The following is a 57,671-nucleotide window of genomic DNA, read 5'->3' on the forward strand; positions in this document are numbered from 1 at the left end:
CTTGTTCAACACCCGAATAAAGTGTCGGCTGCGCGACACTTATTCTTATTTGTTAGCTTTTTTGTGACTCGTTCCATGCTTTTTCTAGTTCTGAAACGAGCATGATTTGGGAGAACACTTTACTACCTGTTTCATCACGAAGTTTTGCAAAGTGTTCATCTCCCGTTAGTAAGTAGTCCGCATAATAACTATATAAGGCATGCATACAATCATGCACTAAGCCACGACTTTTACAATTTTCCATTTTAATTTGGGCTTTAGCCATTAATGCCATTTCAACTATTGGTCCACCAACCATTAAAGATGGATATTCTTCAAGAATAAAATCAAAACGTTCAATAGGATCTAACTCTTTTTGTGATTCCCAAAATTTATTTAACGGTTCGTTTTGTAATTCAAAACCGATACAAACAAAGAAGAAAATAAAGACAAGAGCAATTTTAAACTCGACTTCATGTTTAACACGCATACTTTCTGAAAGTTCTAGCTTGTCAGATACAGTAAGCATTGCAATGTGGAACATATCTTTTTCATAGTCGTAAGTTTCATCTTTCCGACCGCACATGCTCTCAATTATTCGTTTGAACCGTTTTGACAACTCCCTATGAGCTGCAGTAGCAGCTTTCAGATCTTCAAAGTCGATAGGAATCGTTAAGTCGTGACGCTGATGGATGTTTTCCCACGTCTGCCCCATTCCAAGAGAGGTAAACGGTTGATCACGAAACAGTGCTTTATCTGATTGAGGGCACCCTGCCTGAATGTAGTCAATCAAAATCTCTGTCGGTGATTTTAGTAATTTTGAGCCACAGTTAAATTGTGCCCAATAGATAAGTTCATCCCGACGCTTTTCATTTGAATTTAACAATATTTCCCAAAGTGTCACAGGGGAAAGGTATAACTCCATATCGAGATAAGCTTTCGCACTAGCAATGAAGTTTGTATCCTTGATTTTATCTGCAAGGAAGTTCAATCCGGATGTATCTAAGTACAACTGTCGATTCATTTAATCTCCGAAGTTAATTGAAAAGCTAACAACTTATTAGCCGGCAACTTGCCTGTTTAGTCCAAAATCGGGCAGCCCGACGTGTCCGCTTTAACTTGTGAAAACTTACCATATAATCCCATTAAATCAGATAATTAACCATCATAAGCTGTGGGCTAAATGAGAAAAATCGGGCGTCCTGTACTAAAAATGTGCGAATTTTCATCATATGCACTCTACTGCACATCTAAACAGGCAGTATTCACAAGAAAAGTCTGGCCTTTGGAAAACGCGTCAAGCACTCAGATGCTCGGTTCCGTCGTAAATAAAAATGGCAACTCGTGGGATAAGAGCTGACCAAATCTGAAAACTGCTTGTTGCGCACGTGCAAAAGTTAACCGAATCTTTTACAAAGGGATTTCGCATATACCTAAACAGCCTCGGAGAGATTTCATGCTCGATAAAATGGCATTCTTTATCTACGTGATCCGCACAGGGTCAATCTCTTCGGCAGCGCGTCAGTTTAATGTCTCCGTTTCTGCGGGAAGCCGCTGGCTACAAGAACTGGAACAACATTTCGGCACTACACTTTGCCACCGTTCTAACCGCCTATTGGAAGCCACACAGGCGGGTCAGACTCTCTATGAGGAATTCTCACCCATCGTCGATAAAGCGGAACGCGTAAGTCAGAAGCTAGCAGGGTTTCAGGATAACGAAAAAGGCCACATCAACATTGCCTGCACGCCCGTATATGCCAACCACTATTTGATGGACAAAATCACCGAGTACACCCGACTCAACCCGAAAGTGACGTTCAATATTAACGTGACGCCTTGGGCGCTCGACCATGCCAGTACCAGCGATTTAATGATCAGTGCCAACGCCCGCTTTCAGGGCTACCGAGAAAAAGACTTACTCTTGGTCAAACGGGAACTGTTAGCCTCTCCATTTGTGGTGGTGGCTGCACCGCACTACACAGAACAACAAGGGCTACCCACCCAACCGGAAGATTTGCAGGATCACGCCTGTTTGGTCGCGACCACACTCACGGGCAGTAACGAATGGATCTTCCAAAAAGGCGTTGAAAACATCGTACTGAAAGTGCCGAAAACCATTGAGGTGAATGACAGCGACCTCTTATTGCGCGGCGTCTCCCAAGGTGCGGGAATTGCTTACCTCCCTCAATTCGTCACCCAAGATGCGGTTAAAAACGGTGCGCTTATTCCCTTGCTGCAAGACTTTACGACCAGTACTTGGAGTTTGAATCTTTACTACCACCCCGCTTCGGTGGCCTCACCTGTCGCCAGTAAATTCAAGGATTTCTTACTGGAAAACCCTTGCTGACCCCTTTCTGACCACGCCTTGTTGACGCCTTGCTAATAGGGTTTCACACACCTCATCCCCCTGCTTTGCATTTTTGCAAAGCCACTTTGAATTTCTGTCTATATCGCCACTCGCAGCTCTTCCGTAAGCTAAAAATCAGTGAGCAAATAGCAAGCATGGGAGTATTGGTGACATGGAACGCATCTTTATTGTGGCGGCAAAGCGCACGCCAATCGGCAGCTTTAACGGATCTCTCGCGTCATTGTCAGGCGTTGAGCTTGGTGCACATGCGATGAAAGCCGCACTTGAACAGGTAGACATCACCCCGGATCTTATCGATGAAGTCATTGTGGGCAATGTGCTGACTGGCGGTGCGGGTATGGGGCCAGGCCGTCAAGCTGCCATCCATGCGGGTGTTCCAGATACGGTGCCCGCCTACACGCTGAACATGATTTGCGGCAGTGGCATGAAAGTCATCATGGACGGTGCGAGCCACATTCGTGCTGGCGATGCGCAAATCGTCCTTACTTGCGGCATGGAGAGCATGTCCAACGCGCCGTATATCACGTCTGGGCAAGTCCGCCGTGGTGTTCGTATGGGCCAACAAATGCAAGAAGACAGCATCATCAAAGACGGTTTAACCGATGCTTTCCATCACTACCATATGGGCGTAACAGCCGAGAACATTGCCTCCCAATGCAATATCAGCCGCGAAGCGCAGGACAAATTTGCCCTGCAAAGCCAACAGAAAGCCGTGAATGCGATTGAGAACGGTCACTTCGAGGCGGAAATTGCACCAATCACGGTGACTGAGCGCAAACGTCAGTTCGACGTTAAAGACGATGAATACCCAAAAGCAAACGCCACCTTTGAAGGACTTCAAGCGCTGCGTCCAGCCTTCGACAAACAAGGCAGCGTGACAGCAGGGAATGCTTCCGGCATTAACGATGGCGCATCCGCCATTTTGCTGGCATCAGAAAGCGCAGTGAAATGCCACAACCTCACCCCATTGGCTGAATTGGTGGAATACGGACAGGGCGCCATTGCACCAGAAGTGATGGGACTTGGGCCTGTTTCAGCCATCGCTAATACCTTAACAAAAGCCCAAATGGCCATCGAAGACATCAACGTCTTTGAACTGAACGAAGCGTTTGCGGCACAGGCGCTTGGCGTGATCAAAGAAGTCGCCGAAGAGCACCAGATAGAACAGGATTGGCTGCTTGCGTGCAGCAACCTAAGCGGCGGCGCAATTGCCCTTGGTCACCCTATCGGCGCGTCCGGCAACCGTATTGTCACCACGCTGGTTTACCAACTGCAACGCACGCAACAAGAGTACGGTCTGGCGTCGCTGTGCATTGGCGGCGGCATGGGCACGGCACTGATTCTGAAACGCTGCTAGGGGAATAATTACCATGAAAAAAGCAGCGACCGCCCAACAGATTGAACACCTTTTGCATGACGGCATGACCATCATGATCGGGGGCTTTATGGCGACAGGCGCACCAGAGCGCCTGATCGATCTCTTGATTCAAAAGGACATCAGAGACATTACGCTGATCACAACTGACACAGGTTCTCCCGGTCGTGGTTCAAGCCGTTTGATTGCTGATAAGCGGGTCAAAAAGCTGTATGCCTCTCACATTGGGACGAACCCCGAAACAGGCAAACAAATGAACGAAGGCACGTTGGAGGTTGAACTGGTTCCACAGGGCACCCTCGCCGAGCGTATTCGCTCTGCAGGTGCAGGATTAGGCGGCGTACTTACCCCAACAGGGCTTGGCACGATTGTGGCGGAAAACAAGCGCTTGATAGACGTCGATGGGCAACAATTTTTGCTAGAAACACCCCTGAAAGCCGACTTGGCTTTAATCAAAGGCTCAAAAGTCGATCGTCGTGGCAACGTCTTTTACAGCAAAACCACCCAGAATTTTAATCCGTTAATGGCGACCGCGGCAGAAACCGTCATTGTCGAACCTGAACAACTTGTTGAGCTTGGCGACATTGCACCCGAAGCGGTTCATACCCCGAGTATTTTTGTCGATCATATCTTGGTCGATCATATCAACGTCAATCACATTCAGGTGGAGGACACGCAATGACAGCGCAATTAGATAAAGACACCATCCGCCACCGCATTGCATGGCGTGTCGCCCGCGAGATGAAAGACGGCGATGTGGTGAACCTTGGCATTGGTTTGCCAACATTGGTTGCCAATCATGTCGACAAAGAGGTCGAGTTGTTACTGCAAGGGGAAAACGGCCTGTTAGGCATTGATCAATTGGCATGTGAAAACACCATGGACGCCGATCTGGTGAATGCAGGCGGACAGCATATTACTGCCGTAAACGGGGCGTGTTACTTCAACAGCGCCGACTCTTTCGCCATCATCCGTGGCGGTCATGTCGATGCCACGGTATTAGGCGCACTGCAGGTCGATGAACAGGGCAACCTCGCCAACTGGATCATTCCAGGGAAAATGGTGCCGGGCATGGGCGGCGCAATGGATCTGGTCGTCGGTGCCAAAAAGGTCATTGTCGCGATGGAGCATTCCGTGAAAGGCCAGCCTAAGCTGCTGAAGCATTGCTCTTTGCCACTCACCGCCGCGAATCAAGTCAACCTGATCGTGACAGAAATGGGGGTATTTGAAATCAACGAACGTGGCATGGTACTCACTGAGCTTGCCCCTGAGTTTACCATCGAAGATGTTCAGGCCGCGACAGAAGCCACGCTTCTGGTATCACCAAATTTAACGCCGATGCAGTTGCCTGCTAGCTAACTCATTCGCGTCTATCTAAGAACAGGCATGTTTAGATTAATTTGACTCATTCAGTACTCAGAAAATAGGATATAAAGGTACGTAATAATCATGTTCCGTGACATGCCTTATACCTTGATGAGTAAGAGCAATCCCAATGTCTAATGTCGTTCAGTTCTCTAAGTTTGGTGGTAGCAAGAAGACCAACACAGCCCCAGCAACCCAATCGCCAAGCCCTAAAGCGCTAAGGGAAGAGGCAGCATTAAAACAAGATAATCAATGCTACTTCTGTGGCGCACGTAAAGAACCCAAAGAACTGCACTGGCTGGATAAGGTGGGGTTTAAACAAAAAACACACGTTGTCTGCGGTACCTGTGGCTCTGACGCTAAATCACGCTCAATGGATGAACTCCGAATAATCCTTGCGCTGAAAGCGATGGATTTCAGCACCGTCAAGCTCAAGCAATACCTTGAGCTAAGAGATAAAGGGGTTCAAATAGACGGTGTCCGCGATTATAAATTCCACTTTGAAACGATTGAGTGATGGTGAGCATGAGCTAGAGGCGAGTCGATGAATTAAAGCCAATAATTATCGACTTTGCCTATCAGAGGACTGGCGCTTTTAGAAAAACCAAAACGGTTAAAAAACCACCCCCAAATTTCGTGATATTCACCCCAACTCCCAGCATGCCGTTCTAGGGTGTCATTTATTCATGACTCGCCGCCGCTTCTTACCGATATACAAAAGCATCGTCAGGGCTGTCTGGAAACTCGCTATATGCCTGATTTTTTATTGTTCAACACGGCAACTCCTGACATTCCTCTGACTTTTTTTCATCATTGCCCTGATATTTCGCCTACATCCCACCCCTACAATTCGCGCCGATTTTCAGTGAGTTACACAGAAGAATTTTGTATACCCTTGTCAGAAAAGCGGACAAGGCGTGATCGTACTTCCATGTGAAAAAAGCAGACATAAATTTCGCTTATGTCTTTTTAAAACATCCCGTAACTTACTGGCGAAAATACCTGTCTCTTCTTTTTTAAGGAATAAAACGGCCATGACGTTCAAGCCAAATGCAATTTGTGCGGCACTCTTTTTAGGCTTAGCGAGCTTTTCTACTCACGCTTCTGTGTCAGCGGTAAACGGCGACGATATGGTGAACCCTGAGGGTGGCGTTGTTGTGGGTTACTGGCACAACTGGTGTGATGGTGCAGGTTACAAAGGCGGCAACGCACCGTGTGTCACATTGGAAGAAGTGAACCCAATGTATAACGTGGTCGACGTGTCTTTCATGAAAGTGTTCGATACCGCAGAAGGGCGCATTCCTACTTTCCGTCTTGACCCTATGATTGGCTTGTCTGAGCAAGATTTCATTAACGAAATCGCAGAGCTAAACCGTCAAGGTCGTTCTGTGCTGCTAGCTCTTGGTGGTGCGGATGCACACGTAGAATTGAAGACCGGCGATGAACAAGCATTTGCCGATGAAATCATTCGCCTTACCGACCTGTACGGTTTCGATGGTTTAGACATCGACCTAGAACAAGCGGCGGTTACCGCGGCAGACAACCAAACCGTGATTCCTGCTGCACTGCGTATGGTCAAAGACCACTATGCGGCGCAAGGTAAAAACTTCCTCATCACCATGGCACCAGAGTTTCCTTACCTGACAGAAGGCGGGAAATACGTGCCTTACATTACGGCTCTGGAAGGTTACTACGATTGGATCAACCCACAGTTTTACAACCAAGGCGGCGACGGCATTTGGATTGATGGTGTGGGCTGGATTGCACAAAACAACGATGCGTTAAAACAAGAGTTTATCTATTACATCTCGGATTCGTTGATCAACGGTACCCGTGGCTTCCACAAAATCCCACATGACAAACTGGTATTCGGTATCCCTTCAAGCAACGATGCGGCTGCAACAGGTTTTGTAAAAGATCCTGCCAAATTGTATGCGGCCTTTGGTCAGTTAAGTAACCAAGGTCAGCCACTTCGCGGTGTCATGACGTGGTCAGTAAACTGGGACATGGGAACAGATGCAGCGGGTAACCAATACAACGAGCAGTTCATTAAAGATTACGGTCCATTTATTCACGGCCAAACGCCACCACCACCAGCGGAAGGCAAACCTGTGTTCAGCGGTGTGAATGACGTTCGCGTTCGCCACGGTGATGAATTCGATGCCATGGCAGGCGTTTCTGCGATGGACGAAGAAAATGGCGACCTGACCTTTAGCATTGTGGTTGATGGAAGCGTTGATACCTCACGTTTGGGTCAATACGTGCTGGTTTACAGTGTTTCTGATGAAGACGACAACGAAACCAAAGCAACGCGCACTGTTGAGGTTTACAGCCAAAAACCTGTTTTCTCCGGTGTGGAGAAACTTACCCTAAAACTGGGCGCTGAATTCGACGCAATGGCCGGCGTAAAAGCCACTGATGCAGAAGATGGCGATCTGACCAGCACCGTATCGGTTGAAGGTAACGTTGATACATCCCTTGTTGGCAAATACAGAATAAGTTACAGCGTCACTGATAGTGCACTTCAAACCGTGACAGTCGACCGTGTGATTTCTGTTACCGACGGCAGCACCTGTGCGAACGCATGGGATGCCTCATCGGTATATAACACGGACGATATCGTGAGCCACGCCGGCAACACCTGGCAAGCGGGTTGGTGGACACGTGGTGAAGAACCAGGCACAACGGGCGAATGGGGTGTTTGGCGCGAAACAGGCGACAGCGATTGCGGTGACACTGGCACGCCAGCGGCATCGTTGAAACTGTCAGGCGTGAAAAGCACATACACTGCCGACAATGGCAATGTCACGCTAGAGCTGGAGCTTGAGAGCAACCAAGCGATGGCAACAGACATCACCGTTTCTGGCGCTTCAATGGTGTCTGGCGGCGAAACTCAAGTGAACGTTGACGGTAAGTTGGCTGTTTCTCTGACGTTGAGCAACGTTGAAGCCGGTCAATACTCGGTATCTGTTATTGGTAAAACCGAAAGCGGCACCACCGTGAAGCAAAACGCGGCGTTTACCGTGAGAGATGAGGCAATTACGCCTCCACCTCCGGGTGGCGAGTATCCTGACTATGTATCAGGTACGGCTTACGCGGCGGGCGATTTGGTGACAGGTGTAGACGGTCATATATACGAATGTAAGCCTTGGCCTTACACCAGCTGGTGTGCGAATGCATCTTACGCACCGGGTGATAGCCTTTACTGGGCTGACGCTTGGGACAAACGGTAAGCACTGTGCTTCCCTGCGACAATTAGCCACTTCCTGAAGCTCAATAACACAAAAGCGCCAGAGTAAAATCTGGCGCTTTTTCCGTTCTAAACAGCCGCGTTATTGTGTGACACCTGCGATAACCGACGGCTCACCCTCAATCACAGGCATATCGCCAATATCTGCTGAACCAGACACAGACGTTGGCACGCTCACTGCTGGATCGGCCAACGTCAGCGCACTACATTGTCCTGAAGCGGCCTGCATGGTCTGCTCAATTTCTCTCGCTTTAACCACATATTGATTTGCTGACCCCATCAGAACTCCGTCAGAAACCGAGAACTGAGGAACATAACGCTCTCCATTCTGCGTATAAGGAATTCCCCACAGATCGCCATTGCCACCATAATTCAGCAAGAATGTCTGTCCCGCAAACGTTCCCGCCGACCCCGATCTGTCATTGGCATTACTATGTGAATAAGTAAATTGAAGTGGCTTGTCGAAGCTAACAACATCCCCGCTACCGTCTTGGATGGCTGTGAGCTGGTTCCATGGCTGGAGACCCGTTTCCCACACATAGTATTCCGTCACGATCGCAGGGTCATAAATATCATAAGAATTCGACACCGTTGATGTCACCATCGGCCCACTTCTTACACCCCAACTGTGTGGCGTTGAATCAATGTTAGATTGCGTGAGCGACGCGTTATAGCGCACAGGTTCGCTGCTGTTTGCACTCACAAGCGTCAGTAAATTACCGCCAGTGGTACTGAACGTGAAATTATGCGGGCCGCTGGCAGTTTCAAATGGGCTACTAGCTCCACTCCAGTTAGTCAAATCACTAAGATCGAGCGTACCAATAGGGCAATTGTCGTAACAGTACAGCGTCACTGACCCACCATTAAGTAACTCGCCAGACCCTGTTTCACTGCCGTTAATAAAGCTCTGCTCATAATAAGTCAGCGCCGTTTTTCCCTGCAGATACTTCACTTCGCCGCCAAGTTGCTCTGAATACATATATAACGATTCATTACTCGACAACACAATTTGAGTCGGACCAAACGCAGTAATCGTTGGGCCATTTTGCCCCCAGCTAAGCTTACCGGTTTTATAAAAACCGTCAGACCCCACACTGTCTTGTGCCGCAGTGAGGTATTTCACCACCCATTGATCAAACGTGCTGTCACTGAATACCGTGCTATCCCAATAACTAAAGCTGACGCCTCGCGCATCAGATAGATTCAATGTTTTAACCGTGTTTTTAATCAATCTACCTGGCGCAGTCACCACGGTATAAGGCGTTTGCGTACCACCGTCATCTTTAACGATCGTCTCACCGTTCGTCACCGCACCCTCTACCTCAGACCAAAGCCCCCAGTAACCGATGTAACCATAACTGTCATAGTTGGCGTTGTTTGCACTGGCATAGCGAATAGGAAAACCCGCATTGACGCCGATTTGCGCACCCGTTGACGCATTGTATAAATCATAGCGATGAACATCGCTGTCAAACAGCGTTCGGCTGAGACACGTACCGCTGTTATCGCCAGACTTATAAGGCAAGCTATCAAAGTCGCTGGCATTTTGAAGCAATACATTATCAGCACTAAACGTTAACGCATAAGCACCGCCATTGCCTGAAGAGGTCAAGGCAATCCCATCAGATCGATCGCTCGACATCACAACACTGGCGCTTTGTGTATATGTACTCGCTCCCTGTTGGCTGGACTCATATAAGGTAAAACCAATCGACCCCGCCAAGGAATCAACAGTCAGCACTTCACCGCCACCTTGTGGCGATAAATCGGTGAAGTTATCAAAGAACTCAAAGTTAAAGGTGAACTGGCCGAAAGGATCCGTACTCGAGGCCCCCTCAGAAATGACAGCTTTAAATCGAATGGCCTGTTCGCCTGATCCAGACGCCATTTCCGGAATCCAAACATTGGCGATCAAGGGCGAAGAATCTGATTCTCGCGTTACGTTCGCGACAGCCTTTAAATAGGACGGTGTATTGCTAGCCCCAGAAGATTGACCGGTAGATCCATCATCACTGTCATCAAAACATGCCCCTTCATCGGCCAAAACGAGGTATGGTCCTTCATTGGCAAATTCCGTCACATTAAATTGAGCCGTGAAGCACAAGATACTGTTGACCAGCTCAATGGGCTCTAACGCCTCATTCCATACATAGTTTTTGGTCTCAGCTGTCGAATATTCCGTTCCAGCATCGTTAAAAGCCGCCGTGGCGATACCCGACCACAGCACAGCAGAACCCGCAACACACAGAGTGTTAATCATTTTCATTTGTCACGACCTCCAGTTGCTGGGGTAACTGTAAACTGCTGGTTGACGTGGTCGTTGCTGCTGTAGAACCGCTATCACTACACGCCCATATCGCACTGCATAGCAGCCCTATACATGCCATTTTCGATAAACCTTTCATACATCCCCCTGCTCACAAGCCAAAGTCATTAAATAACGTTTGATATCTCAATATTGAGAATTAAATTAATCTTAGTTTTAATGTGGGAATATGCGAGCCGGAGAAGAGGTTCAAGCCAGTCAAGACTTACATCTCTAAAGCAATGAATAATAGTATTTTTTTATATTTTAAAAAATATGTAGAAAAAATAGCCAAGATATTTATTCAGTTAGCTCTCTATCTTGACCAATAGTTCGGATAAAACCCTAACCCCAAAAAGTGATCGATATCACCAAATCAACAGGAAAGGTAAATTAAGACAGAAAAGCCAAATAGAATGCCAATGAATGTGATCACGATCTGCTGAAGCATGTTGCGGGTTCCTTAGACTGGGCACAGAAACGTTAACACTGAATATACATTTACAGGAACAAACTGCTGTTCGTCTAAAAAAGACAGAGAGGTGTCGTGATGAGTGAAGTTCTTTTAGCCATTGTTGCAGGTGCCGTTGTGGGCTTCTTCTTCAGCGCGGTCAAGCTACCGTTACCTGCTCCTCCTGTCATTTCCGGAATTATGGGCATTGTTGGTATCTACTTGGGTGGCATGGCCTACCAAACAATGATTACCCGCTTTTTTTCTTAACCCAAGCCCGTTCTGTTCATATCTAGCGCAAGGTGTGCCAGTTTTTATTTTCTATTAAAGATGTAAGAAAACTCGAGGAGGACTGGTGTCTACAGGGAAGCTACCGCCGGCGGCAGATGGATTACAACTCAACTTTTGTAAAACATTGGCGTGTCGAAACTTTGGATTGAGTGATGCGAAGTACTATTTGCTTCAAGATACTGATCCGTCTCGTCCCGGTTTGGTGTGCCGTGAGTGTGGCGCCTTTCCTCCTCTCCTTAACAATCAAGCCGTGCGAACCGAGTTTGCACGACTCAAAACGCAAGACTCAGGTAACTTGGCAGCCTGCAGCACAGAGGGCTGCATTGCACATGGTAAGCCCGTCCTCACTAACCGCGAGCTCTATCATGCTTTTGGATACAGTGGTGAACGTCAGCGCTATCGCTGCAAACATTGCCAATCAACCTTCGTGGACAAGTGGTCGAACGCGAACCCAAAGTCTGGCGTACAACAAAAGCTGCTTGGTTTATTGTTCACTGGTCACCCTGTCAGAGAAATCTGCCGCAAGTTAAGCATGAACCCCAAGACATTTTATGATCACTTGGACCAAGTTGCGGCACGCTGTCGAAACAAACTGGCCAGTGTTGACGCCCGTTTTTTACAACTTGCCATCAATAACCCTCTTGCTTCAACGCTTGCACCGTTGCAACCACTGAGTGATAACGGGGTTATGTGGCTAACCACAGGCGATGCAGCGCAAGGTTATGTACTGCTTCAAAACATCAATTATTCCCAAGATGAAGAAAAGCCCGACGAAGAAGCCGATGTTTACACCCCAAACTCACGTCGCATGCCCGATAGCTTTATTCATTTGGCAGAAATTGGCGAGCCAGACAGCAATGATTTGTTGAATCAAGTTAATAACAAATACAAAGAAGTCCTATCTCGTAGCAATGTAGAAGACCTGTACACGCGCCCCGTCAATGTGGACTATCCATCAAAAGGTTGCTTGATACGCCCTCAGTACACTGCGTATGCCCAGTTTCTGCGTTTACAAGAATTGACCATGCAATGGGATGATTTAACACTCTATCTCCCACAAGAACCCTTGCTGCGTTCGGCGGTAATTAGTGTGTTTAAAGAGCGCTTGCAACAACGCCAATGCCAACCGGTTTACGTCACGCAGACGTCGGAATGGCAAGAAAACGACACGGCAGACAATATTGATATCATGTTACTGAGTTGGTGGCGTGATCGCTGGGCGTTCACCCAAAGAGGCAATGCAGCCAAAGCAATATGTCACCTTGGTAAAGAGACGGGAAAAGAAGATGAATGGCTGCAGCGTGCAAGCACCTTCATGCTGGAAGAGTATCAAGCCCGCTTCTACCTGAACTTCCGATCATTGATCGATGAGCCTAGAAGACGACTTCGACCAGGAGGCTTGCTCCCTCTGCTGGATATTTTCCGCGCTTGGAACAACTTGTGCCATCAAAATGGCGATGGGATAACCCCAGCACAAGCGTTGGGGCTAACGAGGCAACCATACACATTGGCGCAATTACTCGCGTAATCTTTCGTCAACAAAACAAAAAAGCGAGCTCGATATGCTCGCTTTTTATTTGTCAGTCACATTTCTTATTCGTCTGCTTCTGCTTCAGAATAATCTTCAGTTGCACCGTTACGAGACGTAGAGCACAGGTTGTATACCACGTGCTTATGATTGATTTCTCTTAAATACTTCAACCAACACAGCGCGTATTGAGACTCCGCTGCACGACGTCCGTTTATCTCGTCGACAAACTTTTGCTGTTCTTCGTCTTGCGGCACCATCACACCGTCAAACAGTGCTTTCATGGTACGGCCACTGGTTTCCAAAAGCTGCGATTCCTTAATCGTGAAATAGCCGGAACGCGCGAAACCTTTTGGGAAATGCCTGTCATCAAAAAACCTTTGACCACTAAACATTATTTAACTCCTCAACATACATTGTGCAATATTCTTCATTACTACATTCGATGTAAAGAAAAATATTATTTATCTGACAACAAAGAAAATTTATTCTCTTAGCGTTATAGCGGTGTTTTAGAACCCTGTCGAGTATCAAACACCTGTTTAGTGATGAATTTTATAAGTAAGGTAGCCAATAAGCATTCGCAGGTCGAGCATGAATGAAGTAAGTTATTGTAACAATGTGAAAAACATCATCCTATTACAAAAAATATGCCACTTTTTGACGTTTACTTGTTTTACATCACACCCCTGAATCACAAATAAAAACCCAAATTTACTGGCTTGCAGCTGATTATTGCCACTTTCACTATCGCTATCTTCCGTTAATGATACATACGTCCCAAAATAGCCAACCGGCACTCATGACAATCGAAATATTTAATCAAACGCAGTGATTTTTTTCGTTGTATTTAATTCATGATCTGGATTTATTCTTACTTGGAATTGGCGTAATGGAAACGCCAAAGAAACTTCATCAATATGTCATGTTATTTGGGCTATATTTAATAGACAACGACTTAGCGTCTAGAAACCAAGTAGGTTCTAGATCCCTAGTTATCCAAAGTAACAAGAATACGAACAAGGTAAAATAAGATGGCCAAGTGGGAACAGTGGCTGAAAAACGACACTAATCGAAAAGACAAAGTACATTCTAAGTTCAACGAAGAGTTCGGTGAGCAACCTCAACGCGACAAGAAGCGACGTAAACCGCGCCCTAGTCGAACTTCCCACGAGGAATACCCGTTCGATTGATGAGAAAAAAGCCAGAAATGCTCTGCATTCCTGGCTTTTATAGTTTTGTAAATGAGCAAACCATGCCCGAGTAACCTCAAGGTGCGTGGCTCCCGCACGACCAATCACTGAAGCCATTACTGCTCCAACGAGCATACCTTTCGCAGCACACCAGCCAAATAACTAATGGGAAAATGTCGACCGCAAGAAACGTAAGGATCTTCGAAGACACGAATAAGACATTTCTGGTAATATCGAAATATTAAATAGAATAGATGAGAGGATATGACATGGAACTGGAGATCGTTGCGAAAGCACTGAAAGAGTTAGGGCACCCGACCCGCTTGTCGATTTTCAAACGCTTGGTACGTTCCGGACACAATGGTATCTCCGTCGGAGAAGTTCAAGAAGATCTCGGCATCCCAGGCTCGACATTGTCACATCATCTGTCTAGCTTAATGTCAGCAGGTCTAATTACTCAGCGTCGTGAAGGCCGTGTTCTTTACTGTGTGCCTCAGTTTGAACAATTGAATGGTGTCCTGACGTTCTTGCAAGAAGAGTGTTGTGCTGACGAAGAGCTGTCAAATTAGCGCGGAATGAGTATCAAAGTTCGTGGTAAGACATAGCGGCAAAGCACTCTTTTTTCAGAGTAGCCCGCCGCGAATTTATAACAGAATAGACTTAAGCGTTTTGCTCTTGCCATTGTGCGTTGAAGATTTCGACCTGTTTCGTCGTTTCGCGCCAACGCACAGAGCTTTGTAACTCTTTCACTGTAAACTCGTGCTTTTTCGCTAGGCTACCAGCATGTGACACCTCAGTGATTGGCAGTTGATCCAACACTTCAATCGATGATCGACGATTGTTGCAAAGCAACAGCATGTCACAACCTGCCGACAATGCTTGCTGACTTCTCTCTGCTGGGCCACCCATCACGGTTGCCCCTTCCATGTTCAGATCATCTGAGAAAACAATACCTTTGAAGCCCAACTGCTCCCGCAGCACCTTCTTCAACCAGTAAGATGAACCGCTTGCAGGTAAATCATCATAGTGTGGATAAATGACGTGTGCGGGCATCATGGCATCCAAGGTACCCGCATCAATCTGGGCCTTGAAAATGGCCATGTCTTGTTCGAATAGGTTGCTACGCTCATCGATTGGGCTCTCAACATGAGAATCCGCCAACACGGCACCGTGTCCTGGAAAGTGTTTGCCCGTGGTTGCCATGCCCGCTTCTTTCATGCCTGACATAAACGCGCTTGAATAACGAATTACAGTCGCATTGTCATCGCCAAAAGCACGGCTACCAATGGCTTTGCAATCAAAACCTCGATCGAGCACTGGCGCAAAGCTAAGATCGAAATCGTGCGCCATTAGCTCTGCAGCCATCAACCATCCAGACTCTCTTGCAAGCGCCTCACCATTAGGCATTCGCGCATAAGATTGTGCGGGCGGGATCAAGGTGAACTGCTCTCTAAAACGCTGTACGCGACCACCCTCTTGATCAACACCGATTAATATAGGGCGTTTTGCCGCTTTTCGGATTGCCTGATTCAGCGCCGCAAGTTGCTGGCTGTCATGAAAATTACGCGCAAATAGAATTACGCCGCCAACGGTTGGGTGTGCCAATAGCTCTCGCTCTTCAGCGTCTAGCTCGCATCCTTCCACATCAAGCCACAATGGGCCCATGGTGCTCTCCTGTTTCAAATTAGGCTCTGTGGTGAATAGTACGATGAGTCACATCTTCAACACAATTTCGATCACCAAATTCTTAGGACTGTGAGAGACTTAAGTCATCAGATTTAGAAGAATAAAGAGGCTATCCGTGAGCATGTATATTGGCATTATGTCCGGCACAAGTTTGGACGGTATTGACTTGGTGGCTGCTGATTTTGATCATCAAAGCGCTAACGCGCATCATCAAGCCATGTATCCCTTTCCTGAAGCGCTTAAGGAAAAGCTGATTGCATTGAGCCAAGGCGCACCTGTCACACTGGAAGAAATTGGCGCCATCGACCATTTCCTTGGCAAAACCTACGCAAGCGCCGTCAATCAATTCTTAGCACAAACAGGATTAAAAGCCGAAGACATCACGGCTATTGGCTGCCACGGCCAAACCGTATTCCATCAACCTAACGGTCCTATGCCTTTCACGATGCAGCTTGGCGATGCCAACATCATTGCTGCACTAACCGGTATCACCACCGTCGCTGATTTTCGTCGCAAAGATATGGCATTAGGTGGCCAAGGCGCGCCACTCGTTCCTGCGTTTCATCGTTACTTGTTTGGAGAAAGCAATAAAACGCGCGTCGTGCTCAACATCGGGGGTATTGCCAATATCTCCGTATTGGCGCCCAATCACCCCGTGATGGGTTATGACACCGGCCCTGGCAATATGTTGATGGACAGCTGGGTACTCGAACACCAACACAAACCTTATGACGAAGACGGCAATTGGGCCGCTTGCGGCGAGCTGAATCCGGCATTACTCAACCAAATGCTATCTGATGGATATTTCGCAAAGTCTGCCCCAAAAAGCACAGGACGCGAGCTTTTCAATCAGGGTTGGCTAACTCAACAATTGGCACAGTTCGGAGAAGAGATCGCACCGGAAGACGTTCAAGCCACATTGCTGGCATTAACAGCAACCTCAATTGCCGACGAACTTAACGATGATGACAAGGGAGAGTTGCTGGTCTGTGGCGGTGGGGCAAGAAATTCGACCCTAATGAATGCGTTGCAACACGCACTGCCAAGCTGGCAAGTCATGACAACAGACGATAAAGGGATAGACGGTGATTCGATGGAAGCACTCGCTTTTGCGTGGCTAGCACGTCAGGCATTAGAAGGGGAACCGGGAAATTTGCCTGAAGTGACAGGCGCCAGCCGACCTTGCCGACTTGGCGCTATCTATTATTCGGACTGATCTTTCGCGCTAGCCCAGTTGAGAACCCTGCCGACGCGGGTGTTTAACAGAGATCGGTATTTGGTGGCTCGTTCGCTTGAGATAGAGCAAGTATTGGCTAAAGCTCAGCGGACGCGAATAGTGGTAACCTTGGGCAATATCCACACCATAACGTTTCAGGATGACTGCCGTTTCGAGATCTTCAACCCCTTCAGCCACCACCATCAAACCCAGTGATTTAGCCATCTCCGTTGTTGTTCTCACGATATTTTGCTGGCGAGGATTACTCGTAATCCCCGTGATAAAGCTACGATCAATTTTTAATTCCGTAAACGGCAACTGCGAGAGATAAGTCAGCGAGGAATATCCGGTTCCGTAGTCGTCTATCGACACTTCAATGTCAAACTTTGAAAGCTTCTCTATCACTTCATTAAGCCTCACGTAATCAGACACCATGGTGGATTCAGTTAGCTCAAGCGAAAGAAGACCGGTTGGGACATTGTAGTTTTGTGCAATGTCGGCGATTTTGTCGACAAGATTAGGGATCGCAATATCTGACGCGCTGATATTGATGGATAAGCGACGGCTATAACCCAGCTCTATTAGCTTGCTTTGTTGATAGAACGCCCGCTTGATAACCCATATCGTCAGGTCATTGATCAAGCCTACTCCCTCGGCCAATTTAACAAACACCTCTGGCGACACTTGCCCAAACTTAGGATGCTCCCAACGTAACAAGACTTCTGACCCATGAATTGAGCCCGTACGCAGGTCAATCTGTGGCTGGTGATAAAGCTCCAATTCATCGTTGTCTATCGCCTTTTTGAGGTCCGCGACTAACGACATATTCAAGGTACGGTTAAAGTTATTCAGTGAATCATAAGCATGAACTTTATTGACCGTCATGGACGTTTCAGTGAGTGCCTGCAACGATTTATTGAACAGTACATCGGTAAGCTTACCGTCTTTTGGATATGAACTCGTTCCAATCGTACCCTGAATACGAATAGCAAAACTGTTGAGCTCTACATAACAATCGAGTTCATCAATCACACTCGACAAGAACAACGCCACTTTCTCATCATCAGACGACAAGACGATGAAACCAAAGTGACCTTCCTTGATACTGGCAATCCTGTACGACCGCGATTTTTGATAGCCCGATTCCACAACGTGGACAACATCGCTATCTAATGCTTCATCCAGTTTTTCGCATACCTGACCAACGAAATATCGTTTTTCTTCCGCCGACATATAGGGTGCTAGGCTTGAGAATCGACCAATTTCAAAGCAGCACAGGGTAAAGTTGGCGTTTCTATTGATCAGACTTTCGACCATCAGAGACAACACATTCGCATTGGGTGTTGCCGACATGGCATCGTGGGTGAGCTGATATACCGATTCTTCTCGTTGATGTCGAAAACGCTCAGCTAACGCAAGCGCCATACAAAGAACAGCCAGTACCGTACCGAACATCAGCGCATAACGTGTCAGCAGCGTGTATTCGATCACACCCGTCACAAGCAACGGCGGAAAAATACCCGCAACCAGCAAAGGAAGCCAAGAAAACAGGAACATCCCGCTCCAACGTCTGCCCACGTTCCAGCGCTGCCAAATAAGCACGCCGATTAAGCCGTAGAACATTGGTTGAATCGCAATTAAAAAAGTACCCGAAATGTGTTCTGGTAAAACAAAGGAAATCAGCATTAAACCGCTTAAGACCATGATGCCATAGTGAACAACTTGTCTAAGCAGAGACTGGACTTTGTGCACTCTCAGATAAAGGTGTGCAAATAGGAGCGCTTGTAAGAATAATCCAAACGTTAACGCGACAATATTATTGCTAAAAAACGTCTGTACCGCGGGTGGAAACAAATAGATACCAAAACCATGAACGGCACCGAGTTGTACTAACGCCGTCAGCACATACCCTGAGTAAACCAAGTAAACTCGTTCTTTGAGCGACAAAAACACAGCAAGATTATATACCGCAACCAGTAACATAATCGCGATGAAACCACCCCATACCGCATGAAGAAGTTGTGTTAGCACATGGAACTCATGCGCATTTAGCAGCCAAATAGGCATAACAGGTATACCCGTTGAATACACCTGTAAATAAATCGTTGAGCTTTCAAACCCATCCAACGTTAATGGTACTGCTGGCGGCATATCGACTTGCGTATAACCTTTTTGGACACTGTCTCCCAAGTGCCAACGCTTAACTTCTTGCCCCTCAGACGCGAACTGATAAATGTTGAGCCTGTCGATCATTGGCGTATCAAAATACAAGCTCAGATGACGATGATCTGCGCCCATATTTTCGACATTCATCTTGATCCAGTAAGATTTTTTCCCAAGTTGCCATGGAATGTCTTTCGGGTCATCAACACTTCGGAATATCGCAGATTCTTTGACGTAACCAAGAATGTGGCTATTGGTGCTATCAACAAAATACCCATAATTGACGTTGATGTTTTCTGCATAAGACGTCAAAGGAGGGAAAAGCCCTGCAAAACGGACCCCTACGATGGCGAACAAAGATACAACAAGCAATGTCGCATAAATCCAAAGCATCCGGTTAGGTATCAGGGATCGGAATCTCATGCCCCTGCCTCGCTTTGCAAGCGCAGGCTACCGATGAACCGATAAAACACGGAAACATATGGATTCGATAAAACGTTCATAGGCTAACCAACTAAAGTGCTGCTACATCAATAATATAAAGGAATCTTTTCACAACACGGTTCATGAGGGGCGATGTCATCGTTCGTATAACCACCAAAATAGCGATACCGGTATGTTTCAATTTAGATACGGATGACTACTTTTTCAAACACGAATGCAGGATGAAGCATAAATTTCATCTTGTTTTCTGTCGTTACTGACGCGAACAAATGAAATGATCGTGAACATTTGTTCACTCTGAAGAAAATCAGTAGACTGAAGACGAATAATTTAAAGTAGGACGTGACAATGAGCACCACGCGAACATTGAGCAGCAACTTTGAAAGCCTGCTAGACGACACGAATCTTCTTACTGAAATCGCGATTCTGTACTATCAACACAACACGACCCAAGAAGAGATTTCTAAGAAATTTGGTGTCAGCCGCGCGAAAGTGAGTCGGCTTTTACGAAGAGCTCGTGAAGAAGGCATTGTCGAAATCACAGTGAAATTCCACCCGGTTCACAGCGCACAACTCGAACAACGGTTGATGGAGAAATTTAATCTAAAACGCGCATTGATCGCCCTCGACCAACCCAGTGTGCAGGAGCAACGCACCCAAGTTGCCACACTGGTTTCCTCATTTATCGACGGCAACTTGCAAGACGGTATGGTTGTCGCCGTTGGACAAGGCCAAAACGTTGCGGCGGTTGCCGATCAACCCGGCATTGTTTCTCATCGAAATGCGCGTTTCGTTTGTGCCATCGGCGGCACACACAGAAGTGGCGACATCATTAACGCAGACCACATCTGCCGTCGCCTGGCTAAGAAGTTCGGCGGCAGCAGCGAGACGCTCTACGCCCCTGCTTATGTAGACACACCGCAGATTCGCGACGTTTTCCTTGGTCATCCCAATATCAACGAGACGTTAAACCAAGCCCGCAAGGCCGAATTTGCACTGGTTGGTATCGGTGACATGGACGAAAACAGCCACATGGTGAAATTGGGGTGTTTCTCCGCACGCGAGTTCGTTGAAGCCCGAGTTAACGACGGTATTGTTGGGGACATTGGTGGCTTCGACTTCTTCAAGTTGGATGGCAGTCGCGCCAATACACTGATGCGTGACCGTGTAGTCGGATTGGAAATGCAGGATTTAATCAACATTCCTAATGTGATCGCCATGGCCAGTGAAAGTCGAAAAGCGCTGTCTATTCTTGGTGCACTCAAAACCCAAACCATTGACGTGTTAGCTACCAGTGCAAGTTGTGCCATGGCATTGCTTAATATGGTTGATAACGAACAGTGACCCATATTTCTCTAAAATGCGGATTGGACAATATTTCAACATCCTTTCAACACATTTGGTTATCAAGGGTAAAATGAGTGAGATCGTCGTGAGATTTATCCGATCAGATCGTTGACTTTATCGCATAAAACAAGAAATATGACCCTATCATTTGCTCAGGTACGTTGCATTTGTTCAACCTGTTGCTGACATCGACACAAGCAGGTTGATAGAAATGTCACCGAGCAGCTCCTGACTGCAAAGCATTCATGGTGAAACTCTACATTAAAGGTCTAAAAGATGAGCACGAAACTCGAACAATTACGCAAGCTCACAACCGTGGTTGCGGACACTGGTGATATCGACGCTATCGCAAAGTACCAGCCTCAGGATGCGACAACTAACCCGTCTCTTATCCTAAAAGCAGCCCAAATCCCCGAGTATGCGCCTCTGATCGAAGAAGCGATTGCCTACGCAAAAACAAAAAGCCAAGACACTGAACAACAACTGGCAGATGCGGGTGACCGTCTCGCGGTAAACATTGGCAAAGAAATCCTAAACGTTATTCCAGGTCGTATTTCAACCGAAGTCGATGCGCGCCTTTCTTATGATTTCGAAAATAGCGTCGCTAAAGCACGCAAGCTGATCAGCATGTACAACGAAGCAGGTATCAGCAACGACCGTATTCTTATCAAGCTGGCATCAACGTGGGAAGGTATTCGCGCAGCGGAAGTGCTAGAAAAAGAAGGCATCAACTGTAACCTGACGCTGCTGTTCTCGTTTGCTCAAGCGCGCGCCTGTGCTGAAGCGGGTGTTTTCCTGATTTCGCCGTTTGTTGGTCGCATCATGGACTGGTACAAAGCAAAAGAGGGCCGCGATTTTGCCCCAGCAGAAGACCCAGGCGTATTGTCTGTTTCTGCTATCTACGATTACTACAAGTCTCACGGCTACAATACCGTCGTGATGGGCGCAAGCTTCCGTAACATTGGTGAAATTCTTGAGCTGGCTGGTTGTGATCGTCTAACCATTAGTCCTGACCTGCTTCAAACGCTGTCAGATGAACAAGGTGAAGTGGTTCGTAAGCTTTCTGATGATGTTGAAATTAAAGAGCGTCCAGCTTCGATGACACACGCTGAGTTCCTGTGGGAACATAATTCTGACCCTATGGCTGTTGAGAAACTGGCTGAGGGCATTCGCAATTTCGCCGTTGACCAAGGCAAACTTGAAGTCATGATTCGCGAGAAGTTGTAAGTTCGCAAAACACATTTTCAAGAGCGGCTATTGCCGCTCTCTTATTTCTTATATGATCCTGACCTACAGGTCTGAACATCATTTAATAAGGTAAGCCTAAGATGGAACGTAAAACCCTTGCCAATGCGATCCGTGCTCTAAGCATGGACGGTGTACAAAAAGCCAATTCTGGTCACCCAGGCGCCCCAATGGGCATGGCGGACATCGCTGAAGTCCTGTGGCGCGACCACATGAACCATAACCCGCAAAACCCTGAATGGGCTGACCGAGACCGTTTCGTACTGTCGAACGGCCACGGCTCAATGCTGATTTACTCTCTGCTTCACCTGACAGGTTACGATCTGTCGATTGATGATCTGAAAAACTTCCGCCAACTGCATTCAAAAACCCCAGGGCACCCTGAATATGGTTATGCACCGGGCATTGAAACCACCACTGGTCCTCTAGGCCAAGGCATCACCAACGCTGTTGGTATGGCGATGGCAGAGAAATCACTGGCAGCGCAATTTAACCGCGACGGCCATGACATCGTTGACCACAACACCTTCGTGTTCTTGGGTGACGGTTGCTTGATGGAAGGTATCTCTCATGAAGCATGTTCACTGGCGGGTACGCTAGGTCTTGGCAAGCTGGTTGCGTTCTGGGATGACAACGGTATTTCTATCGATGGTCACGTTGATGGCTGGTTCACTGACAATACACCTCAGCGTTTTGAAGCATACGGTTGGCATGTTATTCCAGCAGTAGACGGTCACGATGCCGCAGCAATCAATGCAGCGATTGAAGCAGCAAAAGCAGAAACAGGCCGTCCGACCCTGATCTGTACGAAAACCGTGATTGGTTTCGGTTCACCAAACAAAGCAGGCACACACGATTGTCACGGCGCACCACTAGGCGCTGACGAAATTGAAGCGACCCGTAAACAACTAGGTTGGGAACATGGCCCGTTTGAAATCCCGCAGGACATCTATTCAGCGTGGTCTGCGAAAGACGCAGGCGCAGCTAAGGAATCGGCGTGGAATGAGAAACTTGCAGCTTATGAAGCAGCTCACCCTGGACTTGCAGCTGAATTCAAACGCCGCGTAAACGGTGAACTACCAGCAGAATGGGAAGCGAAAGCGAGCCAAATCATCGCTGACTTGCAAGCCAACCCAGCCAACATTGCATCACGTAAAGCCTCTCAAAACGCGCTAGAAGCGTTTGGTGCCATGCTACCTGAATTCATGGGCGGCTCGGCTGACCTTGCGCCTTCAAACCTCACCATGTGGTCGGGTTCGAAAGCTGTCACAGCAGACGACGCATCCGGTAACTACATTCACTACGGTGTGCGTGAGTTCGGTATGACAGCGATCATCAATGGCATGTCACTGCATGGCGGCTTTGTGCCTTACGGTGCAACTTTCTTGATGTTCATGGAATACGCGCGTAACGCGATGCGTATGGCCGCGCTGATGAAAATTCAGAACATCCAAGTGTATACCCATGACTCAATCGGTCTGGGTGAAGATGGCCCAACACACCAGCCTGTTGAGCAAATCGCATCGCTTCGCCTAACACCAAACATGAGCACATGGCGTCCGTGTGACCAAGTGGAATCTGCTGTTGCTTGGAAACTGGCGATTGAACGTAAAGACGGTCCAACGTCGCTTATCTTCTCGCGTCAAAACTTAGCACAGCAAGCTCGTAGCGCGGATCAAGTAACCGACATCTCCAAAGGTGGTTATGTCCTACTGGACAGCGTTGGCCAACCTGAGGTGATTTTGATTGCCACGGGTTCTGAAGTTGAGCTCGCAGTCAACGCAAGCAAAGATCTGTCGGCACAAGGCTTCAACGTGCGCGTTGTTTCTATGCCTTCAACAGACACCTTTGACAAGCAAGATGCGGCATACCGCGAGTCGGTGTTGCCTTCTGACGTAACGGCACGCGTTGCGATTGAAGCAGGCATTGCAGACTTCTGGTACAAGTATGTTGGCTTCGATGGTCGCATTATCGGTATGCACAGCTTTGGTGAGTCGGCACCGGCTGATCAGCTGTTCAAAATGTTTGGTTTCACGGTTGAAAACGTCGTTGAGACAGCGAAAGAGTTACTCGCATAACTTCCAGCTCAAACATAAAAAACCCGCCAATTGGCGGGTTTCTTTTTATCTGCTCGCTTTGAAATTGCGCGACCAGAAATTACGCGAATTGCTTTCTACGCAACTCTCGTGAAAGACCGAGGTACAAACTCACACACATCACCAACAAGAACACCGCGAACGGCAACCCAGTAGAAATGGTTGCTGCTTGAAGTGCCCCTAAGCCGCCCCCCATCAAAAGTGCTATCGCCGCAAGTCCTTCAATGGAGCACCAGAAAATACGCTGAGAAACTGGCGCATCAATTTTGCCGCCTGCTGTAATTGTATCAATAACCAGCGAACCCGAATCTGATGATGTCACAAAGAAAATAATTGTCAGAATCATACCAAAGAAACTGATCACGCCAGTAAACGGCAAGGCTTCAAACATCTTGTAGATGGAGAGCTCTGGCTGCCAGTTGCCATTGGTGATCAAGTTCACCACGCCGTTGTAGCCGCCATCCATTTGATCCAATGCCGTCGTACCAAACGTCGTCATCCAAACGATACAAACGATGGTTGGTGCAATCAGTACTGCCAGAATAAATTCACGTACGGTACGACCGCGAGAAACACGAGCGATGAACATACCAACGAATGGAGACCAAGATACCCACCACGCCCAGTAGAAGGTTGTCCAACCATGGTAGAAACCAGAATCTTCACGACCCACCCAGTTAGACAAGGCTGGCAACCAGCTGAGGTAATCCACGGTGTTTGTCACAACACCTTTAAAAATGAGCATGGTTGGGCCTACAGCAATCACGAACACCATCAACATGCCCGCCATCACCATGTTGATTTCACTCAGGCGCTTAACACCGCCGTCCATGCCACGATAAACCGACACCAATGCCGCTAAGGTGATCAGCAGAATCAGGATAGATTTTGTTTCAATACCCGCATCAATACCAAACAGATAGTTGAGTCCTGCTGCAATCTGGTTCGCACCTATACCAAGCGATGTTGCCAAGCCAAACAATGTCGCCAGTACTGCCATGATATCGATGACGTGTCCCCAAACACCCCAAACGCGATCACCCAGCAACGGGTAGAAGGCGGAACGAAGTGTCAGCGGCAGACCTTTGTTGTAATGAAAGAAGGCCAACGCCAACCCCACCACCGCATAAACTGCCCACGCGTGAAAACCCCAGTGGAAAATCGATGCTGCCGTACCAATGCTTCGTGCCGCCTCAGAGCCAACTTCTAAGCCTAATGGTGGGTTAAGCGTATGGTTCATAGGCTCTAACACGCCATAGAACATCAGGCCAATGCCGACACCTGCTGAAAACAGCATGGCAAACCACGCTGGATAGGAGTAATCAGGTGTCGCTTCATCCCCACCCAGTCGAATTTTACCGACTGGCAAAAATGCGAGCACCAAACAAAAAATTAAAAATATGTTGGCTGAAATCACAAAGAACCAGTCAAAAGACTGGGTGATTGCTGGGCGCAACCACCCAAAGAACTCTGCGGCTTGCTCTTGAAATATCAGCACACCCAATACAAACACCACCACCATGATGGCGGAAATTGGGAAAACAGGGTTGTGGAAATCAAGCCCTAGTGCGTTAACGTTATCTTGACCAACTTTATAATCAGTATTGTATTGATCGTCATTATTCACTTCCGATGTTGAATCACTCACAGCATTGCCTCATTTTTTCACTCCCAAACGCCACCCGGTTGAGCAGTAATAGCAACGCCCTTTCTCACGCCTCGTAGAGTGAGAAAGAGCATTCATTAAATACACCGCATAATGATGACCAATAGCCCTTTGAAAATCAGATAAAACCCCGTTTCATCCCGATTAATGAGCAATCGGTCAAGAGCGTAATGTAAACGCAATTGAATATCTCACTTTAGAGATGAACAGAGTTAAAATTGAGAATTAAAAACAAAGCGGAGACCAATAGGAAGTACCTATGGTCACGATAATGGCAGGGTTTCACGGTTAAAATGTGTTTAAAACCGCCAAAGAACTGCTCATTCAATCAGCCCTCATCAAACACCAAATTTAAACCCACCAAATGGTAGTTTATTCGTACCTTACAGCACACAACCTAAATATATCGCCTCACCATTAGCAAACTCTGAAATAGAAAATCTCTCCCACCTTTAAATTTTTTATGCCTCGTCCACTCATCTATCACCTCTTAGACTGGCTCCATCAAAACGTTTAATTGGAGATAAGCGATGTCGGACACCAAAACAGCGAGTCAGGGATACATTGAACGCAATGTCGACTTTAGCGTTCCCGTCATCATTAAAGGTGGTGAATTGCCTTTTTCTGATACACCCATGGTTGGTGTTAAAAGAATGATGTTCGAACGACGTGGCGACGAAATAGCAAGACGTGCTACTTCTTGCGTTCGTTACGAACCAGAAAGCTTCTTCAAACCGCACAGCCATCCTGGCGGTGAAGAGTACCTCGTCTTAGACGGCACATTCTCTGACCAAAATGGCGACTTCTCGAAAGGAATGTATGTTCGCAACCCTGTTGGCTCAACACATCAACCATTTACTCACGAAGGCTGCGAAATTTTCGTGAAACTCTCGCAAGTGCCGGAAAGTGAACCTGACTACTTTTATCTCGACACAAATACGGCGACATGGGAAACGATGGCTGACGGTAAAAGAACACTTCAGTTATGGCAGTCGTCTCTTGAATCGAGCGCGTTGCTAGATTTGCCAGCAGGCTTTAATAGCGATGTTGAATCACACTCAGATGTTAACGAAATTTTCGTCATCTCTGGGCAAGCTATTGTCAACGGCGAACACTATGCCGACCACTCTTGGATCCGTTTCCCCGCCAATACACCCGTACAAATTTATTCTGTCGATGGCGCGCGGATTTATCAAAAAATTGGCAAAGGCGAAGTTCGTACCTAACCCAATAAAATCACAATCGTAATGCTAATTAGCAAGGAATCGTCGGATAGATCCGACCAAGGAGAAGTCATGCTTTCTGAAAATAGAATCACCCTTTTTGAAACGACAGGGTTCCCTAACCCAGCCCGTATTCGCGCAGCTATAGCGGAGAAATCTGCCCTAAATGATGTCGATTTTGTCGAAATTGATGTTATGAATCTCGAACATAGAACTGATCAATTCTATGCCATGAACCCAATGGGTACCGTACCTGTTCTGCGCACCGCCGAAGGTGAGTTCATTTCCGAGTCCACAGCGATCACAGAATATATTGATGCATTCTTTGCAGGGCCGTCGCTAACAGGAACAACACCTCTAGAGCGTGGGTTGATCCATATGATGCAACGCCGTGCCGAATCAATGGTGCTTGATGCAGTTGCTACCTATTTTCACCACGCCACTCAAGGACTAGGCCCTCTCATTGAGAAATATCAATGTAGTGAATGGGGCAACCACCAAAAGCAGACTGCATTAACAGGCTTGTCATATTTCAATGAGCACTTAAATGAACATTCGTTCGTCGCGGCAGATACTTTTTCAATGGCAGATATCACGCTGTTTTATGGGCTCGCGTTCGCAGAATTTTCCGGGCTAAACATTCCTGCAGAATTGACAAGTCTTATTGCTTGGCGCGAAGAGATGGCCAAGCGTCCTTGTTTCTCCAATCAATAAGGAAATGTATCACCATGAAAGTACATCCATTCTTTCACATAGAAACAGGCTCTTTAACCTATGTTGTGTCAGACAGTGGGCTTGCGGTGATCATAGACCCCGTTCTTGATTACAAGGACGGGGAAATCCTGTCTACCCATATTGATGAGGTGTTGGATTTCATCAAGAAAAAAAGCCTAAAATTGCGATACATTCTTGACACACACATTCATGCAGATCACCTCTCTGCTACCGATTACGTCAAAAAGAAAATGGGTGGGAAGACAGTGATGAGTAAAGGTATTCATCATGTTTTTTCGTACTGGAAAGACAAATTTGGACTAGAGAAACTGGCTAAGTTCGATTTTCTTGTGGGGGATAATTCTCGCCTGCATTTTGGTACAAAAGTGATCGAAGTGATGGAAACACCGGGGCATACACCTGCCTGTGTCACCTATCGAATTGACGACTGCATATTTGTCGGTGACACTTTGTTTGCACCAGACAGAGGCACATCGAGAGTAGACTTCCCAGGAGGAAGCGCTGAAACGCTCTATCAATCAATAATGAAGATCTACGCGCTACCCGATAACACAAACGTTTACCTCTGCCACGATTATCCACCCATAGGTATCAGCCCTACAAGCTGTACACCATTAGAGTGGCAAAAAAAGCGAAATGTCATGCTAAACAATCAGGTATCAAAAGATGAGTATGTGATGATGAGATCGGGAAGAGACAAAGTGTTAAATGAACCGCGACTATTGAATATTGCAGTGCCCTATAATCTGACGTTTAAACTACCAACATAAAATCAATATTGAAAAGAAGAAACTTAGCGACGGTATTGCCGACTATTTAAGTCGCAATACCCCGCTCGCTTAACTCAGTGAGATACTTGTGAAAGGAGCCATCGCCGAAAAGCGATAATTCGCTGGTCTGTATCCAACTCATTTCGCCAAACTAAGTAGTAGCAAAAACTGGACGGGTAACTGCTCGTTTTACGATCGAAAGGGCACACCAATTGCCCTCTTTCTAATTCATCCACTACCAGCACCCCTCTCGCTAATGCTAACCCTTTTCCCCTAATGGCAGATTCCATCACACTCGAAAAATTGTTAATTTTTAGACCGTGCATTCTTTCTGGTGCAGGAACACCCAGTTTTTCACACCATTCACTCCAAGAAGGATATAAATGGCTAGAGGTCACCGAATGATCATGAATTAAAGGAATGTGATCTAGCGTTTCAGGGAGACCAATCTCTAATTGGTATTTTTCCATAAAGTCAGGGGAACAAACGGGAAATACATCCTCAAACATCAAATGCTGAACACTCAAATTTGGCCATTGACCCATTCCATACCGAATCCCAATATCAATACCTTGAGTGCTGTAGTCGACGAGCGTCACGTCTGTTTCAACATGAATATCAATATCAGGAAAGTCATTCTGGAAATCATCAATTTTTGGCAACAACCATTTGGACGCGATTGAAGGACTTGCCGACAAGGTAATGACTGTCTCCCCACTTTCCTCTTTTAGCAGGCTTAACCCTTTAAGAATATGGCTGAATCCACGTTGGATCTCTGGAAATGCCCGAATTGCTTCTTCCGTCAAAGACAGACGAGAAGCCCCCGATGTCGCACGTATAAATAGTTTAACCCCTAACCATTCCTCAAGCTGCCGCACCTGTTGTCCAACGGCTGCAGGCGTTACGTTGAGCTCCTGTGCCGCCCCTGCAAAACTCAAATGCCTCGCTGAAGCTTCAAATGCTTTAATGCCATTAAGGTGTGCAACCCTTTGCACCTTCTGCTTGATATAGTTTCTTTTAGAAACATCCATTTACCATCAACCCTAAAAATCTAATATCGATGACCTATCACTCGACAACAAACCTCTTTTATAGGCATCTTTTTTTAACATAGACAACAATTTGCATTAACGCACATTACTGCCTGCCTTTACGTTTTTATTCCACGCCGATTTTCGGTCAATGAACAGTAGCGAACCATTAAAAATAGTGACTTTATATACAACTTGACGAGCATTGAAATGATAGGCACACATCTCCACCTACCCCATCAAAGACGAGATAAATAACATCTGGAATGGCATGCCTCCTGAATTTCAGCGACTCTAGTTACACCCAACCGGCTCAAATTTTGGAATGTTAAACCAATTACATAAGGTAATGCTAAAGTACCATTTATGAATAGTTAATCCATAGAGCGCAATAAATGACATCCGTCTTTATTTTAAATCAATGCATCTTAATAAAGATTGCAGCAACCATATCAAAACCAAAAAATACGATTATGTATATTAATTATTTACACTACCATTCAATAACTTAGATTAAAAACTTAATTCACACACCACCAATACTAACCCGATATAAAAACAAAACAAGATGAATGGCAAAAATCAATATAAATTTCGCGTCAAAATAAATTTGGTACTAATTTAATCCCAAGTAACTAACAACGCATTAATCCCTCTCTTTTATTAAGGAGATATTAAGCGCATAAAAAGCTTCCGACACAACAAATTGTGGAAAATAGTTAAACAAATCAGATAGTTAAACCAATAGTATAAAAAACAGACACCAATTACACAAAACTAATACATGCGAATCTAAAAATGACAACCTTATATTTCTAATTCTTTTTTAATTAAAATTTAAAAAAGGAATAATCGAAAAAATTAATGTATTACAAGTAAGACTTAATTCGCTTTTCTTTTACCCCCTCCAGGTCAAATATTAACCACAACTGTGCACCTTCTTCACACGAAGCGCAGATCTGATCATCACGGATATCGATTTTGGAGCAAACTAAACCATGGCAAACATCATCAAGGGAACTGAAGGTAAAGACAGAATCATTGGAACAGCCGGTGTCGACATTATTTATGGCATGGGCGGCGATGATTATATCCAAGGAAATGGCGATACCGACTACATCTACGGTGGCGACGGGGACGACACAGTGATAGGTGGAGACGGTGCCGATGAAGTTCATGGCGACGCGGGCAATGACTGGGTACGAGGCGGCTTCACCGATGACAATCTATTCGGTGATGATGGTGACGACCTTGTCGAAGGTGGACTAGGAAACGACACATTGCACGGAGGCAACGGAAACGATCGCCTGTTTGGTAACGAAGGTATCGATACCATTTATGGCGATGACGGTGATGACAAAGTACGTGCTGGCGACGATAACGACATCGTTCACGGCGGTCGTGGCAAAGACATTCTCTTTGGTGATGACGGCGATGACACTTTAAACGGTGACGATGGTGACGACATCCTTTGGGGTGGCAAAGGCACAGATACCCTCGAAGGTGGCGACGACAACGACGCACTTTGGGGTGGTATCGGCAATGACCTGCTATATGGCCAAAACGGCGACGACAGCCTTCATGGCGAAAATGGCAATGATACATTAAGCGGTGGCGCCGGAAATGACAGCCTCTACGGCGATGCTGGTGATGACATCCTCTCAGGCGGAACGGGCAATGATTCCCTTTTTGGTGGTAACGGCGTTGATAGCCTGAAAGGAGAGGATGGCGACGACACACTCTATGGCGGTTTGGGTAACGACCAACTTGATGGTGGCAACCACAACGACATACTTTACGGGAATGAGGGCGATGATGTTCTGACTGGCGGTGCTGGCGATGATGTTCTGACTGGCGATTCTGGTGATGGCACCACGTCAGGCCCCGGAGGCGCAGTAGAAGTATCGATCCCAGGCGAAAACACAAACGCCGATTCTGACGGCAATGACACCCTTCATGCAGGTGACGGTGATGACACCCTTTATGGCCAAGGCGGCAACGATAAACTCTATGGAGAAAGAGGAAACGACAAAGCCTATGGCGGCAATGGAAACGACATATTGGTTGGCGGCCTTGGCGACGACCTCCTCGATGGTGGTGATGGCGACGACAAACTCTACGGCCAAGCGGGCGCAGATACCTTGGTCGGCGGTCACGGTAACGATCACCTCGATGGCGGCGATGACAATGACATGTTGTGGGGTGGTATCGGTAACGACCGCTTAGAAGGCGGTAACGGCGACGATAACCTCCAAGGCCAAGACGGCGATGATGTTTTGATTGGCGGCTATGGCAACGACCACCTCAACGGCGGCACGGGCAACGACTACCTCGATGGCGGTGACGACCACGATGCACTGTACGGTGAGGATGGTAATGACGTACTTTACGGTGGTAACGGCTGGGATTGGCTGTTCGGTGGCCGCGGAGCAGATGAACTTCACGGTGGAAATGACCACGACAAGCTATACGGTGAAGACGGCGGCGATAAACTTTGGGGTGACGCTGGCAACGATCAAATGCATGGCGGGTTTGGTAACGATTACCTCGACGGTGGCGACGGTGATGATGTTCTTCACGGTGAAGGCAACGAAGACACCCTTCTAGGCGGTGCAGGCAACGATGCACTGTATGGCGAAAACGAAAAAGATCACCTTTATGGTGGTGACGGAAATGACTACCTAGATGGTGGCAATGACGACGACAAACTGTTTGGCGAAGGTGGTGATGACACCCTTGTCGGCGGCCTTGGCAAAGATCATCTTTTTGGTGGCGACGGAAACGACACACTTTGGGGTGGAGACAATGTTGATTACTTAAAAGGCCATTACGGTAACGATAAACTCTTCGGCGGTCGCGGCGCTGACACACTGCACGGCAATGACGGTAACGATGAGTTGTGGGGTGAAGACGGCGATGACACCATTGAAGGCGGTGGCCATAACGATGTGATTTATGGTGGTAACGGCGGCGACAGGCTCTTTGGCCAAGGCCACAGCGATATCATCTATGGCGGTAATGAAAATGATTACATCGACGGTGGCAATGACGCTGATAAGCTTTACGGTGACGCAGGTAATGACACCATCGTCGGCGGCACAGGCAATGACTTTATTGCTGGTGGCAGTGGCCATGATGTACTTTGGGGAGGGACTCACGCTGATACCTTCTATTTCGACGGCGCGTCTGGTCACGATGTGATCAAAGACTTTAATCACCGTTGGGAGGGAGACAAACTTCAAATTGATGATTCTTTAGCAACGAACATTGGCCAAATCTCAACTTGGCAAAATGGAGCTAACTTAGAACTCTATTTTAAAGCCAGTGGAGATGTGATTGGGCAAATCACCCTAGAGAATTTCTCCTCATCACAATATGGTGACGATATGTTCCAATTCGTCTAATTAATAAAATGGCCCTGCATTATATGCAGGGCCATTTTATTGCCCACATATAATTACACACAGTACAAGGAGGTGAAAAACAAGGAAGTTCTAATTAACTAATTAAACAATTAAACACAGAGCAAAAAACACAATAAGTTTATTCTCATCTTTTCATATCATTCCTGTTTGAATAATATGAGGTGTACTTTTGCTCAATACTTTCACAGTAATAAGTTGATACTGGAGTTAAAGTAATGTTAAACCGAAACATTAAGAAAACAGCAGCACTTGGCGTGCTAGTGGCTTCCACTGCCTTTTCTGCTGTGTCTGTAGCTGGACCCGTACACAATATAACTTTGGACAACATGGGGGATCCTCTGTGGTGGGTTAACACCCCCATGCAAGGCGTAGGTACTCTCAGCCCGCGCACAAGTTCTTGGGCAGCTTCAGATGTTCGCACTCGAACTGATAAGTCCGGTTCGCTTAGGCTTCATCATATTACCCAAGACGGCACTTGGCTTAACGGTCAAAGATTGAGAGCCGTTGATGTTAATTTGGAAACCACCGTTGCCCCTGCTGATACACAAGCCTCAGGGGATCTGTGGGGATTAATTGCTGGTGTTTCAAATGGTCAAAACCGCTGTAAATTCTTTCCTGACCTTCCAATTGGGGGCGTTTGGAATGGGTTGTGGGCAGGACACTCAGCGTCTATCGGTGTAGGAACTCCAGGCGATATCAATTTCGGCGTCAGCCTTACTGTGGGTACTGAATGTGACGGCGTTCACAATGGCTATGGCGTCAATGTTGCTGCTGGCGCTAGCGTCTCAAGTGGGCTTTTTGATGCAATCAACCTCGCAACAGCGCCACTGCCTATCAAGGTCACAGCTAACATAGGCGCCGGCGCCACTGTAAAAGGTTCAATGGGGGGAGGCTACACAGGCTATTTCAATGGTGTACCACACCCCTACTACTTTTACAGTCTTAGAATGCCAGAATATGGCTACACCCAGCTTGAGACATCGGCGCACCAGAATTTTGGTGTGAATGTAAAAGTAGGCATCGGTATAGGTGTTGGTATTGGCGGATCCGTGAACACGGTGAAAGCGAAAATACCCGTGAGACTTGAAGGCGGTATCACGCGAGATAATAACCCAAAAAACTGGAAATTTTACGTGAGATCTAATGCCAACAAAGCTCTGAATGCGTTTGGTGGGAGTATTAACGCAAGTATTTGGTATAGTCTTCCTCCTCTTAATGGAACATTATGGAAAACCACACTTATTGACTGGCCAGGAATCAAAATTTCGAGTATCACGCTATTTGATAAATTCGTTAAAGGAAAAATCATTGTTAATAAAAACACCGGTGATTCAACCTTGTATAACGTACGTAACGCTTACTAATTAAACACACCAAATAAAGCATGTGTCGAATAATGACACATGCTTATTTTCGATATCACATGAGGTTTAACACAACATGAAGAAGTCATCCATTTATGTGTTAAGTACATTCTTTGCCATTTTAGCGTTCTGGATATTCACCTTATACAGTGAAGAAAATATTCAAACTGGCAAAGTAGATGAAGGTAAAATCACAGCGATTATTGATAAAAAGACCCAATCCAACTCAGACATACCTTCCACTCCAATAAATAATAACCCAATAAAAAATACTGTTACTCATAATGATAGCCAATACTTGGGTTACAAGATCACAGTAGGGACCAAACTCGTCACAGATCTGGACAAGATTGAAGAGATTAAATCGCTAACAACCTTTGATATTGTCTTGCAAAAAAGCCAGTTCGCAGAGTCTAATCTAAAAGGATTGGTGACGAATCTGAAAATTGATAGCGCCTCTTTTGGCGATATCAATGACAACAACCCTCTTGGATTCACGTATTCTTATGAGGGACCGCAAATATACAGAGATGTCGATCTTTTAGGTTTAGATCTATCACACCCATTGGGTATCACTGCCTATGTTCTATCATCCATTTCTTACAGTGATTCCCCCTCGCCTATTATTTTTCAAGAGCCTAGCAGAACCGTGGAGTACACCTATCAAATAAGCGCTAACGGCGACAAAGCTTCTCGTGTTATGCAATCTATCATTCCAATATCTCAAACGGATGACACAGCGAACCTTAGCAGTGATTACCAGGAAACTTGGAGCGCGAGGTTAAATACAAACAAGCGCATCGCGTCAGCAGCATCACACGGAACACTCTCTGCGACATTGTTGCTCCCTGTAGAGAGCCGCAATGATCAGGCTAACAATGCTGATGTCACATTGACACAAGAAATATTTATCACCGCCACCCAATTCACACCTTCTAACGTTTCGTTTCCTGATGATCTTTTCGCCTTTAATGCCAATAAAAAATTCAACACGGCACTCGTCGCTAGTACGAACAATAAGATTATCGAGTCTGATGAAACCTTCTACACAGAGCTAGACAAACTTTCTACCTCTTTATCTTTCAGCGATTCGATTATCGTTGGTGAATACCTGCTTTCCTATAAAACGGTAGCGGAAGTGAAAGGTATGCTGTCAGACGACACCCTAACTGCGCTTGAGCGCCAAGCGATTCTAATGGCGATTCAAAATGCAAATAAACCAGAATCAGAAGTATATTTGTCTTCCGTTGTTATGGACGCTGAAGTTCCAGATAGATTTAGAAATGCAGGCATGGTTAATCTGGCACTGGTTGAAAGCTCAACGCAGATCACACTCAATGCGCTTGACGGTGTGATGCAGCAAAAAGAAGCCCCCTCTCTGGTTGAAACCGCGCTTTACAATATTGGCAATCTTGCCCGCAGTAACCCTGCCCTAGCCAACGAAAGCAATGGCATCATTCTGGATATTATTGATAGAAGTGCAGATGGCTCCAGAGAAAAAGTGGTCGCACTAAGAGCTGCTGCAAATTCCGACAATGACGTCTTTACCTCAAGCTTTGTTAAATCACTGGAATCAGAGGCCATCAACGAACGGTACGCTGCGGTTGAAGGCGCACTTCGCCGTGAAGGAGGGAAAGAAGAGGCGCTCAATCGTTTGGTTAAAGAAGATAGCGCCATTGTGATGATCGCTGCGGCTAAATATTACAGTAGCAACGAAATGCCAGCTGCCGAGCAAGAAAAATTTTACGAGAGACTAGTTAACGAGACCAACCCTGAAATTCAAGAAGCACTCACATCTGTTCTGCTCAGCGGCAAAGGTGGGGGACCAAATAACACCACATTGAAAAAGCTCGAAGAGCTGGCTCAAACATCCGGTCAGCCGGGTGTTAAAAAAGTGGTTGACATCTATAAGAATGATTTCCACCAGCAGCAATTGACGTCATCACAAACCACACCACAATCACAGGACGCATCAGCATCAACAACTAACTAAACCTTCGACTAACGGTACCGAAGGCCCTTTACTCATCCAACAGCGACAATTAGCGAAAAGAAAATCTATGCAAGCTAGCAACAAAAAATCCGTCGTTAATCGCTGATAGAAACGGCATGTTAGATGTGTAAAGACATCGAAATAACAAATCGTATTAGGCCCTTAAAAAAAAGCCATAAAAATCAAATAAGGACAGTAAATGATGGATCATACTTCAGCAGAAAAAGCCAACCTGACGCTTATCAAAACGTACTTCGCTTCACTCAAAAATGGCGACATGGAGACCTTTGCCAGTCTTTTTGACAAAGACGTTGTTTGGCATCAACCCGGCAATCATCCCTTTTCCGGCGAAAAGCATGGCTTTGAGGAAATAGGGCAAATGGTCGGCGGCATGATGAGTCAAACGGCAGGTACATTTGTTGTCTCACAAGACGGTGACCTAATGGCAAATGGTGACTTAGTGTCTGCTCCCGTTTCGTTTAGTGGATCTAAAGGCAGTGCCTCTATTTCAATGCAAGGCAGTGATTTATTCCTTATAAAAAATAATAAGATCGTTGAAGTGTGGCTGTTTTCTCAAAACCAAACAAAAGAAGACGCCTTTTGGTCTGCTTGATAAAGGGCAAGAAATTAGCTCAATAACCCTCACCATTAACAAGGATGTTGATAGGCGCACTATGGAAACAAATACCGCGAATAGAAACACTAAGCCTGTTGTTGTTATCGTCGGCTTTGGCAAAGGCCTTGGGCAAGCTATTGCATCTCGATTTGAAAAAGTGGGCTACGTCGCTGTTGGTATAAGCCGAACAAGCCCAATGATTTCTGCAGATACGACCATACCCGCGGAGGTCAATAAAGCCTTCGCAAAAATAGAAGAACAGTTCGGTACACCCGACACCGTGATTTGCAACACAGCGATGTTAACCATGGGTCCTTTCCTCTCAACCCCTGCGGGTGTCTTTGAGCAAACATGGAGAACCGCGGTAATGAGCACATTCAATGTCGCCTCCGCCGTCTTACCGAGGATGGTGAGAGCAAAACGCGGTACCTTGATCGTCACCGGTGCGACGGCAAGCATCAAAGGAGGTAAGAATTTCAGCGCGTTTTCATCCGCCAAATTTGCACTGAGAGGCTTAACACAATCACTGGCAAGAGAGTTTCAGCCTCAAGGCGTTCATGTTGCGCATGTTTTAATTGATGGCATTGTTTGGTCCGAAAAGAGTCGAGAACGGTTTCCCGAGCTTCAAGAGGAAAATGCAATCTCCCCAAGCGGCGCTGCCAACCTCTACTTTACTTTGGCGACTCAGCCAAAATCTGCGTGGAGCCATGAATTAGATCTTCGCCCTTACTCTGAAAATTTTTAACGAGCGATCTCAAAGAAGATGGAGATGGAGATGAAAACCCACACTGTTATCGTTGGTGGCGGCTTAAGTGGCCTTTATGCTGCGTATCTTTTAGAGCAACAGCAAGAAGACTATGTGTTAATTGAAGCGAGAAACCGCTTTGGTGGCAGAGTCTTATCGACTTCACTCAAAGATACAGACGCAGAAACAAACCCCGACGCACGAATAGAAGGTCAGGTTGATCTAGGTCCGTCATGGTTCTGGCCCACCATTAATCCGCGCTTGGCCGACCTGGTTAAAACATTTCAACTTCGCCACTACAAACAATTTTCTACCGGTGCGTACCAAATGGAGTCCCAACGTGGGACACCACCACAATCGATTAACCTTGGTTATGAAATCATGCCGGATTCACATCGAATTGAAGGCGGAATGGGGGCGTTGGTGGAGGCCCTTATGTCTCAACTTCCAGCCCACAAACTTCAACTTGAGTGCACCTTAACCGACCTTGCCAGAATCAATGACAACACCTATCGCCTAACAACAGAACACAAAGGCGTTCCTACAACGTTGGAAGCGAATTGCATCATTTTTGCTATGCCATTGAGGCTGGTGAGCAAGACCATCGCGTTTTCGCCACCTATGTCGCCAACGCTGCAGTCAACCTTTAATAAAACCGAAACGTGGATGGCCTCTCATGCCAAAGCCGTTTTTGTTTATGACACACCATTTTGGCGTGGAAAAGGGTTGTCCGGCTCTGCATCTAGCCGCGTAGGCCCGCTCGCAGAAATTCACGACGCGACACCAGAAATGAACGGCAACGCCTCCTACGGCGCTTTAATGGGATTTATGGGTGTCAATGGCCCTGCAAGAAAAACAGCCGGTGATGAGGTTTTGCGCAAGCTCTGTTTACAGCAACTCGAGAGAATATTTGGCCCTGAGGCCTCAAATCCCATAACCGTGCATTATGTTGATTGGTTTCAAAACCCCTACACAGCAACAAATGAAGATCAAGCCATGGGCTCACACAGCGTCTATGGATTTACGCAAAGGGACGAGAGCTACCCCAATGTGTTTTACGCCGGTACCGAAGCGGCTCGCGAGTTCGGAGGATATTTAGAAGGCGCGCTCGAAGCTGCGCAAAATGCTGTATTGCAGCGGTCGCGGGAAAAACACGACAAGTAAAACGTACCTATCTCTTAGCCAGTCGACTCAAGATGAACTGAAAAATTATAGGTTCATCTTGAGCGAAATAACCTTCAGATACTTCGGCTAAATATCGCTTTTGGATCACAACCAAATCGATTGCCGCCCTTTGTTCCTCGAAGCAATAAAAGCACAGCAAAAATCAACCCACCCACCAACGGAATCATGTTTATCAACATCCACCATCCTGACTTGTTGATGTCGTGCAGTCGTCTGATCGTTACACCGAGTGATGGTAATAGCGTCATCCCCCACCATAACAATGAAGCGTTAAGATCCGTGATATTGAAATTGTGTACGCCCACTGAGGCAACATCCAACAAAACACAGAAGGCCAAAATCAAATTTTGAGTGAAAAAGTAGCCGAAATATTCCTTTCTTCTCGCCCTTCCATAAAACGTTGCATACTTTAAATAACCAAGAAATAACCACTTCATTTGTTTTCCCTTACTGCTGGGGTATCTAGGTCAAAATCGACTAGCACGCTAACAAAGCATAAGGGTAGAAACGGGGATATATCCCTCATAAACACAAGTGGCTTCTGCACTTACATATTAACTCTCAGTATTAATACGTGATCTTATAAGTGGCAATTCATACAGTTGCATTCTCATTCTCGGACATAGGAAAAAATGAGACATTTTTAACGCAGTGAACGTTCAATTAACAGCAAGCATAAAACAAAAAGCCAGTCGCGAGGACTGGCTTTTTTCGTATTAAAAACAATAAATTACCCGCCGAACGTACCGTTGTTGCCGTGGCTGGCTTGATGACATTTAGGGTCAACACCGAAGCGATTCTCTCCTTTGGTACCTTCAAAGGCCTGCATAATAAGCAAAGCAATTACGCCAAAAGGAACGATACCGAGTAGTGCCCACCAACCAACGCGATCAGTGTCGTGCAATCTGCGCACCGTCACCGCGAGAGTCGGAATAAACACGGCCACCGCATACACCATGCCCAGAGTGCCAATACCAGCTTCGGCATTAAAAGACCCGACCCATTGGTCGACAAAGCCCAGTGCAAAGGAAACCAAAACATTGATCAAGATAAACGTCCAGTATTCCTTTCTACGCGCTCGCCCTTTAAATAATGCGTATTTCTTAAGCACCCCAATATACTCGTTCATTGTTTTCTCCAACTTCACTCATCACTCATCACTCAATGCAAATGGCACTTTGTACCATATCGTTACTTTACCAAAGAAAACGGCCCCCTAGTCATCTCTCGATGCAGGATCTTGACTCGCTCATCAGATTCATTTTGATAAGAAAAATCGATGTAATCGTGAATATCCAATTTTCTCGCTCAATGCACATTTCCCATGTTGCCAAACCATGAACAACATGAGTAACTAACCTACCGAGAAAAACCCACGGACGTATCACTGAATGAGAAAGCTAGGCCCACAAACGAAGCAGCACGCAGAAGAAAAGCCGTCTCGCTTAGTGGCATGGCTGCCTGTCTTTTTGGCCGTTATTGCGACAATGAGTTGGGCAGGTAACATCACCTTGGCCAAACTAGTGAACGCAACCATTCCGCCGATGGGGCTGTCTTTCTGGCGTTGGACAGTGGCTGCGGTTGTACTCTTTCCCTTCGTCTATAACCCCATGCGCGCACAGTGGCCGTTGCTTAAGCAACATCTCGGTTTGGTACTTGTCCTCGCATTGCTTGGTGTCGCCGGATACAACAGTCTTGTTTACATTGCACTGGAAAATACACTCTCGACCAACGTCGTGATCTTGCAATCTACTTCTCCATTGATGATTTTACTGGTGCAGTTTTTGTTGCTGGGCCACACAACAACGCTTAAACAAACGATCGCCATTGCTATCTCAGCTATCGGCGTGCTGCTGATCATTACCAAAGGTCAGCTCATCTCGGATTTTTCCATTGGTCAAAGTGAGCTTATTGCCCTGTTCGCCATTCTGGTATGGGCGACTTACTGCGTATTGGTCCAACGTTTACCGGAAGCGCTCAAAGGCTTACCCATTCTTGGCTATACCGTGTACATCGGCACGGCAATGATTTTCCCCGTTTATCTTGCTGAGTCTGTGTTTATTCAAACCATGCCTGTGTCATTCAATAGCGTGGCGATTTCCCTCTATACCGGAATCTTCGCGTCTGGCATTGCGTTTTTCTGTTGGAACAGTGCGGTAATGAAGATGGGGGCGGCACAAACTGGGCAATTTATGCACCTCATTCCGGTGTTTGGCATTATCTTTTCAATGCTGTTACTCGGGGAACGAATGGCTGGCTATCACTATGTTGGCATTACCTTTATTGTACTGGGGTTATTTATTGCTCATCTCCCTTCCAGAAAGCAACAACTCTCTTCACCACGATAAACACTGACCTGAAAATGAAGATTGAGTCACACCGCGACATTCCGTTATAGTGACGCCCAATAGCTACTAGGGCGTATCAACATGCTACATATTTCTCAAACCGTCTCGATCCCAGATGACGAAATCGACATTTCGTATATTCGTGCACAAGGTGCAGGTGGTCAGAACGTCAATAAAGTGTCCTCTGCCGTACACTTACGTTTTGATATCAACGCCTCGTCTTTGCCTGATTTTTACAAAGAAAGACTGCTTGCGCTGAAAGACAGTCGCATCACCAAAGAGGGTGTGATTGTGATAAAAGGCCAGCAATATCGTACGCAGGAAAAGAACCGCGATGACGCACTTTCACGCTTGCAGGAAATGATCAAAAGCGTGGGTATTGTTCAAAAGGCGAGAAGAGCGACCAAGCCGACTAAAGGGTCACAAAAAAGACGTGTTGATGGCAAAACACTACGTGGAAAAACGAAATCAATGCGTGGCAAAATACCATTATAAAAAGGCCAAGCTTGCGCTTGGCCATTCTCACACCGTCTTCGCAATACGTTAACGGTATTCGTCTTAAGTTCCGTCTCCATCACCTCCATTTCGAAGACACTCATCACAACGTTTTATTGGCACGCTAAGGCCTCAATACAAACAAGCCTTCACTGGTCTGATGTCACACAACGCAAATCGTATTCACACCGTTACTTGTCACTCCTCAGCACTTAGTGTCCAATCAAATAGAATCAATAAGAGGAGTTTTACGTGTCTCAAGCCCACTTCAGTGATTACCCACTCGCCCAGACTCAAGCCATTGTCTGGAATGATATGGATGCCCTCCAGCACATCAACAACACCGTATATTTTCGCTATTTTGAAGATGTTCGCGTGGTTATGCTCGAAGAACTGAACGTATTTGATCACGTCAAAAGCCACAACATTGGCCCTGTTGTGGCGTCAACACGCTGTGACTATCGCGCCCCACTGGTGTACCCCGATACCATCACGACCGTTTCATGGGTCGAAGATGTGCAAAAGAAGCGCTATACCATGAAATATGAAATCCACAGCCATAACCAACAGCGATGTGTCGCGGTGGGTGAAGCATTAGTGGTGTATTGTGATTTCAGTGACGGGAAGAGCTGTGCCATTCCAGAAAAGACCGCTAACGCATTACAGAAGTATCTTTTACCAGAAAACGCCGAATGACATCTCCCAGAGCAACGCTCACATTCCACCAGCTTCGTTCAGGGTATGAGGCCGATAAAACATCGGCGTTGACCGATGCGCTTTTGCAGGGTCAGCACCTTGTTATTAAAGGTGCATCGGGATCAGGGAAAACCAGTTTATTGCGCGTGATGTGCGCACTGCAACCCGCGCAACACGGTCATATTGCTTACCAAAAACAAACTGTATCGGTTCAAAACTTACCTTGGTGGCGTCGTCAATTTTGCTACCTTCCGCAAGAACCCGTGATGGGTGCGAACACCATCGCGGACGTTCTCCGATTACCTTGGTCGTTACAAGCAACCGACAACCTTTTGCCAAGTGATGAAGAGTGCCAAACCACACTCGCGTGCCTGAACCTTCAACACGACATGAACCAAGACGTAGACACCCTTTCGGGAGGCCAAAAACAACGGCTCGCCATTGCCCGTGCATTGTTACTGGATCGACCCGTGTGGTTGATGGATGAACCCACATCAGCGCTGGACGCCAAAAACAGAGACAGCTTGATGACGTTACTAAAAACACTTCCCATTATTACGGTGTCTATTTCACACGATCCTGAATGGATGAACGCTGCAAGCCACACCTTCGTGTTGGGAGATCATCATGAATGAAGCGTTGAACATCAACAGTTGGGCGCTTGCGGGGTTATACCTGCTCTTTATTATTCCGTTGTTTTTTTTTCAGCGCTGGCAACTAGGACTCAGTAAAAACCTAATTTCAGCCGTGGTGCGCATGACGCTGCAATTGGCAGTGGTTGGTTTGTACCTGCAAACGTTGTTCGCTTTCGCCAATATCTGGCTCAATACCTTGTGGTTGCTCATCATGATATTGGTGGCGAGTGGCACCATCTGCAAACAAGCCAGCGCCAGCTTAAAACAGCTCATACCACCAATATTGGCAGGGCAACTTCTCGCCATGTCGCTGGTATTGCCGGTATTAATGATTGGGGTGATTCAAGCCGAGCCTTGGTGGAAAGCCCAATACCTCATTCCCGTTGCTGGCATGTTGCTGGGAAACGCATTGTCAGCCAATGTGCTTGCTCTGGAACGGTTACTTACCAGCTTAAAAAAGCGACACGCCGAATATCAATTCTATGTCGCGTTGGGAGCACCTAATCCGAGCCGTCCATTTTTGCGTGAAGCTCTCACCGCTGCATTGCGACCGCCTATAGCCGCCATGAGCACACTCGGAATCGTTAGCCTTCCGGGTATGATGACAGGTCAAATACTCGGAGGAACAGAACCCCTGCTTGCCGTGAAATATCAACTCGTGATTATGGTGGCGATTTTCATCTCAGTGTTTGTTTCCGCAGCAACCACGTTGTATTTCGTCAGCCGACGCTTATTTAATCGCTACGGACAACTAACCTCAGAATCACGGTCTAAACCTTTACCTTGATTTAGCGTCCCTTGAAATCTCTCATCTAACCATAAAAGTGGCGCACTCTGCTCGGGAGCGGAGGTTGATGAAAAGAGCCATCGACGCATGGATAGGCATTGAAATATTCAACAATATTAATCTTTATTACAAAATCAATAACCATCAATAGATAAGCATTAATTATAAAGAGCCGATCGACTTACAACATATAAGACAAAAATATAATTAATATTATCAATTGATAGCAAAAAGCTATCGATTTATTACACACTTTAATTTTTTTAAAAAAATATATATGCATAACTTTTTCATAAAGTTAACGCTAAATAAAACCTAACAATGACACCACACAAAACTTCCTCGCTTGCAATTAACCTCACATGCCCTATCTTAATTTCCAGTAATTATTTAAAAGTGAAAATTAAGTGATTGCTAATGTAATTGCCTATATAAAATATCATGAGGATATAATTATGACACACAGGAAGCTGTCTACACTCTCCCTTTTCATTGGATTAAGTATACTCGGACATTCCTCTGCGCTTTATGCCTATCAAGCGCATTATGACGACAATGACATTGATGAGATAATTCAATCTTTACAAAAAAAAGAGGTACATTCCGACTACAAATTATTTAGCCTCACCCAGCCTGAAATTACATTTGGAGAAATCAATCAAGAAGGGTATGAAAATGCCATAGCCATCTATCACGAAGGAAACGTAATAATAAACGGCAACAGCGTTGGTGATAAAGAAAATCTTCAATCCGTTATTATTCATGAAGGATTTCATTCACTCAAACCGGAGTTATCAGAATCAGAGGTTGATATTGAAGCAGCCTTGTATGCGGAAAAAATGGGCATAAACTATCTTGCACAACACTCTTATGATCCTATTTCAAGTGATGCTTACCGCCCTAGTATGCCGAATATTTTCAAAAATAATCTCGTACGAGGTTTGTGCCGTTCAGGTACAGGTACTGCATTAAGCGCGTTTGGGGCTTTCGGTTTAATAGGTTTAGTTGAAGATATCTATAATAGCTATATCGGTGGTACAGCGGTTAGCCAAGAAAGCTTTAATGCCGCCAAAGGGCTCGCCGTTCCTCTCTCTTGGGCAATGTTTGACTATGTCTTAGGCAATGCACAATGGGTTCACGGTTTTCCGGGAAGCCATGCCAGTGATGGTCAGCGAATCAATGATATGTTACGCAGTATTCCGAGAGTGGGCAGCATCATCGCCGATACGTTGCAAGTAGGCGCGTTTTCGGAGCGTGTGCTTCGTGAAGAACTTGGACTCATGATGTTTGTGGGTGCTATTGGTACAAATGCAATGATTCAAAAAGTCGCAGATAGCGACAATGCCACAGCGGCAGCATGGCCACTAAAAATCGTCGATACCGCTATTTGGGGTGGCTTAAATGGTATGGTTGGCGAATTTGTCAGATATAAAAATGGCGGTACCTACACTGCCCTGCCCGCATCGTATCATGAGTCTCTCGTTCCATACCTTGGTTCACAAAAATGGCAACTTCTGACCTCATCTATCAACTGTGGCCTTGCCGCGTATGCGGGGAATCAAGCATGGGGTGGCTATGCAAAATGGCAACCCGTCACTAAAAATTCAACCACCTCTGAGTATGCAAGTAGCGCTTATGGTGCTGCTGCCGCATACATGGGGACATGGATAGCCGTTGACGGCGTATTTAAATCGATGCAATACGGGATAAATGCGGGCGTTGCAGGTTTTAGAGATGTGGTTTGGCGTAATTTTGTCCAATCAGGCATTGGACTCATCAACCTCGCTTACTCCGTTGAATACCATCCAGACGCACTCCCAGCCGATACGGATTACGGGGACATACCTGACGTCACCACTCACCTTCGCAAAAAACGCTCAACCTCCATAGACATGAGAACAGCGAGAATGCGCAAGATTTTTCATGAACTGCAAATATCTAAATCTGAGGCACTTGCAGCATGGGAAAGAGTCACCGCAGCCCCTATGGATCTGAATAATTTTCAGAAAGTTGACGTGACGAGGCTGGAACAAGATCTTGCATTGGAAAACAGCCCACATAATACCAAAGCGACGGGTGTCACCAACAAGACGTTGAGCCAATTAAAGACGCTTCAACTGTCACATCTTGCCAAAGAAGCTAAAACCGTCACCAAAGTGCTGACAAGAAATTACGCGGACTGGCGGGCGTGGTGGAATGCCAGCAGTTGGGAAAACCCCGTATTTTGCTCAAAAGATGGCGTACTTGAATACGGCCAATGGCTATCGAATGGAGGGAACATTACCGAACATAACTGCGGAGTTAACAGTTACGGTGATGGGGTTAACGCTGTACTCAAGTTTAACGATGGTTCGATGGCAATGGGTATAAACGGACGCACCATAAAATCAGGTGAAGCATGGACAATAGGCGCTAACGGAGGAACCGATTGGAACGGATACTGGGGGTATGCATTTTTCGACGCCCAGGGACGCCCTACCGCAATGGCCTTTACGAGCAAGAATTGGGCGAAATGGGGCGCTGGGTTTAGTTTCCTTTATAAAAATGGTAGCTGGGAATATTGGAAGAATGATAACTGGATCTCATCGTTTTCGGATGGGCAGTCGCTCGATCGTAACGCGCCGAGATTCAATATTCCCGCGCTTTAATGCAATAGGCTTATGTCTTCACGAAGAAAAAGCACGAGCATAATATAGAGCGTCAAAAATAGAAAAGGTCTGCCCACAATGGGTAGACCTTTGCTCGTTTAGCGCTACCTCCCAGACACCTAAAAATCGCGGATTCAAAGTATCTTTAGGCTGTTTGGCTTTCTTTGACTATCTCAACACAAACTGTGAGACACCTTGCTTCAACACACCGTTCGATTTGAGCCCTCGTCATAGTAAATGATGTCCAGTAACTCTCCTTTTTGCGTGGTTAAGCGCTTACTGATTGGCACCACTGAATTCCGGATCTCTGCCACAATCTTCTTGATGTCACCCAAACGGTCATGCGTAGATAATGCCAATTGAAGCACTTCGTCCTCCACTGGCAGCTATTTGCACCTCAGGTATCGCAGTCTCCTAGGCATGATGACAGGGCAAATCCTCGGCGGCACAGGCCCGCTACTTGCTGTGAACAATACCAACTGGTGATCATGATAGCGACTTTTTTCACCGTCACTCTTTCGGTTGCCACCACCCTCAAATTTGCCAGCCACAGCGCGTTTGATCGGTTTGGGCAACTGAAGCTTTGAGCTTCAATCAACGCTAATCAGTGTCGGTGAGCCCCCATCACGCACACCGCTCTGAACGAATCGATATACACAACCCGATCAAAAAAGCCCTGACTAAATCAGTCAGGGCTTTTCATTCATTCGAACAATCACTTTTTACTTACGACACCAAGAGCACCAGGCCAGGTAACAGTACAAACACGGTGGCAAGGTAGCCAACAACAGTCAGTTTCGATTTCACCGCATAGTCAGCAAGGGTCTCCGCACACTTAACAGGCAGATCACGTAGGAATGGCAGCCCATAAATCACCACGATGCCCAATACATTAAATGTGAGGTGGACAAGTGCAATTTGCAGGGCAAACACCGCGTTGTCGCCCGTCACAGCGGTTGCTGCAAGCAATGCGGTAATACAAGTACCAATGTTTGCGCCCAGCATGAACGGATACACTTTACGAACAGTCAGTACGTTGGTGCCTACCAAAGGCACAACCAAGCTCGTAGTGGTTGATGAAGATTGAACAAGAATCGTCACTAGCGTGCCTGATGCGATGCCATGAATAGGACCGCGTCCAATCGCGCTATTAAGGACTTCACGCGCCCTGCCTACCATCAGTCTTTTCATCAGTTTGCCCATCACTGTAATCGCAGCGATAACCAAAAGAATGCCGAAGATAACCAAAGCAATACCGCCAAAGCTTCCTGGCAGCGCTTCAAATACCGATTTGGCACCATTCACAACAGGCTTGGTGATCGGCTTAATGAAGTTAAAGCTCTTCATGCTCAGGTCGTCAGCATGCATCAGTGGAGAGACGAGCCAAGCTGATATCTTCGCTAAGAAGCCAGTCATCATTTCGAGAGGAAGGAAGATAGCAACAGCAATAAGGTTGAAGAAATCGTGTACTGTTGCGCAGGTAAAGGCACGACGGAACTCATCTTTACAGCGTGCATGACCCAAGCTGACCAGCGTGTTCGTCACTGTTGTGCCCACGTTGGCACCCATAACCATGGGGATAGCTAACTCGACTGGCAAGCCACCCGCCACCAACCCAACAATGATCGACGTCACTGTACTGGATGACTGAATAAGCGCTGTACCAATAATACCTATCATCAAACCCGCTACAGGGTTAGATGCAAATTCGAACAATTCTTTCGCGTGATCACCAGCAGCCCATTTGAAGCCGCTGCCAATCATTGAAACCGATACCAGCAGCAGATACAGCATGGCGATAAGGGCAGCCCACTGCAGAGCGCGTTTGGTTGGAGCTTTGGACTGAGGTCCTTGCAGTGCGTCAGATTGGATGCTCATAACTCGTTTCCTGATATGTAAGTAATTTGTCAGTTCGCAGGCATCGTATGAATGTAATGTGACAAAAATATTACCAGCACGTTTAATTTGAATGTTTTTTGACTTTTTCGTGACGAGTTTGTGACCATCCAATAGAAAATCTCATCTTCACGAATCATCTCGCTCATTGATGAAGTGCAACCCCTTTCACTTGCGTATCTCCACTTCAATACGCAACCTCAATACGTAACAAAGCCAGCATTAGCTAGCTTTGTTAACACACGTGAAATTGGGGTGAGCTGATGTCTTGTTAGTAACCCATGGCTCTTGCGACAAACGCACGAGTACGATCATGTTGCGGGTTATCAAAGATTTGCGAAGGGGGCCCTTGTTCCACAATCACGCCGCCTTCCATGAAAATCACGGTGTCTGCAATATCACGCGCAAACTGCATCTCATGGGTAACAACAATCATGGTCTGTTTTTGCTGAGCCAGTTGCTTCATGACAGACAACACTTCGTCGACCCATTCAGGGTCAAGCGCGGATGTCGGCTCATCAAACAAAATCACCTCGCCTTTGCACGCCATCGCGCGCGCAATGCCGACACGCTGCTGCTGACCGCCAGAGAGCTGCGCCGGATACTTATGAAGGTGGTCCATCATGCCCACGCTCTCAAGTAGTTTTCTGGCTGATTCTTCTGCTTGTGCTTTAGGCTCTTTCCAAACGGTAATCAGAGATTCCGCCACATTCGCCAGCGCCGTTTTATTAGTAAACAGCGCGTAACTTTGAAACACGAAACTGCTCTGTTTGCGTAACTGATGAATGTCAGACTTGGTGGCTTTTTCTGCAGTGACGCTAACCCCACCAATTTGAATGTCTCCGGTTGTTGGCGTTTCGAGAAAGTTCAGGCAACGCAACAGCGTGGATTTTCCGGTGCCCGATGGCCCAATAATCGCCACAATCTCACCTTGATGAATGTCAAGGTCGATGTGCTTTAGCACTTCTACGTCACCAAAGCGTTTGCTTAACCGTTTGACACTAATCATCGCGCATACGCCTTATTCAACCTGACTTCCAACATTGACTGAACCTGGGTGAAGAAAATCACCACCAGCCAGTAAATCAGTGCGACGGCCAAAAATGCTTCAAAGAACTTAAAGCTCGATGATGCTTCCATCTGCGCTTTCGCCATGATTTCTGCCACACCCAGCGTAAAGGCCAGCGAGGTACTTTTGATCATATCGATGAAATAGTTCATTAGCGATGGCGTCGCGACACGTGCAGCCTGAGGCAAGATAATGCGTCTCATGGCTTGAAGTTCAGTCATACCAACACTGAGGCTCGCTTCCAGCTGGTTCTTATCAATCCCCATTATGGCGGCGCGAATGCTCTCGGCCATGTACGCAGAGAAATGAAGCGAGATACCAATGACCGCCGCAGTAAATGCATCCATACCGACGAAAATCGGGAACACTTGTGGCAGACCGTAATACAGTAAAAACAATTGAACCAGTAACGGTGTCCCTCTAAAGAAAGAGATATACACCACCACAATCGCATTCAATACGTTGACTCTGAACACCCTTACCAGTGCGAGAAACACCGATAACACCAGAGCAATCGCGAAGCCTATCAGCGACATTTCTAGGGTGACTCCCAGATACTTTACCAGTATCGGGAGCAGCGCTAGCATGTAGTCAAAATCGAAGCCGTTCATTATTGAGTAATGTCAGAGTCGAACCATTTCTGAGAGATTTCGCTTAGGGTGCCGTCGGCTTTCATCTCGGTCAGTGCTTGGTCAACTTTGGTTTTAATCGCTAATTTTTCAGGCGTGTTCAAAAATGGCATCGCGTTCTGAATCGTCTCGAACGGTTCGCCCGCCAGTTGCAATGGCAAGCCAGACTTTTGAATAAGCTGTGCCGAAGAAACGCGGTCCATGATGAAAGCATCAGTACGGCCTAGCGCCACATCTTGCTCAAATCCAGAATCATACGTGATGATGTTGATTTCGTTTTTCTTGTCGTAGTTACGCAGTAGTTGCTCAAAGTTACTGCCAAGGTTCACCGCGACTTTCTTGCCTTTCAGGTCATCAATACCTGCGATGTCATCACGGCCTTTACGAATCACAACTTGCGCACCATCCAAAACGTAAGGGACGGAGAATGCGTACTTAGCAGTGCGCGCTTCGGTGATGGTAATTTGGTTACTGATGGTGTCGATATGGCCCGCTTCTAACATGCCAAACAAACCAGAAAAACTCGATGTCACGAATTCAACGTTATAGTCAGCACGCTTACCAATCTCGTTCCAAACATCAATTTCAAAGCCCTGCAGTTCATCCATTTTCACAAAAGTGAATGGGAAATAACGGCCAGACATACCCACTTTCACATCGTCTTGAGCCAGTGAAGCAGTAGCGGTAACGCTGGTTGCCAAAGCAAGGGTGGCAAGCAAAAGATTTTTCATTGAAGACATTTTTATTACTCCATTTTTTTGATGTCGCCAATGTAACCTAAGTGAAATTTTGTAATAAATAACGAAACGATCTATTTAATACTCTGTAAATAAGACATTTACTGGCCTTATAGTTTGCAGTATAAAAATCGAACGGTGTTTTTGACTAAGATGAGCCCAATTCACCCATATTTATTCACTCCAATAAGACTGAGAAATAAAAACAATCGCCCCACTTAACCGTTAATGCTGCTTCCGTCGACAAATGCAGAGCGTTACGCACAAAAAAGCGGATGCCGTTTAGCACCCGCTCATGTTGTCTAACAGCCATCACTAGGAACGAGAAGCGCGGCTCCCCGGCAGAAGATCAAGAAGGGCATTTTCAGCTTCAAAGATGGCATTGTTCTTTTGCGCATCTAATGGGCTTTCTTGCAACGACATCGGATCCCATCCACTGCGCGGCGTTTCAAAGAAGTTGCCACTGTAGATATGAATGCCGCCCGTAAATAAATCCGTCGGGTTCAGCACCGAATGAATAGCATTAGTGTCCATCGACAGTACTTCACCTGGCGCAAGTGTCGCCGCCCCTACCGCGCAGATTTCTGATGCTGCTTGCTCGTCGTTCCGACGCCAAAAAATATGATCTTCCCTTCCTTCATATACCCCCACCACCGCCCAAAGGTTGTGGTTATGCGCAGGCATGGTCATTTTGGGTGCCCAAACAAAATGAAGAATCGTGAATGCATCCGACACATACAACGTTTCATAGCCAGCACGGCGAGCTGGTTGAAGCACTGCGGCGACAGAAGCAGGGTCTCGTAAGCTCTCTGTAAGTATGTCCACAATGTGTTTCTGCGGGTTTGGCTTTCCAAACGCCGATTCACATTCCTTGATCAGTCGCGCTAAATCAAATGCCATTTCACTCTTCCTTGATGCGTCGTTCATTCATTGTAGATCGTAGCGCGCCAGCCTCCAGTCACAGAGAGAAGAATCACCGTAATCACACGGCAAATAGTGTTAATAAGATCACTAAAATCAAGGATATGTGATTGCCTTCTCAGTCAGTTCAACATGCAACATTTCTCCAGTAAAGGGCTTATTTGTCCAATATCTTAAGCACCAGACCGAGCGCATAATCAGGCCATCTCCCTACAAATCTAAAAACATTAAACAAAGGTCTGAACCATGAAAACTAACTTAGCAGAGTTAAAGCGTCACCTACTCACCGGCACCAGCCACATGTTGCCATTCGTTGTTGCAGGTGGTGTTCTACTTGCTCTATCTGTCATGCTTGGCGGTAAAGGCGCTGTACCTGAAGGTGTGTTCCTTGAAGGTATTTGGGACATGGGTATCGCAGGTTTCACCCTGTTTGTTCCTGTTCTTGGCGGTTACATCGCTTACTCAATCGCAGACCGTCCAGCACTAGCTCCAGGTATGATTGGTGCTTACCTTGCTAACCAAGTACAAGCGGGTTTCCTAGGCGCAATCATCGTCGGTTTCATCGCAGGTTACGTTGTTCTACAACTGAAGCGCATTCCTCTTTCTAACAAGCTTAAAGCGCTTTCTACCTACTTCATTATTCCAATCGGCGGTACGTTCATCGTATCAGCACTGGTTGTTTGGGTAATCGGTCAACCTATCGCTGGCTTCATGGCGTTCATGAACGAAGGCCTGCAATCCATGGCTGGCGCATCGAAAGCGGTTCTGGGTGCAGTGCTAGGTGGGATGACAGCATTCGATATGGGCGGCCCGATCAACAAAGTCGCAACCCTGTTCGCACAAACTCAAGTTGGCACTCAACCTTGGTTGATGGGCGGCGTCGGTGTGGCAATCTGTGTGCCACCACTTGGCATGGCTCTAGCCACTTTCCTTGCGCCTAAGAAATACTCTCCAGAAGAGAAAGAAGCCGGTAAAGCGGCAGCAATCATGGGTTGTATCGGTATCACTGAAGGTGCAATTCCCTTCGCAGCCAATGACCCAGCACGCGTTATCCCAGCCATCGTTGCAGGCGGTATCGTCGGTAACGTTGTGGCCTTCATGGCAGGTGTGCTTAACCACGCACCTTGGGGTGGCCTGATTGTTCTACCGGTTGTTGAAGGTCGCATGATGTATGTCATCGCGGTTATTGCAGGTGCAGCAACCACCGCGCTCGTTGTGAACGCACTGAAAAAACCCGTTGCTGACCGTGAAGAAGAAACAAAAGCAAACACTGAAGAACTTGAACTGTCCTTCGACTAAGACATGTTTAGCTAAAACCACGAATTAACGGAGCGACGACCTCCAATAACGTTGTCGCTCCACACTGAACGAATAACAATAAAAGTGTAAAAGAGAGATTGATGATGAAACTTATCGGCGTAACTTCTTGCCCATCTGGCGTTGCTCATACTTACATGGCAGCAGAAGCACTGGAAACCGCGGCTCGCGCAAAAGGCTGGGACGTTAAAATTGAAACTCAAGGCGCCATTGGCGTTGAAAACGAACTTTCCGCAGAAGATGTTGCATCGGCAGATGTGGTTATCCTAACCAAAGACATCGCCATCAAACGAGAAGAGCGTTTTGCGGGTAAGAAGATTGTTCGTGTCACCGTTACCCAAGCGGCAAAACAAGCCCCTGACATTATCAGTAAGTTAGAGAGCATGTTAGCGCAAGCTTAATCATTCCAGCGGAGTGGATGCCAAACCCACTCCGCCTTCTTCGTTTTTACCATCCGTAAAGCTCCACTTATTTACCTACCTTCTTACATCGCTTTACGCATTCGTATTCAATAAAAGATAAATCGCCATGCACATCAACATTACTGAATCACTCACCCATTTTAACGGAAAGCTTGTCGCCATTTGCAGCAACGAGAGCACGCCACCGGAAGGCGCATATCAAGTCAATTTCAACCGCCTTGAAATTATTCTTGAGGGAGAATACGACCTGATTGTGGATGCCAAAGATGGCTGTAGCCAGCTAACGCTGAAACAAGGAGAGATGGTTTACATCCCTTCCAATGCCTGGAGCAAGCCGACGTGGGAGAAGCCATGCAAAATGGTTTCTGTTCTGTTTGGCAAACATCAGGTTGGGTTCAGTTTTGTGCAGTACACAACAGAGGGAGGGTTTGTGGACGTGCAAAAGCACGCGCTTTCACTGCCATCATCCATGGCCTTGGAACATGTGCTGGACGCTCTCAACTGCATGAGTGATAAAAGCCGCTCGAACGTAATGGGAGAACACCTCGCCAATGCGCTGATTCTGTATTGTCTCGAATTGCTAGACAACCCCGTTCAAAGCAAAATCAGCCGCAGTGAAAAGCTTTACCGCAGCATGTGTATTTACGTGCAAGAGAACTTCCACAAGGACATTACCCGTGTTTCCGTCGCCAACCGATTTGGTGTGTCGTCCGCCCATGTTTCACGTTTGTTTAACCAAGAAGGCTCGGTGAAATACGCTGACTACGTGACCTATGTTCGCCTTGACCGTGCCAAATTCATGCTGAAAAAATACAACTTTAAACTAGAAGAAATTGCTCATCGCTGCGGGTTCAAAGACACGAACTATTTCTGCCGCGTGTTTAAGAACAAAACAGGTAAGACACCAAGTGGGTATCGATTAGGGGCGGTTTGAGGCCCGAGGTTAGCAGTCAGAAGTCAGAGATGGCTACCCCTCCCAGATTTAGCTTTATCAGCGAGGAGTCTAATGTGGTTTCCTAATGCATTGATGCTAAACCAATTACCGAATCATTGACGACGGTTGATAAATGAATGTTGCGGTAGTACTCTTGATTTAGGTTAGTTGGAAGCCTACCTCGCCAAAGCAATCGTACCAACGCATAAACCAGAGTTAATCAGCATTTCACTCACATATCATCCCACAACCCATAGCGAGTAGGTTGTATACAAGGAGGACGATATGCGTCATCAAAACAATCCCGATCTTCAACTGTGGCTTCGCGAAGCCAAGTTTCTACAAAAAGCCGCTCAATCTGATTCACTGGCACAATCTCTGCCCGTGCTTAGGCGTTTGCTTGAATCTAAAATATTCACCAATATCACCTTGCCAGAACTCAAGCGTCACTCCGCCACTATTCAACGCAAGCATCTACTTCATATGTTGGCAGCCGAGAATGGACAGAGCTGTTGGGCGGACTTTAAGAAAATCGTTTCAACGGCTCCGAAAGGTACACTTCTCCCCTATAGCACCGAACGGCTAGATGCTGGTTACTTGGTTCAGTGGTTCTCGTCTGTTTCGGAGGCACAACGCTATACCGAGCAACACCGTGGAAAAGTGGTGAAGGTGGGCAGTCAGGCAGCCGTAGTGCCAGAATAATAGAAAACTTGGCGTAAACGGAGGGGGATCCTCCGCTTTTTCATGAGAATTAAATCGGTTTTGTCCATTATTTAGTCGACATGTTGCTATAGTCGGCACTTGGTAATAGATGCCAAAGCAGTTGTACAAATATCTCAGGCACGTCACAGGATACAGTTTTATCAGAGCATCATGAAAATGTGCTCAAAGAGACCAAGTTATGAAATTTCCCATTTTCGTGAAGCGCCCACCAATCTCCTCCGCGCCCAACAACTGCCACTAGGCAAGGTTTTTGGTCACGCAAACTCGATCTCCAGTTTTTGAAGTCGATACTTGAAGGGTAAGGCTGATCTTGAGGATGAGTATGCCACTCGCCTAGATAGTTACTAGTTCCGCCAGAACGTCGGTTAACTCCAACAATCGCTAATTGGTGATGGGAACACTGCCGAATGAAATGAAAGCGCGAAGCACGGTCTTCAGGCGAGGGAATAGTTATTTCTTTAACTACAAAACTTTCCCCTCTTCGTTCGCCAATCAACACTCCACCCGCTTCGAAGGCTGTAGGGCTAATTTGACGTAAAGAGCGCATAGCGTTAATTGCGAGAGGCTCAATTACTACGAAACGCGTACCGTTAGAACCTTCTACCTCGTAAACTAATTCAATATCACACTGACTCAACGAACTTTCCCTCTGCCGCAAACTTTACAATCAGTCCATGGTTCGAGAATTAATCGCTTCTGGGACTTTGTTTTTTCACTCGTTATCTTGGTATAAGTCCACTTGTGTTTCGGTTCTAATGTATTCAATACAGCTTCAACCACCAAAGCAGCAGAAATCACGCTGACATTTGCGTCGTAGGGGGTATAAGTGCTCCCACACGAATATCGAGAAGTATCAAAGTCTGGCTGGCCGACTTCAGCATTTACCAATTTATCTAGACAACCATAGCAAGCCTTGCCGTTGTCGATAAACGCAATTGACTCTTGACCCCAGCGATGGTTCAAACCATGGATAATAGTCGGCGGATTCGACTTAATTTCTCTAACGGCACCAGCAAGGGCTAAACTCACAGGTACGCGTCCAGTTGCATCTACTACCACGTCATATTCTTTAAGATTTTCTGGGAAAATCTCAAAATCTTCCTTCTTAACGTAAACCGACACTGGGTGTAACGCATCATCCTCGATTAATTTCGCTAGTCCATCCGCTTTATTCCAATCAACGAAACTAGCAGGTAGACGATGGCGACCTAGGTTACCAATGCTCAATCTATCTGAGTCATACAGCGTTAGACTGCCTTCAGATCCAACTCCAGCTCCAGCCTTAACCAAATATTCGGCTACATAACCACCAATAGTTCCGCAACCGATTAGCGCGATACGTTTGTTGCGTATATCACCTATCTCTGGTTTAGGTCGATTTCTTAGAAATACCGCATTGCGATCAATGACTTCAATACTAAGTCGAGCAAAAAACTCAACCGCCTTAGAACTACGGATAGGCGCAATCATCGAACGAACAGACCGTTTCTTACGATGACTCCATGATTGAAACAATTTCTGGTACTGGGAACTAAACGTCAGTTTGAAACCAATCTGGCCTTCTCCAATTATTTGTAGAATAACCACCGTTCGTTTAGCCGATAATTTCACTAGCTGGAATATAAGATTATCGTGGGCACTGCGGTCTGCTTTAGCTAACCAGTCGATTACATCAGCGAAGCTAAGTGGTGGCCAAACAGTAGTCGGAGCCCAGTTATTTCGCTTAACCGTTACAACAATAGCTGAAGCATCTTCCGAAGTGGAATTTTCACCCCGCAACTCCAACCAACGTCTGCGTTCATCTGGCTCTGTATAGACAACAAATTCGGTCGTCTCTTCAACATCACGGCCTGTTTTAACCTTAAGTGAACAGTATTTAATGATCTTATTCTCAGTCGGCAACGCTTCGAAACTAAATGCTCTGCAATGTCCTTCCCAATAATTGGAGAACTCGTTTCGGTATTCTTCTGGATTAGCATAGTTATCAACAGCAACATTTAACGTTTTAGTGATACTGTTATCGATAGCCGCAGCAAAGCTTGCACCATCTAGTGGATTCCATTGACTCTGATCGTTATCTGCAAAGCATAGGAAGCCATTATTGCTAATATGAGGTAGTGCAACCTCCTTAAACTGAACTGGTTTTTCTAGTATAAATGTGAGGGGTAACTTTGTGAGATCTTGTTGAGTACGGATCAGCAAAACTTTAAAGTCACCTAAATGGGTTACATAGCGCTTAACGAACTTAGTTCCTTTATGCGCCCTAAATCTCTCAGGCAGCTGGCGGGCTGGCGGCTGTAACCACTCAAAGCCCGCTCGTAACAAATAGCTTCTAAACTTCAAGTTAGCCACTCGTCAT

General features: G+C 46.5%; 51 protein-coding genes (1 of these 51 running past the window's edge). 33 read left to right on the forward strand and 18 right to left on the reverse strand.

The window, feature by feature from the left end; translation table 11 throughout:
- Positions 1-52: 52 nt before the first annotated feature.
- Positions 53-1,003, reverse strand: a complete 951-nt coding sequence (locus ACED36_RS12470) for a hypothetical protein (RefSeq protein ID WP_017014859.1) — start codon at positions 1,001-1,003, stop codon at positions 53-55.
- 432 nt (positions 1,004-1,435) lie between these two features.
- Between ACED36_RS12470 and ACED36_RS12475 the strand changes: the two genes are divergently transcribed.
- The 6 genes from ACED36_RS12475 to ACED36_RS12500 all read left to right on the forward strand — a co-directional run bounded on the left by ACED36_RS12475 (position 1,436) and on the right by ACED36_RS12500 (position 8,320).
- A complete protein-coding gene (locus tag ACED36_RS12475; protein WP_371733348.1) occupies positions 1,436-2,326 on the forward strand; it encodes a LysR family transcriptional regulator in 891 nt (296 codons plus the stop codon).
- Between the two features lie 172 nt (positions 2,327-2,498).
- Positions 2,499-3,704: an acetyl-CoA C-acetyltransferase gene (locus tag ACED36_RS12480; RefSeq protein WP_371733349.1), complete on the forward strand. Its 1,206-nt coding sequence runs from the start codon at positions 2,499-2,501 to the stop codon at positions 3,702-3,704.
- A 13-nt stretch (positions 3,705-3,717) separates the two neighbouring features.
- Positions 3,718-4,404, forward strand: coding sequence for a CoA transferase subunit A (locus ACED36_RS12485; protein WP_371733351.1), 687 nt, complete (start codon positions 3,718-3,720; stop codon positions 4,402-4,404).
- Positions 4,401-5,081, forward strand: a complete 681-nt coding sequence (locus tag ACED36_RS12490; protein WP_371733352.1) for a 3-oxoacid CoA-transferase subunit B — start codon at positions 4,401-4,403, stop codon at positions 5,079-5,081. Before ACED36_RS12485 ends, ACED36_RS12490 begins: the two co-directional genes overlap by 4 nt.
- A gap of 136 nt (positions 5,082-5,217) precedes the next feature.
- The gene (locus tag ACED36_RS12495; RefSeq protein ID WP_371733353.1) at positions 5,218-5,604 is read left to right on the forward strand and encodes a hypothetical protein; all 387 of its coding nucleotides are present in this window, start codon (positions 5,218-5,220) and stop codon (positions 5,602-5,604) included.
- A 517-nt stretch (positions 5,605-6,121) separates the two neighbouring features.
- On the forward strand, positions 6,122-8,320 hold the full coding sequence (locus ACED36_RS12500) for an immunoglobulin-like domain-containing protein (RefSeq protein ID WP_371733354.1): 2,199 nt from the start codon (positions 6,122-6,124) through the stop codon (positions 8,318-8,320).
- 99 nt (positions 8,321-8,419) lie between these two features.
- Here ACED36_RS12500 and ACED36_RS12505 read toward each other — a convergent pair whose 3' ends face one another.
- Entirely contained in the window at positions 8,420-10,603 is a 2,184-nt protein-coding gene (locus ACED36_RS12505) for a hypothetical protein (RefSeq protein ID WP_016960334.1), read from the reverse strand.
- 589 nt (positions 10,604-11,192) lie between these two features.
- On the opposite strand from ACED36_RS12505, the gene ACED36_RS12510 reads away from it, so the two are divergent.
- Both ACED36_RS12510 and ACED36_RS12515 read left to right on the forward strand, forming a co-directional pair.
- Positions 11,193-11,363 (forward strand): XapX domain-containing protein, encoded by a 171-nt coding sequence (locus tag ACED36_RS12510; protein WP_016960333.1) that lies wholly within the window; start codon positions 11,193-11,195, stop codon positions 11,361-11,363.
- Positions 11,364-11,448: 85 nt separating this feature from the next.
- On the forward strand, positions 11,449-12,912 hold the full coding sequence (locus ACED36_RS12515; protein WP_016960332.1) for a lactate dehydrogenase: 1,464 nt from the start codon (positions 11,449-11,451) through the stop codon (positions 12,910-12,912).
- A gap of 65 nt (positions 12,913-12,977) precedes the next feature.
- Here the strand turns inward: ACED36_RS12515 and maoP are convergent, their stop codons facing one another.
- Entirely contained in the window at positions 12,978-13,307 is a 330-nt protein-coding gene (gene maoP / locus ACED36_RS12520) for a DUF413 domain-containing protein (RefSeq protein ID WP_016960331.1), read from the reverse strand.
- 639 nt (positions 13,308-13,946) lie between these two features.
- On the opposite strand from maoP, the gene ACED36_RS12525 reads away from it, so the two are divergent.
- Together ACED36_RS12525 and ACED36_RS12530 are read left to right on the forward strand one after the other, a co-directional pair.
- Positions 13,947-14,105 (forward strand): hypothetical protein, encoded by a 159-nt coding sequence (locus tag ACED36_RS12525; protein ID WP_016960330.1) that lies wholly within the window; start codon positions 13,947-13,949, stop codon positions 14,103-14,105.
- A gap of 269 nt (positions 14,106-14,374) precedes the next feature.
- Positions 14,375-14,674: an ArsR/SmtB family transcription factor gene (locus tag ACED36_RS12530; protein ID WP_371733355.1), complete on the forward strand. Its 300-nt coding sequence runs from the start codon at positions 14,375-14,377 to the stop codon at positions 14,672-14,674.
- Positions 14,675-14,765: 91 nt separating this feature from the next.
- Here the strand turns inward: ACED36_RS12530 and nagZ are convergent, their stop codons facing one another.
- The gene (gene nagZ / locus ACED36_RS12535; RefSeq protein ID WP_016960328.1) at positions 14,766-15,770 is read right to left on the reverse strand and encodes a beta-N-acetylhexosaminidase; all 1,005 of its coding nucleotides are present in this window, start codon (positions 15,768-15,770) and stop codon (positions 14,766-14,768) included.
- 142 nt (positions 15,771-15,912) lie between these two features.
- Between nagZ and ACED36_RS12540 the strand changes: the two genes are divergently transcribed.
- Positions 15,913-17,007: an anhydro-N-acetylmuramic acid kinase gene (locus tag ACED36_RS12540; protein WP_016960327.1), complete on the forward strand. Its 1,095-nt coding sequence runs from the start codon at positions 15,913-15,915 to the stop codon at positions 17,005-17,007.
- A 9-nt stretch (positions 17,008-17,016) separates the two neighbouring features.
- On the opposite strand, the gene ACED36_RS12545 is transcribed toward ACED36_RS12540, so the two are convergent.
- Positions 17,017-19,563, reverse strand: coding sequence for an EAL domain-containing protein (locus ACED36_RS12545; RefSeq protein WP_371733396.1), 2,547 nt, complete (start codon positions 19,561-19,563; stop codon positions 17,017-17,019).
- A 399-nt stretch (positions 19,564-19,962) separates the two neighbouring features.
- On the opposite strand from ACED36_RS12545, the gene ACED36_RS12550 reads away from it, so the two are divergent.
- The 3 genes from ACED36_RS12550 to tkt all read left to right on the forward strand — a co-directional run bounded on the left by ACED36_RS12550 (position 19,963) and on the right by tkt (position 24,284).
- Complete coding sequence (locus tag ACED36_RS12550; RefSeq protein ID WP_016960325.1) at positions 19,963-20,958, forward strand: sugar-binding transcriptional regulator; 996 nt, start codon at positions 19,963-19,965, stop codon at positions 20,956-20,958.
- Positions 20,959-21,237: 279 nt separating this feature from the next.
- Positions 21,238-22,188: a transaldolase gene (tal, locus tag ACED36_RS12555; RefSeq protein WP_017006241.1), complete on the forward strand. Its 951-nt coding sequence runs from the start codon at positions 21,238-21,240 to the stop codon at positions 22,186-22,188.
- A gap of 101 nt (positions 22,189-22,289) precedes the next feature.
- Positions 22,290-24,284, forward strand: a complete 1,995-nt coding sequence (gene tkt, locus ACED36_RS12560; RefSeq protein ID WP_371733356.1) for a transketolase — start codon at positions 22,290-22,292, stop codon at positions 24,282-24,284.
- A gap of 79 nt (positions 24,285-24,363) precedes the next feature.
- On the opposite strand, the gene ACED36_RS12565 is transcribed toward tkt, so the two are convergent.
- Positions 24,364-25,950, reverse strand: coding sequence for a BCCT family transporter (locus ACED36_RS12565; RefSeq protein WP_371733357.1), 1,587 nt, complete (start codon positions 25,948-25,950; stop codon positions 24,364-24,366).
- Positions 25,951-26,498: 548 nt separating this feature from the next.
- Here ACED36_RS12565 and ACED36_RS12570 point away from each other — a divergent pair.
- The 3 genes from ACED36_RS12570 to ACED36_RS12580 all read left to right on the forward strand — a co-directional run bounded on the left by ACED36_RS12570 (position 26,499) and on the right by ACED36_RS12580 (position 28,696).
- The gene (locus tag ACED36_RS12570; protein WP_016959535.1) at positions 26,499-27,194 is read left to right on the forward strand and encodes a cupin domain-containing protein; all 696 of its coding nucleotides are present in this window, start codon (positions 26,499-26,501) and stop codon (positions 27,192-27,194) included.
- A gap of 69 nt (positions 27,195-27,263) precedes the next feature.
- A complete protein-coding gene (locus ACED36_RS12575; protein WP_371733358.1) occupies positions 27,264-27,905 on the forward strand; it encodes a glutathione S-transferase in 642 nt (213 codons plus the stop codon).
- Between the two features lie 14 nt (positions 27,906-27,919).
- Positions 27,920-28,696 (forward strand): MBL fold metallo-hydrolase, encoded by a 777-nt coding sequence (locus ACED36_RS12580; RefSeq protein WP_016959533.1) that lies wholly within the window; start codon positions 27,920-27,922, stop codon positions 28,694-28,696.
- A 74-nt stretch (positions 28,697-28,770) separates the two neighbouring features.
- On the opposite strand, the gene ACED36_RS12585 is transcribed toward ACED36_RS12580, so the two are convergent.
- Entirely contained in the window at positions 28,771-29,727 is a 957-nt protein-coding gene (locus ACED36_RS12585) for a LysR substrate-binding domain-containing protein (protein ID WP_016959532.1), read from the reverse strand.
- Positions 29,728-30,725: 998 nt separating this feature from the next.
- Here ACED36_RS12585 and ACED36_RS12590 point away from each other — a divergent pair.
- From ACED36_RS12590 to ACED36_RS12615, 6 genes are all read left to right on the forward strand, one after another.
- Positions 30,726-33,131, forward strand: a complete 2,406-nt coding sequence (locus ACED36_RS12590) for a calcium-binding protein (protein WP_371733359.1) — start codon at positions 30,726-30,728, stop codon at positions 33,129-33,131.
- Positions 33,132-33,367: 236 nt separating this feature from the next.
- Positions 33,368-34,516 (forward strand): hypothetical protein, encoded by a 1,149-nt coding sequence (locus tag ACED36_RS12595; RefSeq protein ID WP_017003216.1) that lies wholly within the window; start codon positions 33,368-33,370, stop codon positions 34,514-34,516.
- 76 nt (positions 34,517-34,592) lie between these two features.
- Entirely contained in the window at positions 34,593-36,509 is a 1,917-nt protein-coding gene (locus ACED36_RS12600; protein ID WP_016961843.1) for a hypothetical protein, read from the forward strand.
- A gap of 199 nt (positions 36,510-36,708) precedes the next feature.
- Positions 36,709-37,122, forward strand: a complete 414-nt coding sequence (locus tag ACED36_RS12605) for a nuclear transport factor 2 family protein (protein ID WP_016961842.1) — start codon at positions 36,709-36,711, stop codon at positions 37,120-37,122.
- 61 nt (positions 37,123-37,183) lie between these two features.
- A complete protein-coding gene (locus ACED36_RS12610; protein WP_371733360.1) occupies positions 37,184-37,870 on the forward strand; it encodes an SDR family NAD(P)-dependent oxidoreductase in 687 nt (228 codons plus the stop codon).
- A 30-nt stretch (positions 37,871-37,900) separates the two neighbouring features.
- Entirely contained in the window at positions 37,901-39,034 is a 1,134-nt protein-coding gene (locus ACED36_RS12615) for a flavin monoamine oxidase family protein (RefSeq protein ID WP_371733361.1), read from the forward strand.
- A 74-nt stretch (positions 39,035-39,108) separates the two neighbouring features.
- Here the strand turns inward: ACED36_RS12615 and ACED36_RS12620 are convergent, their stop codons facing one another.
- Together ACED36_RS12620 and ACED36_RS12625 are read right to left on the reverse strand one after the other, a co-directional pair.
- A complete protein-coding gene (locus ACED36_RS12620) occupies positions 39,109-39,492 on the reverse strand; it encodes a DUF805 domain-containing protein (RefSeq protein WP_016961839.1) in 384 nt (127 codons plus the stop codon).
- A 293-nt stretch (positions 39,493-39,785) separates the two neighbouring features.
- Complete coding sequence (locus ACED36_RS12625) at positions 39,786-40,184, reverse strand: DUF805 domain-containing protein (protein ID WP_016961838.1); 399 nt, start codon at positions 40,182-40,184, stop codon at positions 39,786-39,788.
- A gap of 262 nt (positions 40,185-40,446) precedes the next feature.
- Here ACED36_RS12625 and ACED36_RS12630 point away from each other — a divergent pair, with 262 nt between their 5' ends.
- The 6 genes from ACED36_RS12630 to ACED36_RS12655 all read left to right on the forward strand — a co-directional run bounded on the left by ACED36_RS12630 (position 40,447) and on the right by ACED36_RS12655 (position 46,664).
- Positions 40,447-41,403 carry a DMT family transporter gene (locus ACED36_RS12630; RefSeq protein ID WP_016961837.1) on the forward strand — a complete coding sequence of 319 codons (957 nt, stop codon included), beginning with the start codon at positions 40,447-40,449 and terminating at the stop codon, positions 41,401-41,403.
- 81 nt (positions 41,404-41,484) lie between these two features.
- Positions 41,485-41,898 (forward strand): alternative ribosome rescue aminoacyl-tRNA hydrolase ArfB, encoded by a 414-nt coding sequence (arfB, locus tag ACED36_RS12635; RefSeq protein WP_016961836.1) that lies wholly within the window; start codon positions 41,485-41,487, stop codon positions 41,896-41,898.
- Between the two features lie 252 nt (positions 41,899-42,150).
- A complete protein-coding gene (locus ACED36_RS12640; protein WP_016961835.1) occupies positions 42,151-42,594 on the forward strand; it encodes a thioesterase family protein in 444 nt (147 codons plus the stop codon).
- Positions 42,591-43,229, forward strand: a complete 639-nt coding sequence (locus ACED36_RS12645; protein ID WP_017003210.1) for an ATP-binding cassette domain-containing protein — start codon at positions 42,591-42,593, stop codon at positions 43,227-43,229. The genes ACED36_RS12640 and ACED36_RS12645 overlap by 4 nt, the downstream gene beginning before the upstream one ends.
- Positions 43,222-44,016 carry an ABC transporter permease gene (locus ACED36_RS12650; RefSeq protein WP_016961833.1) on the forward strand — a complete coding sequence of 265 codons (795 nt, stop codon included), beginning with the start codon at positions 43,222-43,224 and terminating at the stop codon, positions 44,014-44,016. The genes ACED36_RS12645 and ACED36_RS12650 overlap by 8 nt, the downstream gene beginning before the upstream one ends.
- Positions 44,017-44,471: 455 nt before the next feature.
- The gene (locus ACED36_RS12655) at positions 44,472-46,664 is read left to right on the forward strand and encodes a hypothetical protein (protein ID WP_017006435.1); all 2,193 of its coding nucleotides are present in this window, start codon (positions 44,472-44,474) and stop codon (positions 46,662-46,664) included.
- Positions 46,665-46,864: 200 nt separating this feature from the next.
- On the opposite strand, the gene ACED36_RS12660 is transcribed toward ACED36_RS12655, so the two are convergent.
- The 6 genes from ACED36_RS12660 to ACED36_RS12685 form a co-directional block, all read right to left on the reverse strand.
- Positions 46,865-47,032 carry a hypothetical protein gene (locus ACED36_RS12660; RefSeq protein ID WP_241819112.1) on the reverse strand — a complete coding sequence of 56 codons (168 nt, stop codon included), beginning with the start codon at positions 47,030-47,032 and terminating at the stop codon, positions 46,865-46,867.
- Positions 47,033-47,390: 358 nt separating this feature from the next.
- Positions 47,391-48,542, reverse strand: a complete 1,152-nt coding sequence (locus tag ACED36_RS12665) for a Na/Pi symporter (protein WP_016961830.1) — start codon at positions 48,540-48,542, stop codon at positions 47,391-47,393.
- A 289-nt stretch (positions 48,543-48,831) separates the two neighbouring features.
- A complete protein-coding gene (locus ACED36_RS12670) occupies positions 48,832-49,569 on the reverse strand; it encodes an amino acid ABC transporter ATP-binding protein (RefSeq protein WP_371733362.1) in 738 nt (245 codons plus the stop codon).
- The gene (locus tag ACED36_RS12675; RefSeq protein WP_016961827.1) at positions 49,566-50,240 is read right to left on the reverse strand and encodes an amino acid ABC transporter permease; all 675 of its coding nucleotides are present in this window, start codon (positions 50,238-50,240) and stop codon (positions 49,566-49,568) included. Before ACED36_RS12675 ends, ACED36_RS12670 begins: the two co-directional genes overlap by 4 nt.
- A complete protein-coding gene (locus tag ACED36_RS12680) occupies positions 50,240-50,998 on the reverse strand; it encodes an amino acid ABC transporter substrate-binding protein (protein WP_016961826.1) in 759 nt (252 codons plus the stop codon). The genes ACED36_RS12675 and ACED36_RS12680 overlap by 1 nt, the downstream gene beginning before the upstream one ends.
- A gap of 312 nt (positions 50,999-51,310) precedes the next feature.
- The gene (locus ACED36_RS12685; protein WP_371733363.1) at positions 51,311-51,895 is read right to left on the reverse strand and encodes a hypothetical protein; all 585 of its coding nucleotides are present in this window, start codon (positions 51,893-51,895) and stop codon (positions 51,311-51,313) included.
- A gap of 267 nt (positions 51,896-52,162) precedes the next feature.
- Between ACED36_RS12685 and ACED36_RS12690 the strand changes: the two genes are divergently transcribed.
- From ACED36_RS12690 to ACED36_RS12705, 4 genes are all read left to right on the forward strand, one after another.
- Positions 52,163-53,215 carry a PTS fructose transporter subunit EIIC gene (locus ACED36_RS12690; RefSeq protein ID WP_016961824.1) on the forward strand — a complete coding sequence of 351 codons (1,053 nt, stop codon included), beginning with the start codon at positions 52,163-52,165 and terminating at the stop codon, positions 53,213-53,215.
- 104 nt (positions 53,216-53,319) lie between these two features.
- Entirely contained in the window at positions 53,320-53,634 is a 315-nt protein-coding gene (locus tag ACED36_RS12695; protein ID WP_347230846.1) for a PTS fructose-like transporter subunit IIB, read from the forward strand.
- Between the two features lie 127 nt (positions 53,635-53,761).
- On the forward strand, positions 53,762-54,589 hold the full coding sequence (locus ACED36_RS12700; protein ID WP_016961822.1) for an AraC family transcriptional regulator: 828 nt from the start codon (positions 53,762-53,764) through the stop codon (positions 54,587-54,589).
- A gap of 285 nt (positions 54,590-54,874) precedes the next feature.
- On the forward strand, positions 54,875-55,291 hold the full coding sequence (locus ACED36_RS12705; protein WP_371733364.1) for a hypothetical protein: 417 nt from the start codon (positions 54,875-54,877) through the stop codon (positions 55,289-55,291).
- Positions 55,292-55,460: 169 nt separating this feature from the next.
- Here ACED36_RS12705 and ACED36_RS12710 read toward each other — a convergent pair whose 3' ends face one another.
- The 3 genes in view from ACED36_RS12710 to ACED36_RS12720 are tightly spaced (at most 1 nt apart) and all read right to left on the reverse strand, a layout consistent with a single transcriptional unit that may run on beyond the window.
- The gene (locus ACED36_RS12710) at positions 55,461-55,949 is read right to left on the reverse strand and encodes a Mov34/MPN/PAD-1 family protein (protein ID WP_371733365.1); all 489 of its coding nucleotides are present in this window, start codon (positions 55,947-55,949) and stop codon (positions 55,461-55,463) included.
- Positions 55,946-57,655, reverse strand: coding sequence for a ThiF family adenylyltransferase (locus tag ACED36_RS12715; protein ID WP_371733366.1), 1,710 nt, complete (start codon positions 57,653-57,655; stop codon positions 55,946-55,948). Before ACED36_RS12715 ends, ACED36_RS12710 begins: the two co-directional genes overlap by 4 nt.
- Before the next feature lies 1 nt (position 57,656).
- Positions 57,657-57,671, reverse strand: the end of a protein-coding gene (locus ACED36_RS12720) for a CBASS cGAMP synthase (RefSeq protein WP_371733367.1). It continues 1,299 nt past the right edge of the window; only the last 15 of its 1,314 coding nucleotides appear in the window; the start codon falls outside the window, past its right edge; it ends in the stop codon at positions 57,657-57,659.

Origin of the sequence: Enterovibrio sp. FF113, assembly GCF_041439165.1 — a bacterium.
Classification (GTDB): Bacteria; Pseudomonadota; Gammaproteobacteria; order Enterobacterales; family Vibrionaceae; genus Enterovibrio; species Enterovibrio norvegicus_A.

Bases quoted from the DNA above. Each gene is read 5' to 3' on its own strand.
- ACED36_RS12600 (WP_016961843.1), top strand. From the start codon at position 34,593: ATGAAGAAGTCATCCATTTATGTGTTAAGTACATTCTTTGCCATTTTA.
- ACED36_RS12665 (WP_016961830.1), bottom strand. From the start codon at position 48,542: ATGAGCATCCAATCTGACGCACTGCAAGGACCTCAGTCCAAAGCTCCA.
- ACED36_RS12480 (WP_371733349.1), top strand. From the start codon at position 2,499: ATGGAACGCATCTTTATTGTGGCGGCAAAGCGCACGCCAATCGGCAGC.
- ACED36_RS12705 (WP_371733364.1), top strand. From the start codon at position 54,875: ATGCGTCATCAAAACAATCCCGATCTTCAACTGTGGCTTCGCGAAGCC.
- ACED36_RS12505 (WP_016960334.1), bottom strand. From the start codon at position 10,603: ATGAAAATGATTAACACTCTGTGTGTTGCGGGTTCTGCTGTGCTGTGG.
- ACED36_RS12495 (WP_371733353.1), top strand. From the start codon at position 5,218: ATGTCTAATGTCGTTCAGTTCTCTAAGTTTGGTGGTAGCAAGAAGACC.
- ACED36_RS12690 (WP_016961824.1), top strand. From the start codon at position 52,163: ATGAAAACTAACTTAGCAGAGTTAAAGCGTCACCTACTCACCGGCACC.
- ACED36_RS12670 (WP_371733362.1), bottom strand. From the start codon at position 49,569: ATGATTAGTGTCAAACGGTTAAGCAAACGCTTTGGTGACGTAGAAGTG.
- ACED36_RS12590 (WP_371733359.1), top strand. From the start codon at position 30,726: ATGGCAAACATCATCAAGGGAACTGAAGGTAAAGACAGAATCATTGGA.
- ACED36_RS12645 (WP_017003210.1), top strand. From the start codon at position 42,591: ATGACATCTCCCAGAGCAACGCTCACATTCCACCAGCTTCGTTCAGGG.
- ACED36_RS12570 (WP_016959535.1), top strand. From the start codon at position 26,499: ATGTCGGACACCAAAACAGCGAGTCAGGGATACATTGAACGCAATGTC.
- tkt (WP_371733356.1), top strand. From the start codon at position 22,290: ATGGAACGTAAAACCCTTGCCAATGCGATCCGTGCTCTAAGCATGGAC.
- ACED36_RS12630 (WP_016961837.1), top strand. From the start codon at position 40,447: ATGAGAAAGCTAGGCCCACAAACGAAGCAGCACGCAGAAGAAAAGCCG.
- ACED36_RS12610 (WP_371733360.1), top strand. From the start codon at position 37,184: ATGGAAACAAATACCGCGAATAGAAACACTAAGCCTGTTGTTGTTATC.
- tal (WP_017006241.1), top strand. From the start codon at position 21,238: ATGAGCACGAAACTCGAACAATTACGCAAGCTCACAACCGTGGTTGCG.
- ACED36_RS12545 (WP_371733396.1), bottom strand. From the start codon at position 19,563: ATGCTTTGGATTTATGCGACATTGCTTGTTGTATCTTTGTTCGCCATC.
- ACED36_RS12655 (WP_017006435.1), top strand. From the start codon at position 44,472: ATGACACACAGGAAGCTGTCTACACTCTCCCTTTTCATTGGATTAAGT.
- ACED36_RS12540 (WP_016960327.1), top strand. From the start codon at position 15,913: ATGTATATTGGCATTATGTCCGGCACAAGTTTGGACGGTATTGACTTG.
- ACED36_RS12530 (WP_371733355.1), top strand. From the start codon at position 14,375: ATGGAACTGGAGATCGTTGCGAAAGCACTGAAAGAGTTAGGGCACCCG.
- ACED36_RS12685 (WP_371733363.1), bottom strand. From the start codon at position 51,895: ATGGCATTTGATTTAGCGCGACTGATCAAGGAATGTGAATCGGCGTTT.
- ACED36_RS12675 (WP_016961827.1), bottom strand. From the start codon at position 50,240: ATGAACGGCTTCGATTTTGACTACATGCTAGCGCTGCTCCCGATACTG.
- ACED36_RS12475 (WP_371733348.1), top strand. From the start codon at position 1,436: ATGCTCGATAAAATGGCATTCTTTATCTACGTGATCCGCACAGGGTCA.
- arfB (WP_016961836.1), top strand. From the start codon at position 41,485: ATGCTACATATTTCTCAAACCGTCTCGATCCCAGATGACGAAATCGAC.
- ACED36_RS12490 (WP_371733352.1), top strand. From the start codon at position 4,401: ATGACAGCGCAATTAGATAAAGACACCATCCGCCACCGCATTGCATGG.
- ACED36_RS12500 (WP_371733354.1), top strand. From the start codon at position 6,122: ATGACGTTCAAGCCAAATGCAATTTGTGCGGCACTCTTTTTAGGCTTA.
- ACED36_RS12625 (WP_016961838.1), bottom strand. From the start codon at position 40,184: ATGAACGAGTATATTGGGGTGCTTAAGAAATACGCATTATTTAAAGGG.
- ACED36_RS12485 (WP_371733351.1), top strand. From the start codon at position 3,718: ATGAAAAAAGCAGCGACCGCCCAACAGATTGAACACCTTTTGCATGAC.
- ACED36_RS12615 (WP_371733361.1), top strand. From the start codon at position 37,901: ATGAAAACCCACACTGTTATCGTTGGTGGCGGCTTAAGTGGCCTTTAT.
- ACED36_RS12700 (WP_016961822.1), top strand. From the start codon at position 53,762: ATGCACATCAACATTACTGAATCACTCACCCATTTTAACGGAAAGCTT.
- ACED36_RS12525 (WP_016960330.1), top strand. From the start codon at position 13,947: ATGGCCAAGTGGGAACAGTGGCTGAAAAACGACACTAATCGAAAAGAC.
- ACED36_RS12695 (WP_347230846.1), top strand. From the start codon at position 53,320: ATGAAACTTATCGGCGTAACTTCTTGCCCATCTGGCGTTGCTCATACT.
- ACED36_RS12680 (WP_016961826.1), bottom strand. From the start codon at position 50,998: ATGTCTTCAATGAAAAATCTTTTGCTTGCCACCCTTGCTTTGGCAACC.
- ACED36_RS12470 (WP_017014859.1), bottom strand. From the start codon at position 1,003: ATGAATCGACAGTTGTACTTAGATACATCCGGATTGAACTTCCTTGCA.
- ACED36_RS12650 (WP_016961833.1), top strand. From the start codon at position 43,222: ATGAATGAAGCGTTGAACATCAACAGTTGGGCGCTTGCGGGGTTATAC.
- ACED36_RS12620 (WP_016961839.1), bottom strand. From the start codon at position 39,492: ATGAAGTGGTTATTTCTTGGTTATTTAAAGTATGCAACGTTTTATGGA.
- maoP (WP_016960331.1), bottom strand. From the start codon at position 13,307: ATGTTTAGTGGTCAAAGGTTTTTTGATGACAGGCATTTCCCAAAAGGT.
- ACED36_RS12585 (WP_016959532.1), bottom strand. From the start codon at position 29,727: ATGGATGTTTCTAAAAGAAACTATATCAAGCAGAAGGTGCAAAGGGTT.
- ACED36_RS12550 (WP_016960325.1), top strand. From the start codon at position 19,963: ATGAGCACCACGCGAACATTGAGCAGCAACTTTGAAAGCCTGCTAGAC.
- nagZ (WP_016960328.1), bottom strand. From the start codon at position 15,770: ATGGGCCCATTGTGGCTTGATGTGGAAGGATGCGAGCTAGACGCTGAA.
- ACED36_RS12575 (WP_371733358.1), top strand. From the start codon at position 27,264: ATGCTTTCTGAAAATAGAATCACCCTTTTTGAAACGACAGGGTTCCCT.
- ACED36_RS12580 (WP_016959533.1), top strand. From the start codon at position 27,920: ATGAAAGTACATCCATTCTTTCACATAGAAACAGGCTCTTTAACCTAT.
- ACED36_RS12510 (WP_016960333.1), top strand. From the start codon at position 11,193: ATGAGTGAAGTTCTTTTAGCCATTGTTGCAGGTGCCGTTGTGGGCTTC.
- ACED36_RS12605 (WP_016961842.1), top strand. From the start codon at position 36,709: ATGATGGATCATACTTCAGCAGAAAAAGCCAACCTGACGCTTATCAAA.
- ACED36_RS12595 (WP_017003216.1), top strand. From the start codon at position 33,368: ATGTTAAACCGAAACATTAAGAAAACAGCAGCACTTGGCGTGCTAGTG.